49 protein-coding genes and 1 other annotated feature (2 of these 50 cut by a window edge) are annotated in these 57671 nt (G+C 40.1%); of the genes, 6 read left to right on the plus strand and 43 right to left on the minus strand.

What is annotated here, in order from left to right; all coding sequences use genetic code 11:
• A protein-coding gene (locus tag EO116_RS02175; RefSeq protein ID WP_127160443.1) for an asparaginase crosses the window boundary here: on the minus strand, positions 1-669 show its 5' portion. Its footprint begins 309 nt before the window's first position; 669 of the gene's 978 nt are visible here — the first part of the coding sequence; it begins with the start codon at positions 667-669; its stop codon lies off the left edge, out of view.
• A gap of 167 nt (positions 670-836) precedes the next feature.
• Between EO116_RS02175 and EO116_RS02180 the strand changes: the two genes are divergently transcribed.
• Positions 837-2282, plus strand: a complete 1446-nt coding sequence (locus EO116_RS02180) for an aminoacyl-histidine dipeptidase (protein ID WP_127160498.1) — start codon at positions 837-839, stop codon at positions 2280-2282.
• A 173-nt stretch (positions 2283-2455) separates the two neighbouring features.
• Here EO116_RS02180 and EO116_RS02185 read toward each other — a convergent pair whose 3' ends face one another.
• The 22 genes from EO116_RS02185 to EO116_RS02290 all read right to left on the minus strand — a co-directional run bounded on the left by EO116_RS02185 (position 2456) and on the right by EO116_RS02290 (position 25253).
• The gene (locus EO116_RS02185) at positions 2456-4027 is read right to left on the minus strand and encodes a class I SAM-dependent methyltransferase (RefSeq protein ID WP_127160444.1); all 1572 of its coding nucleotides are present in this window, start codon (positions 4025-4027) and stop codon (positions 2456-2458) included.
• Between the two features lie 144 nt (positions 4028-4171).
• Positions 4172-4681, minus strand: a complete 510-nt coding sequence (locus tag EO116_RS02190) for a hypothetical protein (RefSeq protein ID WP_127160445.1) — start codon at positions 4679-4681, stop codon at positions 4172-4174.
• A 332-nt stretch (positions 4682-5013) separates the two neighbouring features.
• Complete coding sequence (locus tag EO116_RS02195) at positions 5014-5427, minus strand: PepSY domain-containing protein (RefSeq protein ID WP_127160446.1); 414 nt, start codon at positions 5425-5427, stop codon at positions 5014-5016.
• A 296-nt stretch (positions 5428-5723) separates the two neighbouring features.
• The gene (gene pheA, locus EO116_RS02200; protein ID WP_127160447.1) at positions 5724-6611 is read right to left on the minus strand and encodes a prephenate dehydratase; all 888 of its coding nucleotides are present in this window, start codon (positions 6609-6611) and stop codon (positions 5724-5726) included.
• A 274-nt stretch (positions 6612-6885) separates the two neighbouring features.
• The gene (leuB, locus tag EO116_RS02205) at positions 6886-7959 is read right to left on the minus strand and encodes a 3-isopropylmalate dehydrogenase (protein WP_127160448.1); all 1074 of its coding nucleotides are present in this window, start codon (positions 7957-7959) and stop codon (positions 6886-6888) included.
• A 132-nt stretch (positions 7960-8091) separates the two neighbouring features.
• Positions 8092-8586 carry a 3-isopropylmalate dehydratase small subunit gene (locus EO116_RS02210; RefSeq protein WP_127160449.1) on the minus strand — a complete coding sequence of 165 codons (495 nt, stop codon included), beginning with the start codon at positions 8584-8586 and terminating at the stop codon, positions 8092-8094.
• 1 nt (position 8587) lies between these two features.
• Positions 8588-9853, minus strand: a complete 1266-nt coding sequence (gene leuC / locus EO116_RS02215) for a 3-isopropylmalate dehydratase large subunit (RefSeq protein WP_127160450.1) — start codon at positions 9851-9853, stop codon at positions 8588-8590.
• A 4-nt stretch (positions 9854-9857) separates the two neighbouring features.
• The gene (locus EO116_RS02220; protein WP_240629106.1) at positions 9858-11396 is read right to left on the minus strand and encodes a 2-isopropylmalate synthase; all 1539 of its coding nucleotides are present in this window, start codon (positions 11394-11396) and stop codon (positions 9858-9860) included.
• A 463-nt stretch (positions 11397-11859) separates the two neighbouring features.
• Positions 11860-12060 (minus strand) — a binding site (T-box leader).
• Between the two features lie 145 nt (positions 12061-12205).
• Positions 12206-12811, minus strand: coding sequence for a protein adenylyltransferase Fic (gene fic / locus EO116_RS02225; RefSeq protein WP_127160452.1), 606 nt, complete (start codon positions 12809-12811; stop codon positions 12206-12208).
• Between the two features lie 217 nt (positions 12812-13028).
• Positions 13029-14639 (minus strand): CTP synthase, encoded by a 1611-nt coding sequence (locus EO116_RS02230; RefSeq protein ID WP_009352983.1) that lies wholly within the window; start codon positions 14637-14639, stop codon positions 13029-13031.
• 31 nt (positions 14640-14670) lie between these two features.
• Complete coding sequence (gene argS / locus EO116_RS02235; RefSeq protein WP_127160453.1) at positions 14671-16335, minus strand: arginine--tRNA ligase; 1665 nt, start codon at positions 16333-16335, stop codon at positions 14671-14673.
• Positions 16301-16759 carry a DUF1934 domain-containing protein gene (locus EO116_RS02240; RefSeq protein WP_127160454.1) on the minus strand — a complete coding sequence of 153 codons (459 nt, stop codon included), beginning with the start codon at positions 16757-16759 and terminating at the stop codon, positions 16301-16303. Before EO116_RS02240 ends, argS begins: the two co-directional genes overlap by 35 nt.
• Before the next feature lie 36 nt (positions 16760-16795).
• Complete coding sequence (locus EO116_RS02245) at positions 16796-17068, minus strand: GIY-YIG nuclease family protein (RefSeq protein ID WP_127160455.1); 273 nt, start codon at positions 17066-17068, stop codon at positions 16796-16798.
• A 1-nt stretch (position 17069) separates the two neighbouring features.
• Positions 17070-17696: a peptidylprolyl isomerase gene (locus EO116_RS02250; RefSeq protein ID WP_127160456.1), complete on the minus strand. Its 627-nt coding sequence runs from the start codon at positions 17694-17696 to the stop codon at positions 17070-17072.
• Positions 17697-17803: 107 nt separating this feature from the next.
• A complete protein-coding gene (locus EO116_RS02255) occupies positions 17804-18298 on the minus strand; it encodes a pyridoxamine 5'-phosphate oxidase family protein (protein WP_127160457.1) in 495 nt (164 codons plus the stop codon).
• Positions 18299-18692: 394 nt separating this feature from the next.
• The gene (locus EO116_RS02260; RefSeq protein WP_127160458.1) at positions 18693-19364 is read right to left on the minus strand and encodes an energy-coupling factor transporter transmembrane protein EcfT; all 672 of its coding nucleotides are present in this window, start codon (positions 19362-19364) and stop codon (positions 18693-18695) included.
• A 10-nt stretch (positions 19365-19374) separates the two neighbouring features.
• Positions 19375-20181, minus strand: coding sequence for an energy-coupling factor ABC transporter ATP-binding protein (locus EO116_RS02265; protein ID WP_127160459.1), 807 nt, complete (start codon positions 20179-20181; stop codon positions 19375-19377).
• A 1-nt stretch (position 20182) separates the two neighbouring features.
• Positions 20183-21649 carry an energy-coupling factor ABC transporter ATP-binding protein gene (locus tag EO116_RS02270; RefSeq protein ID WP_127160460.1) on the minus strand — a complete coding sequence of 489 codons (1467 nt, stop codon included), beginning with the start codon at positions 21647-21649 and terminating at the stop codon, positions 20183-20185.
• Between the two features lie 287 nt (positions 21650-21936).
• Entirely contained in the window at positions 21937-22683 is a 747-nt protein-coding gene (locus EO116_RS02275) for an ATP-binding cassette domain-containing protein (protein WP_164726040.1), read from the minus strand.
• A complete protein-coding gene (locus tag EO116_RS02280) occupies positions 22683-23453 on the minus strand; it encodes an ABC transporter ATP-binding protein (RefSeq protein ID WP_127160462.1) in 771 nt (256 codons plus the stop codon). Before EO116_RS02280 ends, EO116_RS02275 begins: the two co-directional genes overlap by 1 nt.
• A 55-nt stretch (positions 23454-23508) precedes the next feature.
• Positions 23509-24318 (minus strand): ABC transporter permease, encoded by an 810-nt coding sequence (locus tag EO116_RS02285; protein WP_127160463.1) that lies wholly within the window; start codon positions 24316-24318, stop codon positions 23509-23511.
• On the minus strand, positions 24315-25253 hold the full coding sequence (locus EO116_RS02290) for an ABC transporter permease (protein ID WP_062401117.1): 939 nt from the start codon (positions 25251-25253) through the stop codon (positions 24315-24317). The genes EO116_RS02285 and EO116_RS02290 overlap by 4 nt, the downstream gene beginning before the upstream one ends.
• A 232-nt stretch (positions 25254-25485) precedes the next feature.
• On the opposite strand from EO116_RS02290, the gene EO116_RS02295 reads away from it, so the two are divergent.
• Positions 25486-27003 (plus strand): ABC transporter substrate-binding protein, encoded by a 1518-nt coding sequence (locus EO116_RS02295; protein WP_127160464.1) that lies wholly within the window; start codon positions 25486-25488, stop codon positions 27001-27003.
• A 195-nt stretch (positions 27004-27198) separates the two neighbouring features.
• On the opposite strand, the gene EO116_RS02300 is transcribed toward EO116_RS02295, so the two are convergent.
• The 7 genes from EO116_RS02300 to EO116_RS02325 all read right to left on the minus strand — a co-directional run bounded on the left by EO116_RS02300 (position 27199) and on the right by EO116_RS02325 (position 36511).
• A complete protein-coding gene (locus EO116_RS02300; protein WP_255416969.1) occupies positions 27199-28440 on the minus strand; it encodes an ABC transporter substrate-binding protein in 1242 nt (413 codons plus the stop codon).
• A 9-nt stretch (positions 28441-28449) separates the two neighbouring features.
• On the minus strand, positions 28450-28713 hold the full coding sequence (locus EO116_RS08620) for a hypothetical protein (protein WP_240629108.1): 264 nt from the start codon (positions 28711-28713) through the stop codon (positions 28450-28452).
• A 632-nt stretch (positions 28714-29345) separates the two neighbouring features.
• Positions 29346-30641, minus strand: coding sequence for an adenylosuccinate lyase (purB, locus tag EO116_RS02305; RefSeq protein ID WP_127160465.1), 1296 nt, complete (start codon positions 30639-30641; stop codon positions 29346-29348).
• Positions 30642-31017: 376 nt separating this feature from the next.
• Positions 31018-32361, minus strand: a complete 1344-nt coding sequence (locus EO116_RS02310; protein ID WP_127160466.1) for an MFS transporter — start codon at positions 32359-32361, stop codon at positions 31018-31020.
• 224 nt (positions 32362-32585) lie between these two features.
• Positions 32586-33458: a 2-oxoacid:ferredoxin oxidoreductase subunit beta gene (locus EO116_RS02315; RefSeq protein ID WP_126940932.1), complete on the minus strand. Its 873-nt coding sequence runs from the start codon at positions 33456-33458 to the stop codon at positions 32586-32588.
• Positions 33458-35209, minus strand: coding sequence for a 2-oxoacid:acceptor oxidoreductase subunit alpha (locus tag EO116_RS02320; protein ID WP_127160467.1), 1752 nt, complete (start codon positions 35207-35209; stop codon positions 33458-33460). The genes EO116_RS02315 and EO116_RS02320 overlap by 1 nt, the downstream gene beginning before the upstream one ends.
• Before the next feature lie 606 nt (positions 35210-35815).
• On the minus strand, positions 35816-36511 hold the full coding sequence (locus EO116_RS02325; protein ID WP_127160468.1) for a GntR family transcriptional regulator: 696 nt from the start codon (positions 36509-36511) through the stop codon (positions 35816-35818).
• Between the two features lie 168 nt (positions 36512-36679).
• Here EO116_RS02325 and EO116_RS02330 point away from each other — a divergent pair, with 168 nt between their 5' ends.
• Entirely contained in the window at positions 36680-37618 is a 939-nt protein-coding gene (locus tag EO116_RS02330; RefSeq protein ID WP_127160469.1) for a diacylglycerol kinase family protein, read from the plus strand.
• A 42-nt stretch (positions 37619-37660) separates the two neighbouring features.
• Here the strand turns inward: EO116_RS02330 and EO116_RS02335 are convergent, their stop codons facing one another.
• The 6 genes from EO116_RS02335 to EO116_RS02360 form a co-directional block, all read right to left on the minus strand.
• Positions 37661-39130, minus strand: coding sequence for a glycosyl hydrolase family 28-related protein (locus EO116_RS02335; protein ID WP_164726038.1), 1470 nt, complete (start codon positions 39128-39130; stop codon positions 37661-37663).
• Between the two features lie 96 nt (positions 39131-39226).
• Positions 39227-39559: a hypothetical protein gene (locus EO116_RS02340; RefSeq protein WP_240629110.1), complete on the minus strand. Its 333-nt coding sequence runs from the start codon at positions 39557-39559 to the stop codon at positions 39227-39229.
• Positions 39549-40811 carry a DNA repair protein gene (locus tag EO116_RS02345; protein WP_127160471.1) on the minus strand — a complete coding sequence of 421 codons (1263 nt, stop codon included), beginning with the start codon at positions 40809-40811 and terminating at the stop codon, positions 39549-39551. Before EO116_RS02345 ends, EO116_RS02340 begins: the two co-directional genes overlap by 11 nt.
• 424 nt (positions 40812-41235) lie before the next feature.
• On the minus strand, positions 41236-42108 hold the full coding sequence (locus EO116_RS02350) for a CoB--CoM heterodisulfide reductase iron-sulfur subunit B family protein (protein ID WP_127160472.1): 873 nt from the start codon (positions 42106-42108) through the stop codon (positions 41236-41238).
• Entirely contained in the window at positions 42108-43064 is a 957-nt protein-coding gene (locus EO116_RS02355; protein WP_127160473.1) for a succinate dehydrogenase/fumarate reductase iron-sulfur subunit, read from the minus strand. Before EO116_RS02355 ends, EO116_RS02350 begins: the two co-directional genes overlap by 1 nt.
• 1 nt (position 43065) lies before the next feature.
• Positions 43066-44784: an FAD-binding protein gene (locus tag EO116_RS02360; protein WP_127160474.1), complete on the minus strand. Its 1719-nt coding sequence runs from the start codon at positions 44782-44784 to the stop codon at positions 43066-43068.
• Between the two features lie 934 nt (positions 44785-45718).
• On the opposite strand from EO116_RS02360, the gene EO116_RS02365 reads away from it, so the two are divergent.
• Both EO116_RS02365 and EO116_RS02370 read left to right on the plus strand, forming a co-directional pair.
• A complete protein-coding gene (locus tag EO116_RS02365; RefSeq protein ID WP_127160475.1) occupies positions 45719-48001 on the plus strand; it encodes a ribonucleoside-diphosphate reductase subunit alpha in 2283 nt (760 codons plus the stop codon).
• Positions 48002-48872: 871 nt separating this feature from the next.
• Positions 48873-50081, plus strand: coding sequence for an ATP-binding protein (locus EO116_RS02370; RefSeq protein ID WP_127160476.1), 1209 nt, complete (start codon positions 48873-48875; stop codon positions 50079-50081).
• Between the two features lie 119 nt (positions 50082-50200).
• On the opposite strand, the gene EO116_RS02375 is transcribed toward EO116_RS02370, so the two are convergent.
• On the minus strand, positions 50201-50401 hold the full coding sequence (locus EO116_RS02375) for a hypothetical protein (protein WP_126941176.1): 201 nt from the start codon (positions 50399-50401) through the stop codon (positions 50201-50203).
• Between the two features lie 291 nt (positions 50402-50692).
• On the opposite strand from EO116_RS02375, the gene EO116_RS02380 reads away from it, so the two are divergent.
• The gene (locus EO116_RS02380) at positions 50693-51721 is read left to right on the plus strand and encodes a ribonucleotide-diphosphate reductase subunit beta (RefSeq protein WP_127068821.1); all 1029 of its coding nucleotides are present in this window, start codon (positions 50693-50695) and stop codon (positions 51719-51721) included.
• A 234-nt stretch (positions 51722-51955) separates the two neighbouring features.
• Here the strand turns inward: EO116_RS02380 and brnQ are convergent, their stop codons facing one another.
• The 6 genes from brnQ to EO116_RS02410 form a co-directional block, all read right to left on the minus strand.
• The gene (brnQ, locus tag EO116_RS02385) at positions 51956-53287 is read right to left on the minus strand and encodes a branched-chain amino acid transport system II carrier protein (protein ID WP_127160477.1); all 1332 of its coding nucleotides are present in this window, start codon (positions 53285-53287) and stop codon (positions 51956-51958) included.
• A gap of 207 nt (positions 53288-53494) precedes the next feature.
• Positions 53495-55498 (minus strand): molybdopterin-dependent oxidoreductase, encoded by a 2004-nt coding sequence (locus EO116_RS02390; protein WP_240629111.1) that lies wholly within the window; start codon positions 55496-55498, stop codon positions 53495-53497.
• 13 nt (positions 55499-55511) lie between these two features.
• Complete coding sequence (locus tag EO116_RS02395) at positions 55512-55988, minus strand: hypothetical protein (protein ID WP_127160478.1); 477 nt, start codon at positions 55986-55988, stop codon at positions 55512-55514.
• A 242-nt stretch (positions 55989-56230) separates the two neighbouring features.
• Entirely contained in the window at positions 56231-56665 is a 435-nt protein-coding gene (locus EO116_RS02400; protein ID WP_127069360.1) for a DNA starvation/stationary phase protection protein, read from the minus strand.
• Between the two features lie 186 nt (positions 56666-56851).
• Complete coding sequence (locus tag EO116_RS02405; protein ID WP_127160479.1) at positions 56852-57274, minus strand: hypothetical protein; 423 nt, start codon at positions 57272-57274, stop codon at positions 56852-56854.
• Positions 57275-57307: 33 nt separating this feature from the next.
• Positions 57308-57671 carry the end of a sulfite exporter TauE/SafE family protein gene (locus EO116_RS02410; RefSeq protein WP_127069358.1) on the minus strand. It continues 422 nt past the right edge of the window, so 364 of the gene's 786 nt are visible here — the last part of the coding sequence; the start codon falls outside the window, past its right edge; it ends in the stop codon at positions 57308-57310.

The raw sequence follows: 57671 nt of genomic DNA on the forward strand, positions 1-57671 counted from the left end.
ATTCACAATTCCCACTTGTGGCAATTCCACTTCCTCACGCAAAATAAATTCGCTGTCACTTGTATGCTTACGACACGGAGTATAGTAAAAATAAGCTGTTCCATTTTGTACGCAACCCATATGACCTAATTGGGCGTTTCCAAAGGTAGCCACATCAGTAGTGTGTAGCTTTGCCACCTCTCTAGCGCTATCAATGTAGCCATTCATGACCACTAATACCCCCTGGTTCCAAGCATTGTCACTGCGTGCTACTTGTACAGCTTGCAGCAAATTCACCGGACCATCCGCACTGAGTGCTGTAGCAGGACGCATGGAACCAGTCATCACGACCGGTTTCTTCGTATGTACCGTCAATTGCAAGAAATATGCAGTTTCCTCCATCGTATCTGTGCCGTGGGTAATAACAATACCACCTATATCATCTCGCTCAGCCACTTCATTCACAAGTAGTGCTAAGCGTACCCAACGATAGGGGCTCATTTCAGAACTATCGATATTAGAGAATTGGACACTTTCAAACGGGCCATACCCCTCCAAAGCTGGCACAGCTTGCATCAAATCATCCACACCTATGGATCCCGATCTATATTCTGTTAATGCACTAGACCCATTTCCTGTACCTGCAATGGTACCTCCTGTGCCTATCATCATAATCTTTGTATCCTTCATGTGATAACCTCCTTTGAAATCACTATTTTTATTATAGCATTCCTTGGCACACCATTGACATAAACTTTCATCATAAAAGAATCCTTTATTCTTATATTGACCCCTTACGACTAATGGAGTATAGTTATTTTATTGAGTATTTCATCCATCCTAAGAAAGGGTTTATTATGACACATACTAACTATACAACGAATGTATTACATTGGTTCCGTGAAATCAGTCAAATCCCTCGTGAATCTGGCAATGAGCAGGGTATTAGCGATTTTCTAATGCAATTTGCCAAAGATAGAGGTTTAGACGCAGAACAAGACGAAGCATTAAACGTAATCATTCGTGCTAATGCAACTGCTGGCTATGAAAATCATCCATCTATCATTTTACAAGGTCATATTGATATGGTGGCAGAAAAATCTGACACATCTACGCACGATTTTTCCAAGGACCCAATCGAGCTGATTGAAGAAGGTGAATGGTTACACGCCAATGAAACTACTCTAGGTGCCGATAATGGCATTGCTGTGGCGATGGCACTGGCTGTCCTAGATGATCCAACCATCCCTCATGGACCTTTAGAATGTCTATTTACTACTAATGAAGAAACAGGTATGAACGGCGCTATGGCTGTAAAAGGTAACCGCCTACACGGACAATATTTGCTCAATATCGATACAGAACAAGAACATGAATTTATTGTAGCCTGTGCTGGGGGCTGTCGTTTGGACCTTACTTTACCAACGAACGCAGTACCAGCACCAGCTGGATTAACTGCTTTGAAAGTCTCCGTAGATGAACTCCATGGTGGTCACTCTGGCATTGAAATTGGCGAACAACTTGGTAATGCTCTGACAATCCTAGCTCGCTTATTAGTGGAAGCACAACAAGAATCTCCTATTTCTTTAAGCAATTTTACAGGTGGTTCTAAACATAATGCGATCCCTCGCTTTGCAGAGGCAACGATTCTTTGCCAACCTTCTGATGCAGACGCATTACAAGCTCATATCCAAGCAAACACTGAGATTATTCGTCACGAATTATCTCCACAAGATCCAAATCTACAAGTGAAAGTTACTCCTTGTGACACTCCTGCTACGATCTATAGCGATGAGCAAGCACATAGCTTCTTGCAATTCTTGTACTTAGCACCTCATGGTGTATTTGGTATGAGTAAAAAGTTAGAAGGCTTAGTAGATACCAGTAACAATATCGCTATCGTCGAAGATAATGACACACAATTAGATATTCTTATCTCCGTACGTAGCTTGACTATGAGTCAACTAGCTTACCTACGTAACCGCATCATGACATTGGCAAAAATACATGGCTTCACTGCTTCTGAGCAAGGTCGTTACCCTGCTTGGGAATACGAACGCGGTAGCCGTTTAGAGGAACAAGCGATCGCTCTATACAAAGAGGTAATCGGTGTAGAACCTCATGTAACAGCCGTGCATGCAGGCCTTGAATGTGGCTTACTAAAAGCACAATTACCAAATACACAAATGATTAGCTTTGGTCCTACTATCTTAGGCGCTCATACACCAAAAGAACGGTTACACTTGCCAGCAGTAGATACAGTGTCCAAATTCTTATTAACCTTATTAGAAAAACTACAATAATGCTATCAACAAGGGGAGTCGCTATGCGGTTCCCCTCTGTTATATACATATTAGCTTTGTGTATTGCATAACACAGCAAAAGAGCTGTACTCACATGTCACATAGACATGCTAGTACAGCTCTTTTTATAATCATCTTACTGGGTCCACTACCTAAGCTACCTGCCAATAGTTCTAGTTATTACGCAAGAACCCCAGTTGACCTAAAACCTCTAATGTATTATCTACCACAGTACGGCCTTTTAACGCCACCACTTCACCAGATGGTTTCGTTTCATCTACTTTCAAAATTTCATCCGCTACTTTGTATAGCTCTTCTAAAGTTTTTGGCGTTTCTAATTGTTTCATCATCAGCACATGCGCAGAGTTAAATCCTGTAATGCTGTCATTGTACAAATCGGAGATGTTAATAAATCTGGATCCACCTCGATCCACAACAGTTTGTACATAATTAGCCATCTCTTTTGATACCGTAGACACACCTTCTTTGAATGTGGTGATTTCTTTTTTCTCTGTCACAGGTGCAATAAATCCACACAACAAGAAACGAATCAACATGCTATATAATTCCACATCATCATGCTCTGTATCATCTTGTAGTCGTTTTAGATCTGCTTTACAATCAGCAACGGTGAACATTTCTCCTTTACGACATTGATTAACAATGGCTTGTTCTACCATATTTGTTGTATCCTGTAACTCCTTACCCTTATTGATCATACCGAAATAGAGGGAATCAAGAGTGGTAATTAAAAACTCTTCATTATGACGTAGTAAATGAGCTTGTGACTCATGGCATAATAAGGAACGACGGAATTGGGTATCGAAATAGAAATCTAGAATTTGTTCTTTCGTATTCCAATCTCCACCAGACATAGCTTCAATTAATTCTCTGCGTTCTTTTTTCATCCACGTAATAGCAGACAGTTGGAAATCTGTATCCGCTACATAGACTAATTTATGTTTGTTAGCGCGGCCAATAAAATCCGTTATATATACAGGGTCATTAATAGGCTCTAAATATTCGTGAGCAATATAATATGTTTTATGATCTAACGCAGAATCAAAGCTATCTGTTTTCCAGCCTAATTTAGGTACCACATCCTTAGAGCCTTTGATAAGCTCATTCATATGATGTACGAAGGAAATCCCTTTTTCTGTGCGAGGTAATAAATCCATATCCTGATCATACCGTGTAGCAAAGAGCATCATCTCTCGCACTTGATCCAATCGATGCCAACCTGGATATACATTATAAGAAACGTAGGCTACCCCACGCTCGGACAAATTCACATTACAGATCTCTAAAATTTTTTCTTTCACCACATCTGGCACCCAAGACCAAATACCATGAACGATGATGTAATCGAATGTGCCAAAATCTTTGTCAATTTTTAGAATATCTTGTTCTATCAGTTTTACATTTTTTAAATCAATAGCTGTAATGATTTCATTGCCGATTTCAATTTGAGACCCACTAAGATCCACCCCTACAAAAGATGCCTCTGGATGATACACAGCTTGACCGATGATGTTACCACCCATAGAACAACCTAGTTCTAATACTCGAGCCTCTTTCGCTGGCACTGGATTCAAGCCCCATAATTTTGCCTTTGCCTCTAAACTGTTTACAGAGGTTACACCAAAGGATTTAGACGGATATACCAATTCATTATAGGAGTCCTTTAAATGTTTAATCACGGCCGTTTCTTCTTTAGAAATTGTTGTTTTCTTGTTTACGTTCATTATCAATGCCTTTCTTACTAATTGATTTGTATATATACTTTCATTTGCACTGCTATGCTCTAACCATATGTAATGTAATCAATTTATTATAACAGACCACCACAACTTTTACTAATATCCTATAAACATTATTGACAAATTTTCTTATAAAATATGCAATACTTGTAAAAGTATAACAATCGTGTAAATGGCAAATCCCGCATATAGAATATGTAATATCCGGTTCACTATAACCTCTAGGTTCATACGACCCTTTTTAAATAGTCTTTCATGGCGTACTAAAAAGAGATCCGGTTGACGAGAATTAGATGCACTTAGAACAATGCGATAGGCCTCAATGGCAGAACGGATGCCCACTATAATACTTACGCAAACGAGGCCGACTAATAAAGTATCTAGCCATTGAGGCTCACGTATGAAGCCTTTCACTAGCAAAATGCCTAATACATCTGCAGCCCCTGTAAAAATGATTCCGCTCATGGCCAAACCAGCCACTGCCTTAGGCGAAATAAAGTTTAAAACCTCCTGCAATGCATGACCCGCATTCTCGGCTTTTTCCTCTTTTGACTCCGATTGTATCCATCTGTGAATTGACCACAATTGGTATATGGTCCATGCTGTCAAATACGCTAAATACATGTGTAGTTCTGTCATACAATCCCTCCATCCTGCTTTACTCACTCAAATTTGATATGCTAACTTCTAAATATCTTAAGGTCTCCTCCCTTTTATTTTCTAAACTTTATCTTTGATGTACTAGCATCTATACACCAAATAAATCTACATTATACGCAGATAGTTCGGCGAATCTTCTATAATCCATACTAACACAGTACGTTAAAATGTACTACTAGAAAATGATTCATGATGTCGTTAGAAACTCATTTATTTGTCGATTGTAAGACTAATACAATCATTTCCTTTACTAATGAAAGAATACCTAGCCTACTAGATAGGTTAGGTATTCTTAGTCCTTTAGAAAAGTATTAATGTCCTTCTTTAACTTGGAAGATTTCCCCAGTCACAGCGTCGATTTTAATTTCTACTTCACGTGTTAAGGTTTCCCCATCGATTTCATAATGAGCACGTCCATGATCTGTATCGAATTTAACTTTTTCAATGCGATAGTCAGGGTATGCTGCTTTAAAGATTTCCATCGCTTTTTCTTGCGTAATTTGAACTTGTTGCTGTGTTGCTTGTGGCGCTACGGCTCCAGTTTGTTGTACAGTACCATTTGTCGTTCCTGTTGGTGTTCCATTCACCACTGGTGCTACTTGGACTGACCCTTTTACAGCTGGAATAGCACGTGTATACTGTTCACGATCTTGATACCAAAACCACCCCATAGCACATGCCGTCACAATGGCGCCTACAAAAAAAGAAATAATGCTTCGTTTCATACTATGTCTCCTTACTCAATTTCACAGTCTTAATACTTATATAGAAATTGGCGATCGCCTATACTACATTTACATAGTACATCTATATAACACACCTACGCATATCTACATATTTCTATATAATTTATAAAAATATAGTATCATATCTCTATTTCTGTGAGCAAGAAGTGTTCCGAAACTTCATGAAACTTTTAAATTACTATTATACTACCTAGCATTACAGCATCTAGAAATAGCAAGGTTTCCATCATGTCTCTATATTAGTATTCTATGGCACCAGAGTTCTGTTGAAAACCTCACAGTACATCATAGATTTTATAATGTCCTAAGACTTGTAAGTAATTAGACAGATCTTGAACTTCTGTTAAAGCTTGTTGTACTTCTGCTTCACGGCCTTCCCCTTCTATGTCAATGTAGAAAAAGTACTCCCACGGCGTGTGCATACATGGTCGTGACTTGATATTCACCATGTTCAGCTGATGATTTTCAAAGACTCGTAATACTTTCACCAGTGCTCCTGGAGTATTCGGTGTTTGTACAATGATACTTAACTTATGGGCATCATGAATCACTACATCCTTGTGGGTAATAATGAAGAATCGTGTAAAGTTTTCCTTAAAGTTTGCAATGTCTGGCGCCAACAGTGTGAGACCATATAAATCTTTCGCAGATTCATTGGCAATGCATGCTTTCGTTATATCCTGGGTATCACTTACATATTTCGCGCTCATGGCTGTATTGTTCATAGGACTTAGTTGCCACGAGCTGTGAGTCGCCAAAAATTGTGAGCATTGCATGAGGGCTTGCTCATGAGAGTACACCTCTTGAATCGTATCTAGGCTAGCACCTTGCACGCCCAATAAACTATGGCTAATACGGTGGCGTACTTCTCCCACGATGTGGATATTCTTATCTTTGATTAAATCTGTGCTATCCCGCACTTCACCAACGATGGAATTTTCAATAGGCAATATGGCATAATCGATGCGTCCTTCGTGGACAGCCTGTACGAGCTCACGATGACTTTGACAGCGCTCAATCCGTTGTCCTTCCACGGATCCACCCTTTTCTATATATTTTGAAAGTACATTCTGCAACACTTCATAAGCATAGGCACCAGGTACGCCTGTATAGCCTAGTACAGAGTGTGCCAACTGTAGATCCGTAACTCGTTCATCTGACATAGTAACTCCTCCTACATTCCGTTCCCAACACTGACATATGTACACTATTATACACAAAAGCACATGAAACCTTAACTAGTATATATATTTCTTTTCCCTAAAATTATACATATCTACTTTTCTCTAGCCCCCATAGCGCCCCTAAGCGATGTTAGTGATATCTAGACAACAACATATGCAAAAAAGCGCGGCATACTCCGGAGCAAACCTAACGATAGTATCAGTTTGTGGAGGAGTGTGCCGCGATTTTTTATACCTTATATACTCTTACATCTTATCCTAAGTGCGCTATGACAGCGTCAGTCATGCCTTGGGTATTCACTTTCGTGAATCCTTCTCGATACATATCCCCTGTACGATAGCCAGCATCAAGAACAGCTGTTACTGCTTGTTCAATGGAGTCCGCTACCGCAGGTAAGTCCAAGGAATAACGACACATCATGGCAGCAGACAAAATCGTACCTAATGGGTTAGCAATACCTTGTCCTGCAATGTCTGGCGCCGAACCATGAATTGGTTCATACAAAGAAGTGCCTGTACCGATGGAGGCAGATGGTAATAAGCCAAGGGAGCCAGAGATAACAGCCCCTTCATCACTCAAGATATCTCCAAATAAGTTAGTTGTCACTAACACATCAAATTGACCTGGATTCGTCACTAGTTGCATAGCTGTATTATCTACATAGTAGTAATCCATGGAAATATCTGGGTTAGCTTCTGCTTTTTCTTTCGCAATTTTACGCCACAAACGAGAGGATGCCAATACATTGGCTTTATCTACGCTCACCACTTTACCGGAACGTTTACGAGCTGTTTCTACTGCTACGTCCATGATGCGTTCCACTTCATAACGAGCATAAGTCTCTTTGTCCCAAGCAAATTCTGTTGGGCCTTCTCCTTGTGCTTCTTCCCGTTCCCCAAAGTAGATGCCGCCTGTTAATTCACGAACGATAACGAAGTCAACGTTTTCTACCAATTCTGGTTTCAACGGAGAAAATTCACGCAATGCTGGATAGATTTTCACTGGGCGCAAGTTACAGAACAAGCCCAATGCTTTGCGTAAACCAAGGATGGCTTTTTCTGGACGGATGGACGGATCTACATCATCCCATTTAGGGCCTCCTACAGCACCTAATAATACAGCATCTGCTGCTTGGCATGCATCGATAGTATCTTGTGGTAATGGTTCACCAAAGGCATCGATAGCCGCACCGCCAGCTTTTTTCTCAATCCAGTTGGCTGTTACACCAGCTTTGGCAAAGGCTGCATCCACCACAGCACGCGCCGAATTTGTTATTTCTTCCCCAATGCCGTCGCCAGCAATTAGGACAATTTGTTTTTCACTCATAGTATTCCTCTTTTAAAAGTCTCTACACATCTACAATATACCAAGATATTCTACCTAGTTAGTATCCATACTATAGGGAATACCTCTAGGCTAATCGATAGTAGCTTTGCCTAAGGCACCCTATTAGATATATTAGTTTTGTCTTGTTTTTGCAAAGTTTACCAATCCACCTGCTTTGGCAATATTTTGCACAAATTGTGGTAGTGCTGTTCCCTGGTAGCTTTCACCGGTAGTCACATTATGGACAACACCTGTGGCCATTTCCACTGCGATTTCGTGACCTTCTTGAATGCGCTCCACTGCATCACCAATTTCAATTACTGGTAAACCGATGTTGATAGCATTGCGGAAAAAGATACGAGCAAAGCTATCTGCTACGATGCAGGAAATACCTTTTTCTTTAATCACTGCTGGTGCATGTTCACGAGAGGAACCACAACCAAAGTTTTTGCCAGCTACCATAATTTCACCAGCTTTCACATTCGATGCAAATGTAGTATCAATGTCTTCCATAGCATGTTCTGCTAGTTCCGCCATATCCGCTATAGCCAAGTAGCGCGCTGGAATGATTACGTCTGTATCTACATTGTCGCCGTAGCGCCAAATCGTTCCTTGAAAGTCTGCCATATTATACCTCCTCAGGGCTTGCTAAATACCCTGCTACTGCACTTGCTGCCGCCACATACGGGCTTGCTAAATATACTTCACTGTCCACGTGTCCCATACGGCCACGGAAATTACGGTTTGTAGTAGACACAGTGCGTTCTCCCTCTGCCATGATACCCATGTAACCACCTAAGCAAGGACCACACGTTGGCGTACTTACAGCACAGCCTGCTTCGATAAAGATGTCCATTAAGCCTGCTTTTACAGCTTGGTTATATACATCTTGGGACCCTGGGATCACGATGCAACGCACGAAGTCCGCCACCTTGCGACCTTTAAAAATTTCTGCGCACATTTCTAAATCTTCAAAGCGTCCATTCGTGCAAGAACCGATGATAACTTGGTCGATTTGAATACGTTCTTCTTTCACAATGTCTTTCATGTAATGCGTATTGGAAGGAAGATGTGGGTATGCTACCACTGGTGTTAATTCGTCCAATTGGATGGTCACTACTTGGCAATAGTCTGCATCTTCGTCTGCTGCAATCGGTTCGATAGGGCGTGTGATGCGACCTTGGATATACTCCTCTGTCACTGCATCGTATGGGAATACACCACATTTACCACCCGCTTCGATGGCCATATTACAGATCGTCAAGCGGTCTGCCATCGTCATGTATTGCACACCAGATCCATGAAACTCAAGGGCTTTATAACGAGCTCCATCCACACCAATTTTACCGATTAAGTCCAATACAATATCTTTACCGGAAATCCATTTTGCTGGTTTTCCTTCTAGAACAACCTTAATAGTTTCTGGCACTTTGAACCAAGTTTTACCTTCTGCCATAGCGACCCCAGCATCTGTAGAACCCACACCAGTAGCAAAAGCATTCAATGCTCCGTACGTACAAGTGTGAGAGTCAGCGCCGATGATCATTTCCCCTGGCCCGATTAAACCTTGTTCTGGTAGTAATACGTGCTCAATGCCCATACGGCCTACTTCAAAATAGTGTGTAATCTTATGTTGTCGTACAAAATCACGCATCACTTTCGCTTGTGTAGCCGATTTAATATCTTTATTCGGTGTGAAATGATCCGGTACTAAGTAGATGCGATCTGCATCAAATACAGGTTTACCGATTTTTTCAAACTCTTTCTTTGCTGGTGGAAATGTAATATCGTTCATTAAGATGAAATCTAATTGACACTCAATCATTTGACCTGCTTTTACTTCTGCAAGCCCTGCATGGCGTGCCATATTCTTTTCTGTAATCGTCATACCCATGACATTAACCCTCCTGGTTTCCAAACTCTTGTTCTAATTCTTTTGCTAAATAAATTGCGTTTACTGCGTTAATATAGGCATTCACACTAGATTTTACGATGTCTGTGCTAACACCACGACCTTGGAATCTGCGGCCATTGTAGTTGACTTTCACCACCGCTTCCCCAAGGGCATCCTTACCTACCGTTACAGAACGGATTTGGAAGTTTTCCAATACAAATGGTGTATTCACCAATCGTTCGATAGCTCTGAAAGAAGCATCTACTGGACCATCACCAACAGCGGCATCCATGCGTTCCCCATTCGGAGTTAATACACGAATGCTAGCAAGCACGTATCCATTTTGATCGGAATGGTAATCGTGTTGTACCACGTGGAATGCTTGCTCGTGATGCATGGTATCCATCACCAAAGCGTAGATATCTTCATCGTAAACTTGTTTTTTCTTATCTGCTAAGGCTTTGAATTGAACGAACAATTCATTCACTCGTTCTTCTTCTAACTGAAAGCCTAAATTCACTAAATGATCTTCAAAAGCATGACGGCCAGAATGTTTACCCAATACGATAGACGTTTTTTCTGCTCCTACACTAGCCGGTGTCATAATTTCGTACGTTGTAGGATTGTTCAACATACCATGTTGATGAATGCCAGACTCATGCGCGAAGGCATTGGCACCTACGATAGCCTTATTAGGTGACACGGCAACACCGCAAAGTTTGCTCACCAATTTGCTAGTACGAGTGAATAGTGGTGTGTCGATGTGTACATCGAATGGATAGTGATCATGGCGAGTTTTGATGGTCATTACGACTTCTTCGATAGCCACATTACCAGCTCGTTCTCCCAAGCCATTCATTGTACATTCCACTTGACGAGCTCCCGCTTCGATAGCTGCCAACGTATTAGCATTGGCAAGGCCTAAGTCATTATGACAATGGACACTGATGATTGCCTTTTCGATACCTTTCGTATGTTCTTTAATGTAGCGAATACGATTACCAAACTCTTCTGGTGTCATGTAGCCTACTGTATCTGGTACATTCAAAATGGAAGCTCCACCTTCAATAGCCACTTCAAAGACACGACATAGATAATCTAAATCTGTACGAGATGCATCTTCTGCGGAGAACTCGATTTCATCAAATTTACCTTTCGCAAACTCAAGGATGTGTTTCACAATGTTTAACACTTCTTCACGAGTCTTTTTCAATTTATACTCTAAATGTATATCGCTAGTAGCGATAAACACATGTAGACGACTGCGCTCTGCGCCTACTAGTGCTTCTGCGGCTTTTGTCACGTCATTTTCATTAGATCGAGCAAGGGCTGCAATAGTACATCCACGTACTTCTTTAGCAATCGTAGCTACTGCTTCAAAGTCACCTTCTGATGCAGCTGGGAACCCCGCTTCGATGACATCTAATCCAAGGCGCACAAGGGCTTGTGCAATTTCTACTTTTTCTGGTGTTTGAAGGGACACACCCGGTGTTTGTTCCCCATCTCGAAGTGTTGTATCAAAAAAATAAATTCTATTGTTCATGATGATTCCTCTTTCTATCTATCGTATGTCTTAATTTCATTATCATGAAGTATCTCTACAAAACTGGATATGTCGCGACCATATCTCACCTTTGCGGCGATCCCTCTTGTGGTGGTTGTATTCCTATGTTCTGTGAAAATAACTTTCAGAGAATAGAAAAACGCCCCCAGAGATGACAATGCATCCCTAGGGGCGTTATGTATAGCGTATTGGTTTCATAGAGGTTTTTACATTTTATATACTATAGTTTTAGTAGTACTACATCACAGATTTTTCTCTATCTTGTGTAGCGGTTTGTTCACAACCAACCGCATATTCTACTGCTAGCAAGCTATGCTTACAACTATCAGAACATTCTAATAGAGTCTACTTGTACTGTATACCTTATACAGATCTCATCGTAAAATGTAAGAAACACTAATCAACCTATGATACAAAAAAGCCCCTCAATGTGCAGTGCACATCAAGGGGCATTATCATTTCAATAACACGGTCCCACCCTAGTTGGTTCTCACAGTTATAACGGAACTACCGTCGATGACTACTTGATTTCACCATCGCTGCTCACAGGGGAGTTTCAATATAACCGTTCTACTACTTCGCACCAACCAGTAGCTCTCTGAAAGCAACTAACTATATCTTTATACCTGTTCATCGCATTTGCTTTATGTAACTGAAGACTATTCTATAGCATTTTAAGTCGCTTGTCAATAGACTAATGTGTTTTTTATTTAAGTATATACACAATACGAATAAATTCTGTTATATAATATAAATCATTAATTTGTTCAAATAATTAATGATAAAGCCTACAACTCTTCTGTTTTATACACGGTATACCCTTCATAGTAATAACTATAGTCGATTCCCTTCATATATACTGTTCTATCATTTATTCTTTCAGTTAAAGCCTTTTTTAAGAGATGCTTGATTTCAGTATCTTTAATAGGACTTCGCTCCATGGCTAGCAAATAATCATCTTTGTCAACTAAGCTCCAATCTACAACAAGATGTAGTTCTTGTTTCAATATTTGATCTAGCCAAATTCTAGCGCTTCTTCCATTGCCTTCTCTGAAAGGATGTGCCACGTTCATCTCCACATATTTTTCAATAATTTCATCAAAAGTAGATTGTGGCATGTTCTCTATACTTTCAAGGGCCACCTGTAAATACATGACAGGCGCAAACCGGAAGTTACCTTTTGCCATGTTTACCGTTCTAACTTTTCCTGCAAAGTCATAGATACCTTCAAATAAATATCTGTGTATCGCAGCTAATTGCGCAAAAGAACCTACAGGATACTTCTCTAGTACAGTAGTATCAAACAGATCTAAAGCTTTCTTCTTACTAATCCGCTCTTCCTCTCTAGCAAGTTCTACAGAGTTAGTGATTCCTAACTTATTTTGCAATACCATACTATCACCACCTTCTAGCACAAAATATACAGACGCCTCTAACATTCATCATTTTTATAAAAATCTTCTAAGATATATGTTGTCACTGGTGTTACAAACAATTCATATTTTATAATTAGTTCTACAAGATCATCGTCATCAATTCATACAAAAGGACTGCACCCAGAATCTATTGTATTCTGTTACAGTCCTTTCTATGTTACATACTCACTATGTCTTATTTTTTATTCTCAATGGCCGCTTTCACAAATCCTTTGAACAATGGATGTGCATTGTTTGGACGAGATTTCAATTCTGGGTGGAATTGTACGCCTACGAACCAAGGATGATCAGCTACTTCAACGCATTCTACTAGACGATTATCAGGGGATGTACCAGAGATAATCAAGCCTGCATCTGTCAATTGTTGACGATAGGCATTGTTGAATTCCCAACGATGACGATGGCGCTCGTAAATCAAGTCTTCGCCGTATGCTTCATGTACTTTTGTACCAGGTACTGTTTTACATGGATATACGCCAAGACGCATTGTACCGCCTTTTTCATCTACATCTACTTGGTCATCCATTAAGTCGATGACAGGGAACTGGCAACTTTCATCAAATTCTGTGGAAGTAGCGCCTTTCATATCTAAAACGGAACGAGCAAATTCCATCACAGATGTTTGCATGCCCAAGCAAATGCCAAGGAACGGCACTTTGTGCTCACGAGCATATTGGATGGTCGAAATTTTACCTTCTACACCACGGCAACCAAAACCGCCTGGTACTAAGATACCATCTACATCTTTATATACTTCGGCTAAATCAGTACCTTCAGCTTCTACCGCTTCAGAATCAACCCATTTAATGTTCACTTTTGTATCTTCTACGATACCTGCATGACCCAACGCTTCTGCTACAGAAATATACGCATCATGTAATGCTACGTATTTACCAACAAGAGCGATGGTAATTTCTTGTTTAGGATGTAAGATTTTATGAACCATTTCTTTCCATTCTGTCATATCTGCAGGACGATCTTCTAGGTTCAATTTGCGTACAACAATGCTGTCTAATCCTTCATCTTGCATCATCAAAGGCACTTCATAGATTGTGCTGCAAGTGCGGTTTTCCACGATAGCATCTGGATCCACGTCACAGAATAATGCCAATTTATCTTTCATTTCACGGGAAATTTCTTTTTCCGTACGGCATACAATGATATCTGGTTGAATACCGATGCCACGAAGTTCTTTTACGCTATGTTGTGTTGGTTTTGTTTTCAACTCACCAGCTGCACTAATATATGGTACCAATGTTACGTGGATATATAACACATCATCACGGTTCACTTCTTTTTTCACTTGGCGGATAGCTTCCAAGAACGGTAAGCTTTCAATATCACCTACAGTACCGCCGATTTCTGTAATTACCACATCAGCATTGTCTTCTTTACCTACACGGAACACAGCATTTTTGATTTCATTCGTAATGTGAGGGATAACTTGCACAGTAGAGCCAAGATATTCACCTTTACGTTCTTTATTGATCACAGACCAATACACTTTACCAGCTGTAATATTGGATGTTTTACCTAAGTTAATGTCGATGAAACGTTCATAGTGGCCTAAATCTAGGTCAGTTTCTGCACCGTCGTCAGTGACGAACACTTCACCATGTTGATAGGGACTCATTGTACCTGGGTCAATATTAATATATGGATCAAATTTTTGAATTGTCACCTTATATCCACGGTTTTTCAACAAACGTCCCAAGGATGCTGCAGTAATGCCTTTACCTAATGATGATACGACGCCACCTGTTACGAAAATATACTTTGTTGACATGATGCCTCCCTAATAAATTATGCGCTTCTGATTACATTTTTTCAGGAGCAGAAATACCTAAGATACCAAGACCATGTTGTAATACATGTGCTGTTGCCGTAATCAAGCCTAATCGAGCTTGTTGCAATTCTGGTTCAACGCCCATGATACGACCTTGTTTATAGAAGGAATGGAATAGACTTGCTACATCGTACAAGTATTTAGCGATACGATGTGGCGCTTTATTATTAGCAGATAGTTGAACTTCTTCTGGATAAGCCGCTAATTTTTTAATCAATTCCACTTCTTGTTCACTTTGCAATGCTGTGAAAGATGTATTTGCCCAGTCACCATAGGCAATACCTGCTTCTTTTACTTGCCCAAAAATACTATGAATACGAGCATGTGCATACTGGATATAGTACACTGGATTGTCGTTAGATTTAGAGGATGCCAAGTTGATATCGAAGTCCAATTGACTATCTAAGGAGCGCATCAAGAAGAAGTATCTTGCTGCATCCACCCCTACGTCTTCAATCAATTCGTCCAACGTTATGGTTTCACCAGTACGTTTGGACATTTTTACAAGCTCTCCATCACGGTATAAGAATACCATTTGTAATAATAGAACTTCTAGTTTATCTGGATTGAATCCAAGTGCTTCCATGGCTGCTTTCACACGGGCAATATACCCATGATGGTCAGCACCCCAAATGTTAATTAATTGTTTGTACCCACGTTCGTATTTATCTTTGTGGTATGCAATATCTGCGGCTAAGTATGTTGGTTCTCCATTGTCACGGATAACCACTCGATCTTTGTCATCTCCATATTGCATAGACGCCAACCAGTAGGCTCCATCTTTTTCATACATTCCGCCAGATTCTAATAGCTGATTCACCAACGTACGAATTTCACCACTTTTATGCAAACTACGTTCACTGAACCAACGATCAAACCCAACGCGGAAATTACGTAATGTTTTGCGTAGTCCATTTAATTTTTCTGTTAAAGCAAATTCTTTAAAGAACGGAACACGCTCTTCTTCTGGAAGTACTGCGAAGAAGTCGCCTCTCCAGTTAATCAATTCTTGTGCTGTATCGATGACATCTTGACCACGATAGCCAGACTCAGGGAACTCATGTTTCATATCTAATAATTCTAAATAACGAGCATTCACAGAAGCCGCTAAATTATCGATTTGTTTACCTGCATCATTGATGTAATATTCAGCAAACACATTAAAACCAGCTGCACGCATCAAATTCACCAAAGCACTACCATAGGCAGCACCACGACCATGTCCTACATGTAACAACCCTGTTGGGTTTGCACTAACATACTCGATTTGCACTGTATCTTCTTCACGAAGTGGTGCATTACCATATGTGTCCCCTGTTGTTAATATATTTTTTAAAGTATCGTAAATCACATCCGATGCTAAAAAGAAATTGATAAATCCAGCACCTGCTACTTCAGCACGCGTTAACCAATCATAATTCATATGAGAAATAATTGTTTCTGCGATCGCTCTTGGATTCGATTTCGCTACCCGTGCAGATTGCATAGCAATATTCGTAGAAAAATCGCCAAATTCTTTCTGCGGAGGCACTTCCAACTGTGCCTCTGGATAGGTACCTTCTGGTAGTTCTCCTTGTTCCAAAGCTATCTGCAAAGCATCCTTAATGGCTGCCTTCAAAACTTCTTTCATGTCCATAATGTACATCCTCCCGAATCTCTACATATAGTTGGTTGTAAAATTGCCACTCACCACCAACAGAGATATCATATCCTAAACAAATATGGCCCTTGCCATCTTTCAAATCTATGTCTAATTCATGGGTTAACATAGCTAGTTCTACCGCCCCATATGACGTTTCCAAACTTGCAATGTTAGTCTTCCCTAGTTGATACTCATGGCGCATAGAAAATTCACCAGTTCTTAGGAGTACCACCGAATCCTTATAAGCTTTAATGGTTGTTTTTGTATTCCCCAAACCAGTGACTTCACTTTCATCATAAATGATGTGTTTCGCCAAGGCTGTTTCATAATACTTACCAGAGGATACTAATTCCACCACCGTATCTTCTCCATCCGCATCACGTTGCGTACTTTTCACGGACACAATGACTCGTTTCATTAGCATTCCTCCTCTCGTATTCACGCACTATCTGTATCATTTCATTATATCACAACTTGCCGCAATGAGGGCATCTTTTTGGGACCGTTCCATGCGCTTTACTTGCTGTTCCATGGATTGAGCGTCTTGCTTTCTACTGAAAGCTGTGCTCCATACCAAAGTGACTGGTCTTCGACTTCGTGTATATTTGGCGCCCCCTTTAATTTCACCATTATGGGCTCGTATACGTTTTTCTAAATCCGTAGTCCATCCCGTATAGAGAGAGCCATCTGCACAGCGTACCATATAGGTGTAAAATTTTTCTTCCATCTTATTCACCAGCTGGGATTGGTGCTAAGTCAATAGACTGAATCACTACTGGTTCTTTTGGAGTATCCCGTTTATCTCTAGGCACACGACTGATCGCTTCTACCACATCCATACCCTGTACAACCACTCCAAAGATGGTGTGTTTGTTATCTAACCATGGGGTTGGCGCCACTGTAATAAAGAACTGAGCATTCCCTGTATTAGGGCCTGCATTAGCCATCGCCAAGATTCCCATTTTATTAAAGTGTAAATCATTGCTCACTTCATCAGGAATTGTATACCCTGGACCACCTTTTTTATTATCTCCACCTTGGATCATGAATCCATCGATAACACGATGAAAGGTTAGATTATTATAATATCCTTGCTCAATTAAACTTTTAAAGTTTTTTACAGTAATAGGTGCCTTGCTACCATATAGACGCACTTTGATATCACCTTTATTCGTATGAATCGTAGCATATTCATCAGCAATTGGTGTCGCATCAAAGCTAGGCATTTTTATTTCTACTTTCACTTCTTTCCCTACTTCAGATTTTGCTTGCTGAGCTGCGTCAGTACCACAAGCAGCCGTCACTACTAACGTTGCTCCTAATAGCGCACTCAGTAAGATACGTTGTATATTCATTAATTATCTCCATTTCTAAATATAAAAACCACCGTTAGATGAAACCTCTAACGGCGGTCTTTACTTATTGTATCATACTTGACGCAGATGTGCAAAAAGAATCTACCCTATCTCTCCAAGACTTGACGAATATAATAGCCACGTGCTCGCAAAGAACCATTCAAGTAAACAATCTCATTCGATTTCACACGAACCAAATACAATGGATCATCACGGTCTAATAATTTTTCCATACCAATTTCTGTTAGTACCTTAGCATACTCTTCATCATCAGGACCTAGCACCGTTGCTACACCTTGAATCTGAACACTCTTCGCCGTACCTGGACCCTCATAAGGATCGAACACCGTAAGAGATACGTTTTTATCTTCTTCTAAGTGAAAGAATTTCTCACCACCTTCAGAGAAAATATCAATGTATCCACCATGCACAGTATACGATAATGTAGTGCAACGAACTCCCGTTTCACTATGCGTCGCTAAAGCACATGTATGATGAGCTTTCAAAAAATCAACAATCTCAACATGCAATTCACGTGGGTCCATCTTTCTTGCAGTTTTATCCTTCTCTGTCCAAAAAGAAGCTGCTACTTTATAATCCATCAATTCTCCTTTCAACCCCTGCACGAACTTACCTCATTCTATTATAGCACTAACAGCCATGTCCATTTCAAGTACTTACAGAATAATTTTGAAAGTTATTATTAAAAACTTAGCTCAACAAAAGTAAATACGATACATTCGAAGCAAACTAAGCAAAGCATAAGTTTGCGATTCCCCTTGAGGAACGCAGTTAGGCGTAGCAGTCTTGTGGCGTTCCTTTACTGACCAAATCACACAAATGCAAGAAGAGCACGGTGTGCCCCCGAACAAACATTATAAAATACCGTTTGAGAGGGGGTATACCGTGCTCTTCCCTTTATCTTATTAAGACCGCCACAGGCTGCATAGCAAAACAAGAGACGACCTACAGGCTACATAGCATCACCAGTGACGCTTAGAAGATGATATACTGAATGACAGCATAGGTAACTGCCAGCATCACGAAGAATGCCACATAATCCACTGCTTGCAAGCTCACTTTCCGCATAAATGTATGTTGCTGATTCCCAAAACCTCGAAGTTCCAAGGACAATGCCATCGTCTCCGAACGACTCAATGATTTCAGCATCAACGGTTGAATGACCGTCATGTAAGATTTTATCTTTGTCAGCCAATTCCCTTCTAACGACATACCTCGACAGGCCTGTGCTTCTTGCACCGCTTTACTTTCACGTAAAAAATCTGGTACAAAGCGTAACGCCGCTGTAAACATAAAGGCATACGCATAGGGAATGCGACATTGTTGAACGAGCGCCACTGTTAAATCTTGTGTTTTTGTTGTTACAATGAGCATCATAAAGATGGTAGTCATCGTCAACATGCGCAACGCTGTTACAACAGCAGAGTCTACAGACCAACTACCTAAGTACTGCACAATTCCTAAGAATGCTGAAAATCCGATCAATGCCAACAAGGGTTTCCATTGACGGAATAGAATACCGCCGATAAGCATCAACAGCACTTCTACACCGAATAAAGCTAACAATAATTCTGGAGTTTTCATAGCAATGGCTAAGATGGACACGAAGATCGTTGCCCAAATTTTTGTTAATGGTACAAATTTCATCGGTCTCCTCCTATCCTTTCACATACTCTGCATAGCGCAGTTCAAATTCTTTCATAGATTTGCAATACCCTAAGGCTGGTACCGTTTCACTAAGCACCACACTCGGTGGCTTCGTCAAACCTAGCTCTAATAAATCATCTCGATTTGTAAATAGTTCTTCAGGAGAACCATCAAAAGCTTTTGTGCCATATCCCATAATGATCACTCGTGTAGAATATTCTGCCATAATTTCCATATCATGGGTAATAAGTAATATGGTCAAACCTTGGGCTTGTAATTCTTGCAATAATGCCAACAAGCCTTTTGTTTCTGTTCCATCTTGTCCACTAGTAGGTTCGTCAAGAATCAACAGTTTAGACTGCATCGCTAAGGCTGAGGCAATCGCTACTCGCTGCTTTTCTCCACGGCGTAAACCTAATGGATAGGATTCTGCTAAATGGGAAATACCTACTCTTTCTAAAGCATCTTGTACGATACGGTCTACTGTTGCTTTGTCGTATCCCAATTGTTCAGGACCAAATGCCACCTCTTCTGCCACCGTTTGGCGGAACATTTGACGATCTGGTTGTTGGAACACATAGCCAATAAAACGCCCTCTTTCAGAGGTAGGCATATTCGTAATATCTTGGCCGTCGTAAGAAATCTTACCTTCTACAGGCGTTTCTAAACCGACTAATAAACGGGTTACCGTAGTTTTCCCACAACCATTACGACCACCTAATGTGATGAACTCACCATTCCCAATTGTGAAAGTTACATCTTTCATAATAACTTGTCCCGGTACATAGGAAAAGCGCAAATTTTCAACTGTTAACATATTAGCGTTCTCCTTTCATCAGACTAGATTGAGCAGATGTTAACGACAACCATGGTGTATCTAAATCAATCCCTTTTGCTGCTAATGATTTATAGGTTACAAATAAGGATGGTAATGCATCTACATAAGTATTGGTATCATACATGTAGGACAACACATCTTCTACGGAACTATCGATTTTTAGCTCCCCACCATCGATTAATACCATACGATTTGCGTACGGTAAGACAGCGTGTAAATCGTGGTCAATAACCACAACGGTAATACCATGGTCACGATTCAAGGAACCTACTAAGCGATATAACTCTTCTGTGCCTTCTGGATCTAAAGAACTAGTCGGTTCATCTAAGACTAAAATGGATGGGTTGACCGCTAATACAGAGGCAATGGCCAACCGTTGACGTTGTCCTCCAGACAAGCTGTACACATTGCGGTCTTCTAATCCAGTTAAGCCTACTTGTTCTAACACGATGACTATACGCTCTTGAATTGCCTCCGCTGTATAACCACGATTTTCAAGGGCAAAGGCTACTTCCTCTGCCACCGTCATGGTCACTAGTTGTGTATCATAGTCGGCTAGGACGATACCGATATCATCTGCTACATCTGGAATTTCTAATTGCGTCACTGCTTTTCCATTGATGAATACCATGCCTTCCATGGTACCACCATAGAACTTCGGTACAGCTCCTGCCATAGCCATGCAGATGGTAGATTTACCACAGCCTGCTGGTCCCGTAATGACAAGGAAATCGCCTTCGTTCACCACTAAGTTAATATCTTTCACGGCATACTCGCTTTGATTCCCATAGCGATAACTCATATGGTCGATGACGATAGGTGCTTTCACAGACGGTACAATACGTAAATCACTGTGGTCACTGCTATCTGTCAATTGCTGACCCTTTGCTGTTTGACGAGCTAACAATTTTTGTGCTGGAATGTACAAGAATGGTGCCACTACCGCATTACAAAGGGATACCATCAACACCAATGGCCACATAGCATTCCAATACACATTGCTAGGCAATCCTAACACGAGATATAAGCAAGTAATAAAAGCTCCACCAGATGCTACAGTACTGATGAAAGCACTTAAAATCGGCATTATATTTAGCCTACCAATTTTCAGATTAGAAATATAATGCACTAACACGGCGCAAGTGAAAGCCCCCAAAGGCTCACTAATCAGGTTCCCATATGGCAATGCCGATTTTGACGTGAATACATTAATCAAGGCCGCTACCAAACCAATCCCCAAACTTTGTCTAAGAGTTGGGCGAGTTAAATTGATAGCTACGCAATAGGTCGCTATGGTCCAGTTCGGTGTGACCCCTGCCACACTTGGAGATACAGCATGTAAAATCGTTCCCAATGCTAGCATGATGGTACTCACCGTTATCCAACGAAACTGACCTCCTTGTACATGCGTGTAAGTCAGTTTCGACACATCTTTGATTTCTTTCATTCGTTCCTCCCTATCATCTTCTATATCACTTGTATCGTATATTCTAAAATACAATTATACTATTTTTTTACGATTCATGCTATCGCTAAGACAACATTTATATCCGATACCCTTACATCATTTTTATGATTCATAGCATTGCTAATGCAAGATTTACATCTATACGATTAAGATGCCTACGTGTTGTTCATACCAGTATGAGATCTACAGCACAAACGACAAAAGACCGCAACAACTTCTTTACTAAGAAACTGTTGCGGTCTTTGTTATATCATGGATACAGCCATTTACCCACGGCTAGCTGCCAATAATTGTTTTGTATACGGATGTGTTGCCAATCCCAAATCTTTTGATGCCAAGGTTTCTACAATCGCACCTTCTTTCATCACAATAATACGATCGGTGAGAGTTTGCAAAACGCCTAGGTCATGGCTGACGAACACATAGGTAAACGGTTGCTCTTCGTAAACATCTTGAATCAATTCGATGACCCGTGCTTGATTGCACACATCGAGGGCACTCGTCGGCTCATCAAATAAGACAAGCTCAGCCCCGACTGCCATCATGCGGGCTAACACCAATCGCTGTAACTGGCCTCCGCTCAATTCATGGCGGTATTTCTTCCACACAGATGTATCCAATCCCACTTTTGAAAGCCACCATTCACAGCGCTCTTTCGCCTCTTGTTTTGTGCCTATCCCAAAATTCACGCAAGGTTCTAGCATAAATTCCCCTACTGCCATGCGAGGGCTAATGCTGTGAAAGGAGTTTTGGAACATCACTTGCAAGGAACGATAGAGCTCTCTCTCATTTCCTTTCCATTGGGAAATAGATTTTCCAAACAAAGAAAGGTTCCCTGAAGTTGGCTCTTCTTGCAAGGACAGCAATCGCAATAAGGTACTTTTACCAGATCCACTGCCACCTGCAATTCCGATGCGCTCTCGTTCTTGCACGGACAAACTCACATCTTGCAGTGCTGTCACCGTTTCCCCTTTGCGGGTATATAGTTTGCTGACGCCCTGAACTTCTAGTATCATACTTTCACCTCCTGCAAGGACTGTAAAAGTAGTTTCGTATATTCATGTTGCGGATTCGATAAAACCTCTTCGGTCTTACCGATTTCCACTAACACTCCTTCATGCATAATGCCTACGCGATCCGCCAATCTACGGGCTATCTGAATATTGTGTGTGATAAACAGCAACGTATTCTGCAATCGCTGTTGCACCTCTTCTAGGACTTTCACAATATCCTGTTGCACCAATACATCAAGAGCGCTAGTCGGTTCATCTGCAATAAGTAGTTGTGGATGTATGAGTAAACTCATAACGATGGCCACACGCTGTTGCATGCCCCCACTCAGTTGAAATGGATAGGACTCAAGCAATGCCTTTCCTCGTGGTAAGGAAACAGCCTCTAGCAGATTCAAAATATCGCCTTCATCATAGGCCTTTCCATGAGAGGCTAAGATTACTTTCATCTGCTCTCCAATGCGTTTGAATGGGTTTAAATAATTACCTGGATTTTGGTAAATCATGGCTATATCCACACCACGCACACCTTGCCATTCCTTAGGTCCATAAGTGAGCAAATTATCTCCCCCATAGTGGATGGCTCCCGTTAGGTCTGCCTGTTCTAACAAACCTAAGAGAGCTTTCGCTACAGTAGATTTTCCGGACCCACTTTCACCAATGATGGCAAAGGTTTCATTCTGTTTTAACGTGAAAGATACCTCTTTCACGACCTTTACTCCATCGTAAGAGACGGATAAATTGTCTACGCTTACTAAATCTGTATTAGTCAATGGTACTATCCTTTGTCATTACATAAGAATCAAATTGGGGCTACTATTTCGCCCTTTACACATGCCTACCATCTTGTAAGGCATCACTAATGTAATTTAATAACACAACAGTGATAAAAATTGCTAACCCTGGATAGATCAACAGCCAAGGCGCTGTTTGCAAGAAATCTCGAGCATTCAGCAAGATAGCACCCCATTCTGGTGTAGGCGGTTGTACGCCAATGCCGATCAAGGAAAAGCTTGCCACCGTAATAATCGTGTCCCCCATATGTTGAATGATGACCAACAATAGAGTCCCTCGAAGATTGGGAATCATGTAGCGACGGATAATGCGCCACAAGGACGCCCCAGACATACGTGCTACAACCACATATTGTGCTTGTTTTTCCAAATTCACCAAGTTCCGCGTAATCTTTGCGTATTCTGCCCAACGAGTTAGGCACAGTGAAATGATAATATTTTCTACAGATGGTCCCAATATACCGATGCAGGCGATGGCCACGATCATGCTAGGGAACCCTAGTAACATATCGATGCAACGTGATCCCAATTCATCAATATACCAAGGACTCATACTTAGCAAACCACCAATACAAATGCCAATGATACTACTAATGGCAATGATGGATATGGCTATGAACAACGAATCTTGTCCGCCCCATAATATCCGTGAAAGTACATCACGCCCCAATTGGTCCGTGCCTAATAAATGCGTTGCACTAATATCTTGTAATCTAGCCCCTAAATTTGTCTCATTAGGGTCAAAGGGAGCTAACTGAGAACCAAATAGAAAGAGTCCCATCCAAAGTATAGTCAGTAAAATGGCCCCTAAGAGTAGCTTATCTTGTTTCCATATACGAATCATGGGCGCCCTCCATATCTTCTTTCAGGATGAAGTAAGTACATCCATATATCCACCGATGTATTGACCACCACATAGACTAGAGAAATCCATACGATATAGCTTTGAATCACAATATAATCACGACTAATAATACCATGCACCATGAGTTGGCCCATCCCTTTGACAGAAAATACCGTTTCAATCACTGCAGAACCGCCCAACATAGCGCCGGTCGTAATCCCTAACATGGATAACAGCACAAGGCGCACTTGAGGAATGATGTAATCACGATAGATATATGCAGTACGTATACCCATCGTTTTTGCTCCTATCACCGGCAATGATGCATACGCTTGCACCACTGCATTGCGAACGCGACGAATGTATAAGCCACAAAACCAAATCGCCAAGGTAATACTCGGCAACACGTAAGCACTTAACCCCTTCGTATTTGTCACAGAGAAAATAGGAATCTTCACAGCTAGCGCATATAATAACAACAATCCTACCCAAAATGCTGGTACTGCCAATGCTAGAAAAGATACTATACGCACCACATAGTCGACCCAAGTATCTTTATAATGCGCTGCCAGTCCTCCTAACCCTATCGATAGGATACTGCCTAAACCAATGGAAACCGCCACCAAGGATAAGGTCCTTGGCAAAGCACTTTGCAACAAATCTACAACGGGTACATTCAGGAAGATAGACTGCCCAAAGTCTCCATGTAACATTTGCCACAACCAACGACCATATTGTATATACCAAGGATCATTAAGGCCTAACTCTTGTCGAATTTGTTCCACTATAGTGGGATCTGGTGTCATACCTTGCAGATAAAACCGTGCCGACACTGGATCTACAGAAGACATTTGCATTAAGAGAAACGTTCCCAATGTGACTGCCAATAATACACCTACCATAGATGCCAATTTATATAATAATACCCGTACCATATCAATCCACCTTTCTTATATACATTCTCTATTAAAGTATATAGGATAGGGCCTCTCTTTGTAAATATAACATTTTTATTTTATTCCTCATATCTGATTAAATATATAATTGCAAAAGCATTTAGCAACTTATACACTTCCAATATATATCCGCTTTTATGAGAATCATTGTCTTTTATAGAAAAATACAGTATAATATAGTTATTATTAAGTTTTTTTATAAGGAGGATATATGAAAAAATGGGTTGCACTAGCAATGACGCTGTTTGTTGCTATCGGTTTAATTGCTGGCTGTGGTTCTGATGAATCAAGCAAAAATGGCAAGCATTTGAATCTTGGTTTATATTGGTTTGGTGAAACATTGAACCCTACACATGAATGGGATGCGTGGACATTGACACGAATCGGTGCCGGTGAAACGTTGGCAACGGTAAGTTCAGATATGAAATTCGAACCTCAGTTAGCCGATTCCTGGGAAGTGGTGGATCCTTTAACATGGAAATTCCATATTCGCGAAAACGTAAAATTCCATAATGGTTCTATGATGACACCTGCGGCGGTAAAAGCATCTATTGAACGTACAATCGCCGAAAGCAAGCGTTCCAAAGAAGCTGTAAAGATAGACTCTATTACAGTAGATGGTCAAAACCTAATCATTAAAACAACAGAACCAAATGTTGATTTACTAGCTAGTTTAACTGAGCCTGCTTTTGTCATCGTAGATGTACAAGGTACAACAGATATGGATAATACGCCAATTTTGACTGGTCCTTACAAAATTGTAAAACATACAAAAAAAGAAGAAATTCAGTTGGCGCAGTTCAAAGAATACTGGGGTGGAACACCTGCTTTAGATTCTTTAACAGTTAAAGATCTAGAAGATAATAATAAACGTGCTATGGCTCTACAGTCTAAAGATGTAGATATGATCCAAAAGGTAGATAGTGCTAATCGAAGTTTATTTGAAAAGGGTGATTATAACATCATTGAGTCCGCAGGGGTTCGTACATATATGCTACAGTTGAATGTCCGTAAAGGCAATGTATTATCAAATCCAACCGTACGAGCAGCTATCGCAAATATGATCGACTATGATGCATTAGCAAAAGTAATCGGTAATGGTGCCGTTACTGGAGGTGCCCCATTCCCTCCAACAGCTAACCTAGGCTTTGACGAACTAAAAAATAAACAACATAAAGATTTAGCTAAAGCAGATGCATTACTAAAACAAGCTGGTTACACAAAACAAGGTGATACCTACATGAAAGATGGCAAACCATTACATTTAGTGTTAGCTCTTTTTGGTAAAGATAGTAGCGTTTACGAAAAACTTCAAGATGATTTAAAACGAGCTGGTGTTGAAGTCGAATTAAAACGTGTACAAGGTCCTGATGAATTATTAACTTTAGCTCCTAATGGTTTTGATATGGGAGAAACAAACTGGGTAACAATGTCCACAAATGATCCATATTGGTTCCTTAGCCTAGCTTTCAAAAGTGGTGCCAAATCCAATCGTGGCGACTATTCGAATCCGAAGGTTGATGAGTTAATTAATAAAATGGCAGCCACATTTAACGAAGAAGAACGCACAGCGATTGTCAAGGATATTCAAAATGTGTTACTAGAAGATAACGCTGGTTATTTCTTATACTATCCAAGTGCCACTGTAGTAACAACAAAACGAGTAAAAAATGTGAAAGTATTCCCTATTGACTACTATGTGATTACAAAAGACACCTCTGTAGAATAAAGGTATACTGCATTCAGTTTCTTTTAAATAAGAACTGTACAAAATATAACTATAATAAAATAAAAAGAAACATAAGTGAGATACATGATATATAACTGATTTCAGGTATAACAAAGTAGCCTCACTTATGTTTCTTTTTTTATAGTTTTACGTTTCTCATCAAAAGGACATCATGAATACAATTTACTTTGCTATTTAGTCAACGGTAATGTCCTTCGTCATTAAATAATAATCGATTGGGAATGCTTGTGCATTATGAACGCGTTTGCTTGTTACCACAGAGGATACTGGGTAGTACAAGAAGTAGGCCGCATTATCTTGAATTAAGATATTTTGGATTTCTTTTGTAATGTTACGACGTTCTTCTGCATCAAAGGTATTTGTCATTTTGTCCAACAATGCATCTACACGAGGGTTAGAGTACTCACCACGGTTTGCTTTCGTACCTGTTGCAAATAAAGCAGATAAGAAACGGAACGGGTCATTACTTGTTAAGGTAGACCAGTTATTTTCACCCATAGTTAAATTGTCGGTAGCACCGCCTAAGACATCGTCAGCGCTTTGTACACGTTTTAACTCTACTTGTACACCAGCAGCTTTTAAGTCAGATTGGATTTTTTCATAGGATACAGTGTCTTTACCCCATACACCCATAGTTAATTGCAATGGTTGACCATCTTTTGTGTATACGTCGCCCTCTTTTGTGTAACCAGCTTGTTTTAACAATTCATCTGCTTTTGCTAAGTCTAGATGTTGTTTGTTTGGTAAGCTATCGAAGCCTAAGTTTGCTGTTGGAGGGAATGTAGCGCCCCCTGGAATAGCACCATTACCCAATGCTTTTGCCAATCCTTCATAGTCGATCATATAAGAGATAGCTGCACGCACCATTGTATTCGCTAATGGAGAACCTTCTTTCATGTTGATTTGTAACATGTGTGTACGAACACCCGCTACTTCTAACAAATTGTAGTCTTTATTTTCGAATAAGCCACGGTTAGCACCATCTACTTTTTGAATAATATCTACTTCTTTAGATTGTAATGCCATCGCACGTTTGCTGTTGTCTTCGATATTTTTAACTGTTAACGTATCTAAACCAGGTGTGCCACCCCAATACTCTTTATGTTGTTCTAGTTGAATTTCTTCTTGTTTCGTATGTTTCACGATTTTGTAAGGACCTGTTAAGATTGGTGCATTTTCCATATCTTTTGTGTCCGCCACATCCACGATAACAAAAGCCGGTTCTGTTAAGTCTGCCAATAAATGTGCATTTGGCTCTATTGTTTTGAAGATCAAGTTTTGACCATCTACAGTGATACTTTCAATTTTGATGGCATCCTTAGAGCGTTTGCTGTTAGCAATCGTTCTTTCGATGGATGCTTTCACCATATCTGGAGTCATCACAACGCCATTATGGAATTTTACATTTTCACGGATATGGAATTTTCAAGTCAATGGGTCTACATTTTCCCAAGAATCTGCCAATTGTGGTTGGAATGTCATATCTTTGTCTACTGTCGCCAATGTTTCACCGGCACCAATACGAGTCAATGTCCACGCATCCCATTCATGCGTTGGATCCAAAGTTTCACCAAACCAGAATAAACCTAAGCCTGCATGCTTGCCACTTTTACTAGTGTCTGAACCGCATCCAGCTAATAAGCCTAGGGCAACAACCAATGTCATTGCTAGTACTAACCAACGTTTCATAGTTCCTCCTTTTACACGTGCTTACCATCTTGTAAGGCATCGCTAACGTAATAACACAACGGTGATACAATCCACCTTTCCTATATACTCTGCCTTCTAGTATATAGGGTATGACCTCTATTTGTAAATATTCCAATCATGAAATTAATGCATAACTATTCTTCTAGTATAGCTGATAGGGTGTTCATTTATATATGTTTACAGGTATTTTTCAAAACATTTTATTAGTTTTATTCCTTTATATCGTATTAACATGTATTTGTGATGTTATATAAAGTACAAAAAAAATCCGCGCTCTTAGCACGGATTTTTTATTTTTGATAAATATCCTCATTACGTTTATCTTAAAAGTATGCTATACTTTAATTGCCTCTTTAATAAGAAAGGAGGTGATGACATGTTCGAGGTATATCAATCCTTAAACTTGGGATCCTTTCTTCCCCCTATTTTGCAAGGTATCGTAATACATGTAGTAGCATACATTTTAATCGATATCTATAAAAATAGAAAATAGAAAGAAAAAGGACGGCGGCAACCGTCCTTTTTTTGTTTGACAACATGCTCGAGTTATCAATCCTTATTTACTAACCTAATTATATACTATCCACGCTTAAAATACAAGGTATCGCAGATTATAATCCAAAGCGAGCCATAATGGTATCTACATGACGTAACAATGGTATTGGATCAAAGCAAGCATCAATTTCTTCTGCGCTTAGGTATTTTGCAATCTCTGGATCAGATTTTAATCCTGTAGCGAAGTCTTTACCTTCCAACCAACGAGCCATAGCATGACGTTGCACCCAACGATAGGCTTCATCACGAACAGCCCCTTTATCCACCAAATGCGTTAAAATCGTTTGGCTAAATACAAGACCACCTGTTAAGTTCAAGTTTTTCATCATATTTTCTGGGTATACTAACAATTTATCTACCGTACGTGTAGCTAGATGAATCATGTAATCCAATGTAATCGTTGCATCTGGTAAAATCACACGTTCTACAGAGCTGTGAGAAATATCGCGCTCATGCCACAAAGCTTGGTCTTCAAAGGCTGCTTGTGCATGACCACGTAAGATACGAGCTAAACCGCAAATTCTTTCACACGTAATTGGATTGCGTTTATGTGGCATCGCAGAGGAACCTTTTTGTTTCGGGCTGAAATACTCTTCCGCTTCACGCACTTCAGTACGTTGTAAATGACGAATTTCCAAAGCAATACGATCCAAGGTACCACCGATAACAGCAATCATAGACAACAATTCTGCATGACGGTCGCGAGATACTACCTGTGTAGCTACTTTCACTGGTTCTAAACCCAATTTTTCACATACATATTGTTCCACAAATGGATCGATATTAGAGTATGTTCCTACAGCACCAGACAATTTGCCTACTGCTACGGATTGACGAGCCTGTTCTAAACGAGCAATGTCACGGTCAATTTCAGACATCCAGTTCACTAGCTTCACGCCAAATGTAATAGGTTCCCCATGAATACCATGCGTACGGCCAATCATCGGTGTATATTTGAACTCTACCGCACGACGAGCCAAGACGTCACGGAAATTACGCAAGCCTTTTAACAACAAGTCGCAAGCTTGTTTCATCATGTATCCTAATGCAGTATCCTTTACATCTGTGGACGTTAAGCCAAGATGGATGTATTTAGCAAACTCTGGACCTACGTACTCGCCTACGGCAGTGACAAAGGAGATGATGTCATGATTCGTTTCTCGTTCAATCTCACGAATCCGTTCTACTTGAAAGTCCCCTTTCTCACGAATCGCTACGGCCGCTTCTTTTGGGATAATCCCCAATTCTGCCTGCGCTTCCGATGCCAAAATTTCAACTAATAACATCGTATCGAACTCATTGCGTTCGCTCCAAATATGTCCCATCTCTTCACGAGTGTAGCGATTAATCATACTATAACTCCTTTATCTAATCCGTTTCCTCATGGAAATCCTTTGACCATCCATTGTGAAAGTCATACCTCTTAGGGTATTCCATATTACTCTATCATTATACAAAAATCAGGGGCAACTGTCAGCTATTAGTTGACCGTTCAACAATTATAAAGTGGTTGTCAACTATTAGTTGACAACCACTCAGCAACAGAAAGCACATTCTCAATTCTCTAAATATATCAGACTAGTGCATCACAAGAACCTCTACATCACTTCTAAAAACTGATCTACATGAAAGTTTTTAGAAGCAATACGACTATTCTAAGGAAATATATTAATTGGGCAACAAAATTTTTATAGCATCAAGACGAACTGTCAACTAACAGTTGACAGTTCAGTTTCGCATATTGCGCACACCAGCCGGAATAGCCCCTATCAAGCAAATGACGCCAAATACAACTAGTGCAACAGTGCTGTTGTATTCCATCATATCTATCTCTGATATTCCTTCTATGGTATAGGCCAATATAACCCCTATGAGTGCCATACTCATAGTTTGTCCCAATAGGCGGACAGTAGAAATAGTCGACGACGCAAAGCCAATGTACTCTTTCGGCACAGAACTCATAATCATGTTATTATTTGGCGGTGCAAAGCAGCTAACACCTACTCCCACGACACCTAAACTAATCATAATGATGGTCATACTTTCAGTGAAAGTACCATAGGCCATGCTAAGCAACCCTACGCCAATAAGCACCATGCCCCAACGAGCAAATACTGCTGGATTATATCGGTCAGACAGTGCGCCCATGCGAGGTGCCAAGAACACCATAATTCCCGTTTGTATGCACAAAATCAATCCTGTCATACGTGAGTCAAATCCCATAATCATCTGTAAAAACAAAGATAATACAAAGCCTACACCAAAGGTGGCACTAAAGTTCATCATCGCGGCTATGCTAGACATAGTAAATCCTAGATTCGACACAAATATCTTAACTGGAATGAGCGGATCTTTACTATGCCATTCTATATATCCCAACACACCTAATGACACCATCCCCACTATGAAAGCATAAGGGCTCCACCAAAAGCGAACCCATTCGGTAATACCAATCATCACTGCACTGATACCCAAGGTGTATAAAAGTAAACTTCTCGTAGAAATACTACTATCTGGTGTATGTACCCATTCCTTATGCAACGAGCGAAAGGCCATCACATTTGCCACAACACCTAATAAAGTAGTAAATACAAAAATACTGCGCCATCCATAATAGTAATTTAGAAAACCACCTAAGGCCGGGCCTAAAGATAATCCTAAATACACCATGCCTCCAATCATACCGAATGCATAACCGCGCCGTTCTAATGGTACCGATAAAGTCAAAATAGACATAGACGTAGTATACACAACCCCTAAGGCAATTCCTTGCAAGGCTCGATACACCGTCAACATCTCTACAGATCCAACAAAGCACATAAGACCTGATATCATTGTAAATACAATACTACCTATATAAAACAACTTGCGCTTTCCATAAATATCCGCTAACTTACCAGCCGGAATTACCGCTACCGTACAGCATAGTAAAAACGATTCCACCACCCATGCCATATCATTCGTAGTAGCCCCAAACTCTTGCATCATATCTGGAAAAGACATCGTGAGAGAACTCGATGCAAACGGATTCAAAAACGCCGCCAGCATCATCGTATATAAAACAGCTTTCATGCAAATATCACCCCTTGTTTTAATGTACTCTCATTATAGCAATACAAATGAGATTTTGAAAGTTCCCCCTCGAGTTTCCCCAGTAGAAATAACATTTCTCGCCACACAATACGATAATGCAAAAGAAAATCCGCATTGCTTACTAAAAACTTTAGCGGAGGTCAGTTTTTAGAAGTAATGCGGATTTTCGTATTCCCTATATCCTCAAACGAGATATGTCGTTCCTATTTAAACTCGTTGCAAAGAGCTGCAAACATCTCTGCATCTGGTTTCACCACATCATGTACTAATGCACGAGCATGTGGACCACCGTTGGCAGCATATAATGCTTGTTCAAAGGATGGTTTTGTTGTATCTTGGTAAATCAATCCTGTTACAAGACCATTGGTTTCACCTAATGTAGCGAATGCTTGTGCACGGTTTGTTGGATCGTAACCTTCTGGCAAGTTCACCAAATTATCTTTGAAGTAATCATAGCCATTTTGTTTATTGTACGTTACGCAAGGGCTGAACACGTTGATGAAAGAGAATCCTTCATGTTGCATACCTTGTTTAATTAAATCCACTAATTGCGCACGATTTACCATGTAACTTTGTGCCACGAATGTTGCACCAGAAGCGATGGCTGTTTCACAGATTGGCAATGGACTTTCAAAAGAACCATGAGGAGATGTTTTTGTCACAAATCCCACATCAGAACGAGGAGATGTTTGTCCTTTTGTCAAACCATATACATGGTTATCCATAACTACATAGGTAATATTAACATTACGTTTGAACGCATGAATTGTATGGCCCATACCGATCGCGAAGGCATCACCGTCACCACCGCAAACCACAACATTCATATCTTCATTCGCTAATTTCACACCTTGTGCATACGGAAGTGCACGACCATGTGTAGTATGCGCACCATAGGCATAGAAGTAACCACCGATACGGCTAGAACAACCGATGCCAGAGATAACAGCCAACTTTTCAGGCGCAATATCAAGAGCAGCTACTGCATCAGCGATGGCTGCTTGTACCCCATAATGACCACAACCTGGGCACCAGTTAGGGCGGATATCATTTCTATATTCATTTGCTGTTGCCATTATAAAACCTCCTTAATTGCCGCTTTTACATAAGATGTTGTAAATGGATTACCATCGTATTTTAAGCAACTAGAAAGTTTTTCTTTATTCGGCATGTTGATGCGGAATAAGTTAGTCAATTGACCTGTCGCATTTTGCTCACAAATCACAACTTTTTTAGCACTGTTATAGAATGGTAGCAATTGTTCTTTCGGGAATGGTTTAATCAAACGAAGTTGTAAATGGTTCACTTTGTGGCCTTCTGCCTCTAATTCCACCACTGCTTCTTCGATAGCACCACGGCTAGAGTTAATACCGATCACAAGAACATCTGCTTCCTCATGTTTTGCATTGTTCAAGAATGGTTCATATACGTCTGCTACTGTAGATAATTTGCGGAAACGTTTATCTGTTTGTGCCACGTGCATAGAAGGTGCCTCTGCTGGTTTACCTTCTTCGTTATGCTCTAGACCAGTAGACAAGAATAGACCGTTTTTCATACCTGGGATAGTACGAGGGGAAATACCGCTTTCAGTCAATTCAAAACGTTTGAAGTATTTAGGATTTTCCAATGCTGGTAAATCTTCTTCTTTCATCAAGTTCCCACGTTCAATACCAACACGGTTCAAATCGAATGTTGGTACAGATTGTTTATTCAAGCCTTGTTGTAAATCAGGCATGAAAATCACTGGACATTGGTATTGTTCCGCTAAGTTGAAAGCATGTTGAATTTCGTAGAAACATTCTTCAATACTTGTTGGAGCAATTACGATATTGGAATAATCGCCATGCGCATTGTAGCAAGCTGCATCGATATCAGATGTTTCTACTTTTGTAGCCATACCTGTGGATGGGCCAGAACGTTGTACATCGATGATCAGCATTGGCAATTCAGCCATAGATGCCATAGACAAGGATTCCGCCATCAAGCTCAAACCAGGGCCAGATGTACATGTAAAGCCACGTACACCAGCGTATACACCGCCCATAGCCATCATGCAAGCTGCAATTTCATCTTCTGTTTGTACCACAGTAGAACCAACTTTATCCATTTTCTTAATCATGTATTCCATTACTTCAGAAGCTGGAGTAATTGGGTAGGATGCCATAAAACGGGATCCCGCTGCAATCGCACCTAATGCTAACGCTTCATTACCAAGCAAGAACATTTGATCTTTTGGTGTTGGTTTATCCAATGTATCTACTTCTACATCACCCAATTGGTCTTTTACTAATTGATAACCCAATTGGAATGCTTGTAAGTTTTTGTTGATAATATCTTCAGATTTTTTCGCAAAGCGAGCTTTAATCGCTGTTAAGAACAACTCTGTTTCAAAGCCCAATAATGCCACAGACATACCCAATGCCACGATATTACGCATCAACAAAGATCCTTGTTGTAATGCTGTTTCGGAAATTGGCAATGCTAAGCATGTTACGCCAGTACCTGTGAAAGCTTCAAAATTAGGATTTACTTTGCTATCGCAAATGATAAAGCCACCTTCACGCACTTCTTTACCGTGCATATCTACAGTTTCTTGGTCAAGTGCTACCAAGAAGTCGATATGCTCACCGACTGTCATAATTTGTTCTAATGCGATACGTAATGCAAATGTTGTGTGACCACCTTTGATACGAGATGCAAACAAACGTTGGCTGTACAAGGAATAACCTTCTTTGGCAAGAATAGTAGCTAAAATTTCGCCACAACTTTCAATACCTTCACCTTGCTGACCGCCCATTTTCCAGATAAAATCTTTACGTTTTTGCAAGAGATTCACCCTCCTTAGGATTGTAATATAGGACCACAGAAAGACTGTATTTATTCAGTGTTTTTCATACACATCAATCTCTCAAAGTTCACCTCTAATAATAGCATTTTTACCACTTTTCATCAATCACATTCCCCACATTTATAAAGTATTTTATGTTCTTACTGAGGGCTATCTATATATTCATTGTCTAAACATATACAACAGCTTCTATATATAGATATTCCCTATAAGTAAAAAAATACAAAAACCTCGGCCAAGAGAATAAAGCCGAGGTCTTTGTATTTGAGAAAAAAGAGAGAGAACATTTGAAATAGCTTCAAATGTTTTGTTGGGGCAATGGGGGGCGCCCCTTCGGTAAAAGTAGGGTCTTTTACCTGGGAAGGTATAAGATGAACCCTTCCCTATTGTAAGTTAGGTAGATAAAGAGAGAGATCTTTATCTAGCAAAGGTAGTGTGAACCCTTTGCTTGAGTTATTATAGCAAATGATTGTGTAAAAGTAAACACATGATTTTATAAATTCCTAGGCTTTTTATATATTTTTTATATATAACGCTAGAAACTATTAGTATTACAACCTATGAATACTTTCACCGCCAAAATTATTACTTTTCTTTCTGCTTCGCCAATAACTCTGCATGAGCCTTTTTAAATACAAAGGCATTCCGCACATGACCTCGCATCCGCTCTTCTGCAAGCTGTCCATTGCGATCATGAATAGCTTCCATAATTTGTTGATGTTCTAAATCGCAAGAAATGGTACGTGTTTTATCTGACGTACTAATGTACATATCACGATTTACCATTTCCCGGAAATCCGCTAAATAATCTGCCACCCGGTCATTGCCAGAAAATTCTGCAATCAATGTGTGAAAGCGACTATTAATGGCAACCCGTTCTTCTGGATCTTCCGTATGAATCCCTGCATCGCACACCTCTTGTAGTTCTGCTAGTTGCTCCTCTGTACATCGCTCCGCGCAAAGTCTAGCCCCTAAGCCTTCCATCACTTCACGACATTGGTACATAGCTACAATTTCCTCTGGAGAGTATCCTTTTACGGTAACACCTTTCCAAGGTTTAATGACCACAAGATTATCTTTCGCCAGTTTACGAAATGCTTCACGTACCGGAGTAGCACTCACATTTAATTGCTCTGCAATACGCACTTCACTTAACTTCATTTTTGGTTTCAAAGAACCTGTCAAAATAGCTTGCTTTAATGACATATATACTTGTTCACTCAACGGCAATCGCCCAATTGAGTCAATACTATGCAAACGATACTCTTCTGTTTTATCCATCGAATCCCCCTCCAGGATGTTACTATTCTATACTTGTACCTAGTCTTGGTATACGTAACACATTTCTTTCATTATACGTGAAATAGCTCCTAAAAATCAATGAAATCTAATGTCCCTGTGATATAATAGTAATAACTAATGTATCTGTGTATAGAATAGGAATCAACCATGAGTCGTTGTCTAATTATTATAAACCCTGTATCAGGCGGTGGTCGGGCTCGCCGATACGTAATGGAACTGCAATGGCAACTAAGCGCACTCTTTGATCGCTTAGAAGTAAAATTCACCCGACAAGCCGGCGATGCTACCCGCTTTGCCATCGAAGCCTCCGAAGAAGGATTTGATGCCATCTTTTGCATGGGCGGTGATGGTACCATCAACGAAACCGTTAACGGCATTGTGAAAGCTGGCTGTCGCTCCAAGTTCGGTTTCATTCCCCTTGGCACTGTCAACGATATGAGCCGTGCTCTGGGCATCCCCTTACAACCATTAGAAGCTATTCACGGCTTAAAACATAGCACCATCCGCCATGTAGATGTAGGTCGTTGTAACGATTCGTTTTTTTGCAACAATATCGCCATTGGGGTCATCCCTGAGGTTGTGGCCTCTGTCACGCCAAAAGAAAAACAATTACTGGGGCCTTTAGCCTACTTTGCCAAAGGTGGACAAGCTTTATTTACAACCAAGGATTATAAGTTCCGCATCACCACTGAAGAAGGGACCCAAGAATTTATGTCCCCATTGGTCATCGCCTTACTAACCAATGTAGTATCTAGCTTTGAGCATTTCATGCCCACCGCTTCCGTCGATGATGGGTACATGCGTATTATCATCTTTAAGGAATATTTCATCATGAACCTATTCTTTATTTTGCCACTCATTCTAAGCGGTTCTATTTATAACTCAAAATATGTAACCATACTGAAAGTCAAACAAGCACGCATCGAGGTATGCGACACCATGGAGGCCTCCACCAACATGGATGGCGATATCGGCCCTGATGCTCCAGTGGACTTGGAAGTATTGCCTAAGTTTTTACAAGTTTACGTGCCTAACAAACGTCGAAAAAAAACGCAAGGATTATTCCACAATCCATTACAAAAATAAATCCAATAGTTTTTGAACAAGCAACAGAGGAGAGTTGAATTATCAACTCTCCTCTATTTTTTGTTGCTTTTGAAATGTTATCGAACTACGAATCCATTCCACAGGACTATTCCGTTTGTTACCTATATCAATTTGTTGTATGATATCTCGCAATTGTGCTTCTCGCACTACAATATCACGTATACCACCACCTATAGTTGTAGTCTCACGAATACGCATCGCTAGCAATACATCTTCTATCGTCAATCCTTGTAGATACACATGCTGAATCCAAGTATTTCCTGTATTACTAAAGACAATGCCTACACGACTATGGCGAATCTGTAAATTATACGCATTCCACTGTTCCGTTACACTAGATCCTACAGGATGTCCTGCTAAGACTACAATCCCTTGTTGCATACGTTCCATGACAAGATTTTGTGTCAGTAACCCTACACCATCCCAATGCAATCCATCACCACTGTACCTACCTTCCATACGCACATCTTGGATGCTCAGTTGGTCCACTTGTGTAGCCTCCACCATGTGAGCCGATGCATTTCTTAACACCGTATTTTCCAGCAAAATATCCTTGCCATGATGGATAACCACTAAAGAAGACCGTGTAGAATTACCTTTTTCATAACTAGCTCCTCTACGCATAGCAGTTTGCACTTCCGACTTACTTAACAAACCAGTATGATCAAGCACATCTTGCGTCACTGTATCCGCTTCAGGTGTATTCTCCTCTTGTAAAAGGTCTTCTTTCCATCCATATCCATCAATAGTACCACCACGAATGACAACGTTTTCGATAGGTCCTTGCTCATCGCCTTCTAACTGTAAAAGTCCTAAATATGGCGTACCTCCTGTCACCACATAATTAGGTTTCACAAAGGCAGAGCTATCATTAACCGCCATCAGCACAGCACCCTCATCTAATTCTAAGGTCATATAACTGTGCAAGAATAGCGTTCCTGTACGATATACCCCTTTACTAAGATGTAAAATACCTCCCGCTGGGGTATCACGTATCGCTTTTTGTAACACTAACGTATTATCCGTGATTCCATCTCCTACAGCGCCATAAGCGGTAGCCTCTAAACGCGGTTCTTGAGGTAATGTTTTGACTGGTATCTTGGAAGAATCAGACAAAGTAGATCCCCTATCATCCACAGCTTTTACTTGCACTAAGTATACTGTATCGGATTCTAATCCATTCAACTCTATTCTAGGAATGATAGATACACCCTTTGCACTAGGACGAATTTCTTTCACTTTTTCTTGATTAACGTAAATATCATACCCCGCCAATCGTTCATCATCCACTGGATTCCAAGCTAAGGAAATCGTTGTACTAGTTACGCCTAACTTAGGGATTTGCAATTCAAAATCGCCTGCTTCTACCACATATTTCGTCACCGGCGTTGTATATTTCACATACATATTCCAGCCTAATCCTAGCAAAGCCAAGATTAGACTCAATCCTATGGCCCACCACCCATAGGTTCTATATCGCTTTTGTTTCATTATGTCCATCCTGTTCTCATGTATTCACCATGGCTCTCGTATCTAGCACATAGCGTATATGTACCATTCTACATGATTTACAAAAATGGTCAATACTCAACCGATGGTGGTAACCCGCATAATATGAGACATAGGTACAAGCACATCTCCTACCGTCATCGTTCGATACACTGTATCAATCTGTTGTAATCGCCCTTGCACCGTATCATACACTCGTCCATTATGATACACTACACTGACTATATTCCCTATCACTAGTCCTTTACACTGTGCATCTAATACTTCCAATTGCTCCTCTGAAAGTTCTTTTCGATTCTCTTTATATCGTGCTGTTTCCTCCAATAACTCTTGAAATCCCTTCAAGGCAGCAAAAGGCATAAATTGTTTAGCCCTCTGTAACAATGTCATCTTCGGTCGTTTATGTTGCATTATGCCCTCCCACCAAGGTGTTACGAAACTGCATGGTCCCCTCTTCTTGCAAACTGCTAGCACGAAGTATGGAATTGCCGCCAAACTTTTCCTTAATCGTTAATACGGTCCGTTCCACTTGGTATGCCTTTTCTTCCCTATCTTGAAACGTAGAAAACAAATCTTCTTCCCAAGGTACGGCCTCACGACTCACTAAATCATCAAACCCCACCGACAGCTGCCGTATCTCCTGATGAGGATAAGTAGTTTCTTTATACAACTCCAACACAGCCTGTGAAAGTACCTCTAAGGAGCACGTATACTTCGATAACCGTCTCGATCCACCGGTACCTTTCACCGTTCTATCTGCATACCGCACCCCTAAGGAAATATATTTTGTCAGCGCTTCTTCTGCAATCAGTTCCAACAATAAAGATTCCACCATTTCTCGAAGGGGCACAAAACACTCCTCGTAGGAATAATTCCGCAGTAGAATTTGACCTCTCGACAGGGAATGTTTAGCCGGACGATAGGCATGAATCTCTTTCATCGTACACGTCTCACGCCCCCAAGCATGGTCAATGAGCAGTTCTGCATTGACTCCAAACTCCTTATACCATCGGTCCTCAGGTATAGTCGTAATACCATGTAAATCCACTACACCATACTTATGTAAGCGACTTGCGATTCCTCTTCCGATTTGCCAAATATCTGTAATCGGTTGATGATACCATATCTTTTCTTTAAATAATTCCTCATTAAGAATACCAATTCCCTGTGGCGCATGCTTTGCCAACACATCGAGGGCTACCTTAGCTAAAAACAAATTAGTTCCTAATCCAACCGTAGCATGAATATGAGTTTGTTCTAATACCTTATATTTGAAGAGCAATGCTAGTTCTCGCCATGTTTTCTTATACAATCGGCTATAGGGAGTCACATCAATAAAATACTCATCAATAGAGTATACATGAATATCTTCTGGTGCCACATAGTCCAATAAGACGCCATAAATAGAGGCAGATACTTCCATATATCGTCGCATCCTAGGCTTCACTGCTATATACTCAATAGTAGATGGAATCTCAAACAACCGGCATCGGTTCTTAACGCCTAATTGCTTTAATGCCGGAGAAATAGCTAGTGTAATCGCCCCTAGCCCACGTGATGCATCGGCCACAACTAATGGAGTTGTAAAGGGATCTACCCCCAAATCTGCACACTCCACAGAAGCATAAAAACTCTTCAAATCTAAACACATATACACTGCCATACTATCCCTCCTCTATACTAGTATAGTAGCATATTTGTTCTATGTTTTCAATATATATGTTCGATATATTAATCGTACACCAATATAGTAATTTACTATATTTTAAAAAGATTACTACGCAATACTCCCTGTATTTGACTTGGTTTACCACTAGGAAATGCATCTCATTATATCCGACCTCAACGTTTTTAAAACAACTTTAACATTCAATGAGCCTAGTATTTAACTAGGCTCATTGCTATTACAACCAACTCATTTTGTCCTATAACCCAGTATTGAACTAAGCTCATTGCTATTGCAACCAACTCATTTGGGCTATAGCCCCAATAGCCAATATACATCTATTTTGAAAATTAGATAAAGAAAACAGGTTGTCCCGAGGGACAACCTGTTGTAAGTTTGTGTAATACAATTGTATTTCTGATTATAAGAAACGGTTCAAGGAAGCAGTGCTTGCCAAGTGACGATCTGTCATACCCATTTCTGCTGGAGTGCAACCCAATGCAAGGCCAATTAATTGGCTCATGTGGATGATAGGCATATCACCATTCATTGGAACAGTTGCTTTTGCTTCTTTTTGGAACATATCCAATTGCATTTGGCAAAGTGGGCATGGTGTTACGACACAATCAGCACCTTCTTTTTGCGCATCAGCATTGATAGAACCAGTCATTTGCATTACAGAATCATGTGCAGGATATACTGCATGGAAACCACAGCAATCTAACTTACGGGAGAAATCGATTGGAGTAGCACCTAATGCTGTAATCAAATCTGCCAAGCTTGTTGGGATTTGCATATCTTCGAAGCCCATTTCTTCTTCTGGACGAAGGATATGGCAACCATAATATTCAGCAACACGAAGACCTGTCAATGGACGAACCACTTTCGCTCTCAAATTATCTAAACCATATTCGCGGATAAGCACCCACAAGAAATGTGTCACTTCGCTAGTACCTTTGTAGTTCATACCAGCTTCGCCAAGAATGTTGTTTACTTTTTGACGAGTCACTTCATGATCATCAAGTTCTTTTTTAGCTTCACGAAGCATTAACGTACAAGTATTACAAACTGTAAGGATATCTAAACCTTCTTTTTCAGCTAACGCGATGTTACGAGCGTTAGTGGAAAGAGCCAATAATGGATCGATATCTTGAACGTGGGATGCGCCGCAGCAAGTCCATCCATCTAATTCTTGGATTTCGATACCTAATTTTTTCGCTACTGCAACGGTTGCTAAGTAGTCTTCTTTAGATGCGCCTTCTAATACGCAACCTGGGAAAAATCCGTATTTCATTATTTTCCAGCCTCCTCTACTGCACGACCGATTGTACGAACACCTTCAATACCATTCACTGGTTTATGAGGAACTACTAATTCGAATGGATTGATTTTGCCATGTTTCCATAAACGAAGAGCGTATAGACCTTGTTTTGCGGAATCCAATAATCCATCTGTTTTCAAGCTCATTGTTACTTCGTTTAGGCGACCAGTTTTTAACAAGTCTTGTTTAAACGCGATAGCATGACGAGTACCTTTGTTGGACAAGCCTGCTTGTGTCGCTACACGACGAAGGTCGGAAATATCTTTTTCTGGTTTCAAATGTTTTGGACAACGAGTGATACAGTTCATGCAATGTACACATTTCCACAAGCCATGATTGAAAGCTGGTGTAGTATGCGCCATTGGGGACACATCACGGGAATCCATTACAAAACGATTCGCTTTTGTATATACATATGGATCCAAGAAGTCTTCACGATTAGCAGACAATTTATTACATTCGGAAGCACAGCATCCGCAAAGGATACATTCTGTGTTCATAACGAATTTTTTAAAGTCTGCAGCAGATTGGCGTGTACCAGTTTTAGTAGTGAATTCTGGTTTTACGAAAATCCAAGGAGCTACTTCTTTCAAGCGGCTAACTTTTGCTTCCCAGTCAACTACTAAGTCACGGATTACATCAAAGTTACCGATTGGAGCTACTGTGATTTCATCAGAACCGAAACGTTCTGTAATTTCATCAATTTTAGCTTCACAACCAAGCATTGCTTGGCCGTTAACTTTCACGGAGCAAGCGCCACATACTGCAGAACGGCAAGCTGCTACGAAAGTTAATGTTGGATCTAATGTATCTTTAATTTTTTGTAAGCCCCAAAGGATAGTACGGTCTGCTTCATAATCGAAAGTATAAGACTGTACATACGCGCGGCCTTCGTTAAAGCGGTGGATATGATAAGTAATTTGTCTCATCTTAGTACTTCCTTTCTTGTGGTTCGTATTTAGTGAACACTACATCGCGTTCGGACATTACGTATTCGCCATTTTCGCCAAGTTTCCAAATAGCGTGTTTTAAGTATTGGGAATCATCACGTTTAGGGAATTCTTCACGAACGTGAGCGCCACGAGATTCTTTACGATGTAAAGCGCCCAAAGCGATAGCTTTCGCAACTGTCAACATAGATTTGATTTCTACGTAGTTTACGAACGCCATATTGTAAGTACGGTTAGAGTCACCTACATAGCAAGTTTCATATTCTTCTGTCAAACGATCGATCACTTCAAGAGCTTCTGTGATACCTGCTTCGTTACGGAAGATACCTACTTTATTCCACATAGCCACAGCTAATTCATCACGAATTTCAGCTACTGGACGACCAGAAGTACGGGATGTAACTTCAACGAATTTAGCTTCCCATTCTTCAGCTTTTGCTTGTAATTCAGCATCGCAATCTGCAAATCCACTAGCTTGCGCATAATCAGCAGCACCTGCACCAGATACTTTACCGAATACAACACCGTCAGCTAAAGAGTTGCCACCTAAACGGTTAGCACCATGGATAGAGATACAAGATGCTTCACCAGATGCAAAGATACCAGGAATCTCTGTAGCACAAGTTTTGTAGTCTACTACGTCGATACCGCCCATGATGTAATGGCAAGTAGGACGAATTGGCACTGGATCAGTTAAAGGATCGCAATGTTCAAAGCAAAGAGCCAAGTCACGGATACCATGAAGTTTTTCGATAATAACTTCAGGTCCTAAGTGACGAAGGTCAGCTACTACGTATGCATCAAGGCCAGAACCATTGAAACCACGACCAGCTGCGATTTCATCTTCGATTGCTTTTGCTACAACGTCACGAGACGCTAATTCCATTTTGTTAGGAGCGTATTTTTTCATGAAACGTTCGCCCTCAACGTTTAACAAGTATCCGCCTTCACCACGAACAGCTTCGGACATCAAGATACCAGTTTTACCAAGTCCAGTTGGATGGAATTGGATCATTTCCATATCTTTCAAGCCTACACCAGCACGGAAAGCTACTGCCATACCGTCACCAGTGGAAAGGAATGGGTTAGTTGTACGAGTCCAGAATACACGGCCAGCACCACCAGTAGATAATACGATGGATTTAGCTTTGATAATTTCTACTTTACCTTTTTTCATATTCCAGATAATAGCACCACCAGCTTTACCATCTTTTACAACGATATCTAATAGGTACCATTCTTGTAAGAAATGTACGCCTTCTTTAAGACATTGTTCATATGTTGTATGAAGAATTACGTGACCAGTTTTATCCGCACTGTAGCATGTACGTGGATAAGATTGTCCACCAAAGTTACGTTGTGCGATTTTGCCTTCGTCTGTACGAGAGAAAGGAGTTCCCATGAAATCCATTTCTAATACCCCTTCTGGGCAACGTTGACAGAAGAATTCGATAGCATCTTGGTCGCCAAGATAGTCAGAACCTTTTACTGTATCGAATGTATGAACTTCTGTGGAGTCTTCTTTTGCTACGTTATTCAACGCCGCATTAACACCACCTTGTGCCATTGCTGTGGCAGAACGTGTTGGGAAAATTTTTGTGATCAATGCTACACGCAAACCATCGCGTCGTGCAGCTTCTAAAGCAGCTCGTTGGCCTGCTCCACCACTACCTACTACGAGAACATCATATTGTTCCATACGTACCTCCTCAAAAACACTTGTCTTATTTTGAACTATACCTCTTACATACTGTTCTTAAAATAAGGAACTATGTTTAACTGCATACATGACTGATATATGCATCAATCTATAGCCTTATTATATACGCTATTTCAAAGTGTTACAATTGTCACACTACCTCCTTAAAAACCCCTCTTTTACAAGGGATTAAGCGGTTTTGATAACGTTTTTCATAGGTTCTATATAGATATATAACAATAATAATATTTCAAGCTAACTCCCACTCAATTTATACTTATACAGTGTACTTTTATCTTTTCCCTCAACTATCTTGTTATTACACAATTTTTTAGGTTATATAAATTTTTGTCATTATTAAATATTATTTCACAAGTATATTAATTAAATACTTTTAAATTATTTACTTTTCTCTATATGATATTTTTTCTCATCAATTATTTTCACATCCTATTATACTTATTTAGCATTAATAGTATGACTTTATTTTATAATACAACATATTGATTTTTATCACATCTTGACTACAAGTCATATCTATTTTTTTCCATTTTCTTTTTCTGAAAGTACCCATTACAAATTATCTTATACAAAAGCGGCAAAATTTTTCATCCTCTTTATTTTGTAAAGTATCTTTTCCTCATTATGGTATGCATTTTTGACATGCTGAGGGCGTTGTGAAAAAATGACTGATATAGTATAATTTTAGAAGATGTTGTGCCAAAGCACTTTATCTCTATACAACATATTGATATTGAGTCCGTGTGAAAACATATCTATGCACTCTCATTTGCGATTTGTAAATGGGAGTCCTTTTATGGTCAAGGCCTAATACATATGTTAAACGGATATGCTTTCACATATATTCAATATATGTGGATAATCTTAACAATGGATACAAGTATCCTACACTTTTAGAAAAGGGAGAACTTTCATGAGCATTATGATCAAGAAACGTGATGGCCATTATGAGCCATTGTCGGTAGAAAAAACGAAGAAAATGGTTGCCTTTGCTTGTTTAGGCTTAGACTCTTGTGACCCTATCGAGCTTGAAATGGACTGTAAATTGCAGTTCGTGGACGGCATGACTACGAAACAAATTCAACAAACTCTTGTTCAAACTGCCATCGAGAAAGTCATCCAAAAGGTAGACGATGGTTTTGGCAACATGGTAAACCGCATGAACCAAGATTGGCAATTCGTGGCTGCTCGTCTATACTTATTCGATTTATACAAAGAAGCTGCTATTAACCGCAAGTATAAAGCTTTTGGGTATGGCAACTTCACTAATTTAGTAAAAACCTTAGTTGCTGCTGGTCGCTATGCAGACTTTTTCTTAACACAATATACAGAAGCTGAATTAGAAGAACTTGGCGACTATATCAAGCCGAAACGAGACTACTTGTTTAACTATGAAGGTATTAAACTATTAGCAGACCGTTATTTAGTAAAAGGCTTCAACAAAGAAATTTACGAACTTCCACAAGAGCGTTTCATGGCTATCGCTATGCATTTAGCTGTCATCGAAGGGGACAAAAAAGTTTACTACGCTAAAAAGTTCTATGATTTGATGAGCGAGTTAAAGATGACTACTGCTACTCCAACATTGGCGAATGCTGGTACACCATTCCATCAACTAAGCTCTTGCTTTATTTCTGGTGTAGAAGATAATCTATGGTCCATTTACGATGTGAACGCAAAGTTCTCTCGTGTATCTAAGCATGGTGGCGCTCTTGGTATTTATCTTGGTAAAGTACGTGCCTTGAACTCCGACATCCGTGGCTATAAAAATTCTTCTGGCGGTGTCATCCCTTGGATTCGTTTATACAACGATACTGCCGTTGCCGTAGACCAGTTAGGAAAGCGTAAAGGTGGTGCTACGGTAACACTTGACGTGTGGCACAAAGATTTCTACGAATTTGTTGAACTTCGTACGAATAATGGTGATGACCGTCGTAAAGCGCACGACATCTTCCCTGCTCTATCTGTACCAGATATTTTCATGGAACGTGTTATCAACCGTGAGCACTTCACTTTATTCGACCCACATGAAGTATCTCGTGTGATGGGCTTTCAATTAGAAGACTATTACGATGACGATACGAATAAAGCTTTCACAGAAAAATATTTAGCTTGTGAAGCTAGTCCAGATCTACACGGCATCGAAGTCAGCGCTTTGGACATGATGAAAAAAATCATGCGTTCCGCTGTAGAAACAGGCACACCGTTCATCTTCTTCCGAGATACGACGAACCGTGCGAACCCTAATAAGCATGCAGGTATGATTTATGCGTCCAACCTGTGTCATGAAATTGCACAAAACGTTGGTTTCACTGATTTAGATGAAGAAATTATCCAAGACGATGGTTCCATCGTGACTCGTACGAAAGCGGGAGACATGGTAACGTGTAATTTGAACTCCATTAACTTGGGTAAAACATCTGACGAAGAATTAGAGGAAAACATCGCTTTACAAGTGCGCATGTTGGATAATGTCATCACGATCAACCAATTCCCTGTGCCTGAAACTCGTGTAACTAGCGAAAAATATCGCGCTATCGGCCTTGGTACGAGCGGTTACCACCACTATTTGGTGAAACATAAAGTACAATGGGAAAGCGATGAGCATTTGGCTGTAGCTGATACATTGTTTGAAAATATTGCCTACGCTGCCATCAAGGCATCCATGGAATTAGCGAAAGAAAAAGGTGCTTACCCTGCTTTCAAAGGTTCTCAATGGGAAACGGGGGAATATTTTGAACGCCGTGGTTACACCTCTGAAAGGTGGCAACAACTGCGAGCAGATGTGGCAAAATACGGTATCCGTAACGGTTACTTAATGGCTATCGCTCCAACAGGTAGTACATCCAACATCGCTAACACCACAGCTGGTATCGATCCTATCTTCAAAAAATTCTTCATTGAAGAAAAAAAAGGTAGTTTCACTCCAAAAACAGCACCTGATTTGAGCAATGAAACCATGTGGTTCTACAAAGAAGCCCACACGATTGATCAACAATGGTCTATCAAGGCTTGCGGTATCCGCCAACGCCATATCGACCAAGCACAATCTTTCAATTTGTACATTACGCCACAAATGAAAGCGAAAGAAATTCTTGATTTATATGTGGAAGCGTATAAACAAGGCATTAAAACAATTTACTATATCCGTAACCAATCCTTAGAAATGGATGAATGCACTAGCTGTTCCTCCTAATCCTTGGTGGATCTAATCCTGATGAATAGAAGAGCACGGCATACCCTCTCACAAATGGCATTTCATGATGTTTGTTCGGGGCACGCCGTGCTCTTTTTGTATGTCTGTAGTATTGATCTTGTTAGTTTCTTTGATAATTCTATTATTAACTATTTCTAAACGTGTCGGATTGCACACGGTTAAAGTTTCTATCATTAAACTATTCTCAGCAAGTTTTCAGCCTCAAGAACGCAACTAGATTTGATACAGTGGGTAAATAAACTTAAAATCGATGAAAAATTAGTCATCATTTATAGGTATGTTTGTATTCTCTAAATAACTATGGTATACTTGACTTAGAAACAAGAAGAGTCTTCAACGTGTCGTGGCGTTAGGCTCATCTCAAAGAAAAGCTGAAATGAAATGGCCTAACGTGTTGAGGTGGTGAGATACCTCTTTACGTTAGGCTTTTCATTGTCTATTTTACAAGATCAATGATTTGAATTGCTAAACTAATAATAGAAATGACTAAAGTAATCTTTTCATATTTTGTCATAGCAACCACCTCCTCCCATGGTAGGAAGAGATGAGCCCAACTCACGTTGATGACTCTTCTATGATTTTATTATAGCACAAATATTTACGATACGTTAATATTTTATGGTTACTGTATACAGCGCGGTTAATACTTATTTCGTTTATAATCGAAACTATACTAGTATACCTTAATACTTTCGAGTATAGTCGAAATGATATACATAAACTCTAATAATTTCGAGTGTAGTCGAAATCACTTGCAAAACATACATATATTTCGACTATAATCGAAATTAGCATTGGAATCTTTCATTGTTTCGAGTATAATAAAATCAATGAAAGCGAGGTGTTAGCTATGGAATATATTAAACGCCCTAAGTACTTAACCCAAATAGAACCATTCATTGATAAGCCTGTAATTAAAATTCTCACAGGTATGCGCCGTGTTGGGAAATCTACTTTATTAACGATCATCAAAGATACCATCTTACAAGAAGTATCTGATGAACGCAAAGTTTATATTAACTTTGAATCCTTAGAATTTTTAGAGATAAACAATGCCACATTATTGGCAAAATATCTCATAGAAACAACAAAGCACTTGGATGGGAAGCTTTACTATTTCTTTGACGAGATACAGTTAGTGGAAGATTGGGAAAAAGTTGTAAATGGTCTACGTGTTGGTAAAGATTGCGACATCTATATTACTGGTTCCAACTCCACCTTAATCTCTGGCGAACTTGCTACACTTCTTGCTGGCAGATATGTAGAGTTTGAAATACAGCCATTTACATTTGATGAGTTTATTGAAGTATTCCAAGAGAAACCCCTGAGTAAGGAAGAGCTGTTCACTAAGTTTATCCAATTAGGTGGCATGCCTACCTTAAAATACTTTAACTTAGAAGAAAATAGTAGTTATAAATATCTAAATGATGTGTATCATACGGTTTTGATCAAAGACGTATTGACACACAATAAAATTCGCGATGTGGATATTTTCAATCGAATCCTATCATTTACTATACAAAATATAGGGTCCCCCGTTTCTGCAACTAGTATTAAAAAATATTTAAAGAGCGAGCATCGGGATGTTTCCATTGATACTATACTGAATTATTTAGACTATTGTCAGCAAGCTTTCATCCTAAAAAAGGTGTCTAGATTTGATACGGTCGGTAAAAAGAATCTTAAAATTGATGAAAAATATTACCTTACGGATCATGGATTTCGGGCTGCCAAAGGGTATTCTAATACGAAAGATATTGAAAGAACCCTGGAAAATATCATATATATTGAGCTAATTTCTAGAGGATATACCGTAGAAATTGGGAAGGTAAAAGATATGGAAATCGACTTTATTGCTACGAAGGATAAAGAACGAGTATACTATCAAGTGTCCTATCTTATGGAAACAGAAGCTACACGACAACGTGAATTTGGTGTGTATGCGCATGTACAAGATAATTACCCTAAATTTGTTCTCTCCATGGATACCGTTGACTTTAGCCAAGATGGAATCGTTCACAAACATGTGATTGATTTCTTGTTGGAAAACAGTTTATAAATGTATAAATGCTATCATAAGAATGTACAGAAATGATGATATAAGACTGTACTAAATGAATAGCCCCCACATTCTAGTATAAAGTATACAAAAGCACAGGGCTCGCGTCCCTGTGCTTTTTATATACCATATTTCTTCATAAAAAATGCATCTACTTCATCTATACCATAGGTTTTATCATTCTTTAACGAATCTATTCCTTTTTGCAATTCCTTATCTAATTCTTCCTTCGATAAACTAGCTAAGGATACTAATGTATCCGGTTTATTTTCTTTTGGTACCGCATGTGTATTTTTAGATACACGACCTATATTCCCCATATTTATATACCTATCCTTTTTATTTCATTAATGGCTTTATTTTTATAATACCGCTACTAAATACTAATACACTATTGTTTTAACTTTTATCTAATATCATTATACACTGCTGCATCAAAGCTCACAACACTCTACCTATTAATCATCTCTCCCCCTATCTTTTTAGTATGCATTTTTAGTATAATAAGAGGTAGTTTATAACTATATACCTATGAAAGCGTGCATTCTATCCAGGCTTTCATAATAATTCATAAATATATTGTTATTATAGATAAGGTAGGAGTTACTTTCATGGAAAAGAAACTGATTTTTAATGAACATGGTGACCGTGGCACGCAAAGTATGGTGGGCGGTAATACGACGAATTTACGGGAATGGAATCGTATTAAGTACGATTGGGCGAATACATTGTATCGCACGATGCTGAACAATTTCTGGATTCCTGAAGAAATTTCTTTGAACGAAGATATTAAGCAATTCCCTTATTTAACGGACAGCGAGCGCCGTGCATTTGACAAAATTATTTCCTTCTTAAACTTCTTGGACTCCATTCAAAGCGAGAACTTGCCAAACTTAAGCCGTTATATTACAGCATCTGAAGTGGCTTCTTTATTGAATATCCAAGCATTCCAAGAAGAAATTCACGCTCAATCCTATTCTTATATTTTGGATACGGTAACGAATCCAATTACTCGTGACCGCATTTATGATGAGTGGCGTACAGACGAGCATTTATTGGCTCGTAACCGTTTCATCGCCGACATTTACCAACGCTTCAGTGATGAACCATCAGAACACAATTTGATCCGTACAATCATGGCGAATTACATCTTAGAAGGCATTTATTTCTACTCTGGATTTAGCTTCTTCTACACATTGGCTCGCCAAGGCAAAATGACTGCTACTTCCACAATCTTTAAATATATCAATCGTGACGAAGTAACTCACTTAGTATTGTTCCAAAACATTATCCGTGAACTTCGCATCGAACGCCCTGAATTATTCACTGCTGAACTAGAAGCTGAGTTAACACAAATGCTTCGTGAAGGTACTGAAAATGAAATTGCTTGGGGCCAATACATCACTGATGACAAAATCTTGGGCATCAACAACACATTAATCGAACGCTACATCAAATACTTAGCGAACCAACGTGCTGATTCCATCGGCTTGCAACCATTATATCCAGACATCAAGGAAAATCCTATGGCTTGGATTGAAAGTTTCTCCAACTTGAACAGCACAAAAACTGACTTCTTTGAGGCGAAAGTTACAAACTATACAAAAGCTGCTGCATTCGATTTCGACGATTTGGAGTAATAATGCCTATAAGCTTATATACATAAAAGCTACACGTAGATATATTCTACTGTGTAGCTTTTTGTTTTCCCTATTACTCTGTAAATTTTACAACTTTAAAATTCAATGAGCTTTATACTTATCTAGGCTCATTGCTATTAAAACCAACTCCTGTTGACCTATAACTCTTATTTGATTACAAAAAAATATTGGAACTACCCATATAAGAGTAGTTCCAACATATATAAAAGAATCTTAGTTTGCTTTCACCAACGCCCGATGAATCAATCCAATCACAAATCCTACACCGCCGAACACAACCCAATCCATACCGATGCCGTGCATTGGCACTTGTGTAGCGAAGAACTGTCCTAGGCTACCTAAGTCTACGCTCGCCGTTTCTAAGCCAGATACAAGGGCTGTAATGAAGGTTGCCCCTACTGTCCAGGCATACACGCATTGGCGACCATTGAATACTGGATGTAAAAACGCCAATACAATCAATGCGATGGATAATGGGTACAGGAACATCAATACAGGAATGGCTGCGGTAATGATGGTTTTCAATCCAAACATGCCTACCCCGAAAGAAATCAATACGAACAGTACTGCATAGGCTTTATAGGATAAACCACCAAATTGTGTACTAAAGTACTGCCCGCAAGAGGTAACCAGTCCAATGCTCGTCGTCAAACACGCTAGCAATACGATAACTGCCAAGATCATAGCCCCTAAGTCGCCGAATAATAAGCGAGCTGATTCTGCTAATACAGGTGCTCCCGTATCTAGGATGCCTAGCTGTTCTACGCTAGTAGCGCCTAAGCTGGCAATGAATACATAGACCACACCTAAGCAACCTACGGCGATTAAGCCAGCTTTCAGTGTAGCACGTGTAATTTCATCACGTGTTTGTGCCCCTGAAAGCGTCACAAATTCGATGACCAAAATGCCAAATACGAAGGATGCCAACGCATCTAATGTGTTGTACCCATCTAAGAACCCTTGTAAGAAAGCTGTTCCACTAGTAGCGTAAGCCTCTGTTGGCGTACCGTAGCTCCCCAAAGGAGTAATCAAAGATTTAATAATCAACACCACAATTGTCACTAACAAGGCTGGTGTTAACACTTTACCAATGCGATTCACCAGTTTTTGTGGATTAATAGATAGCCACAAGGTCAATAGGAAGAAAGCAATGAGGAACAGGGTTTGTGCTGTATCCGAGGCAGCACCGCCTAAGAATGGTTTTACTGCAATTTCATAGGATACAGTCCCCGTACGAGGAATCGCAAAGGCAGGGCCGATAGATATATATAATGCCAATGTAAATAAGACCCCAAATACTGGATGTACGCGGCTAGCCAAACTTTGTACATTGCGACTACCAGAGTAGCCCATAGCCATTACCCCTAATAATGGCAGGCCTACACCAGTGACGATAAACCCTAAAATAGCCCACCACACATTAGTACCAGCATGTTGACCTAAGGTAGCGGGGAAGATTAAGTTACCTGCCCCAAAGAATAAAGCAAACAGCATCAGGCCGATAGCAATATAGGCTCGCCCTGATAATTGAGTATGATCTGACATACGCTCTCCTTTCAAATACATTCTATACTAACAAATATACACTGTATAAAAACAATTTTTATGCTTATTTTCTTATTATATCTAATTATAGACGAAATAAAAAGCCATTTCCCTCGTCGGAAATGGCTTTGTCTATACTGATTATGCATATACAGGCGAGCTATAATTGATAGATAAATTACATGGATTAACTATAGCCTACCCTTTTTAATCGCATGGTTCTACATCCACTTTTACATCGTAAAATGTACTTCCCCAACCATAGTCAGTAGGTCGTGAGGCAGTCAGCACATTCATAGTATATGTTGGATCATGAGACTGCGATTGCCACCATACGCCACAGCTCACAATCGTCCCTTTAGCCACCGTGTCGTCAATGCCCAAAGCAATTCGCAAGGACCCTCGCTCATTATACAAGCTCACAAACTCGCTGTGTAATACCCCTTTGCTGAGAGCATCCTCTGGATGCATGCGAGCCATCATCTGAGGTACATCCGCTTGTAACTCGCAAAAAGAAGAGTCCAATATGCGTGGGTCTGTTCCATTGATGAGGAAGAACTCCGCCGTATCCCCATGAGCTTCACGATACACAGGATATGGATCAGCCTCTATTGGATTGTATAACTCGATTTTACCTGATGGTGTACCGTACTCCAGCTTATACGTGTCTGATAAGTCCATTTCCACCAGCTCCCCTGCCAAGATTCTATCTTGTATATCTACTGGAATCGATGCATGTCGTACAATGTCTTCTATCATCTCTAGCTCTGACATGGCAAACACAGGATTATCAATACCCATCGCTTTGGCAATGCTACAGATAGTATTCCAATTAGAACGACTTTCACCAACTGGAGGAATGGCTTGATACCCACAACCGATGGTGTAATGTCCGTAGGAATTATATACATCATTGTGCTCTACAGACGATGTGGCAGGGAGTACAATGTCCGCATACTTCGCCGTATCTGTCATAAATCGTTCATGAACGACTGTGAACAGGTCCTCTCTCGATAATCCTTTACGCACCACTGTTTGGTCCGGCGATGTCACCGCTGGATTACTAGAGTATACATATAAGGCTTTAATCGGTGGGTTAGCTGCTTCTGTTAACATCGGTCCTAAATGAATCATTGGGTTCAATCGGGTTTCTTTCGTCTGAAAGCGCTCCCAGCTGACACACTTACCGCCAACAAATTGACTACCTGATGCACTCGATAACAAGCCCCCTCCTTTTTGTAGATATGCGCCCACCAAAGCCGGTAGTGCTACCACACACCGCACTGTATTGGCTCCATTTCCATACCGCGAAAGCCCACTACCTAGGCGAATAAATGGTGCCATCGCACTTCCATAGGCACGAGCAAACTGAATGATTCGTTCCTCTGGCACGCCTGTGATTTGCGCTACTTTCGATGGAGGATACTGAGAAATGACAGTATCCCGGAATCCTTCATAGCCTTGTACATAACGATCGATAAACTCCTCATTCACCAATCCTTCTTTGGCTAACACATGAGCTACCCCCAAGGCGAAAGCGCCATCTGTGCCCGGCCGCAAAATAATGACTTCATCCGCTAATTTTGTTGTCTCTGTGTGGTGGGTATCAATTACCCACAGCTTAGCACCTTGTTGACGAGCTATGGTCACATCGTGTAAGACATGTACATCCGTCGCCACTGCATTGAGGCTCCACAGCACCACGCAATCACTGTGTTGTATATCTTGTGGACGATTCCCCAACGTGTTTCCCATAAGGCTAGCCCAACCATATCGCTTTGCGGGGGAACAAATTCCCTTATCTTGACGGGTAGCACCTAATATAGCAAAGAGCGGATCCCCTGCGCTTTTTTGTAAAATTCCCATGGTTCCTGCATAGGAATAAGGCATGATACTTTCAGAACCATAGGTGTCGATACAATATTGAAATCGCTCTGCAATTTCTTGTAATGCTTCGTCCCATGTGATAGGTGTAAATTGGCCGCTTCCCTTAGGGCCTGTACGGCGCAAAGGGGTGGTCAGACGTCCACTATGGTGGACGGTTCGTTCATAATGTTGCATTTTTTGGCACAGTGTTCCTCGTGTGAAACTATGCGTTTTCATACCTCGTACCTGTTGCAACTGGTCTCCCTCAATGGTCAAGGTCAATCCACAGGCATCTGGGCAATCATAGGGACATACTGATGTCCTTGTCTGTATGGGCTTCATCATTATTCATTCCTTACTAGTCATCATCAAAGTCATCAAACAAGTCAACGTCAACGTCAAAGTCGAAGTCAAAACTATCTCCAGAATCATGACTGTAGTGATCAGAGTCTTCGGACTCTCGCTCGTCATATTCTAACTCATCTTCCATAATATCATTATAGTTGTCACGGAAAAACCGGTCTTGTTCTGTTTCATTTGCATCGGGAGAATCATAGTCTTCATTAGAGTCTTCTGACAATACATCTGATTGTCTATAATCGCGAATCGTCATGGATGCATAAGGGTCCACAGGTCCACTGTTTTCCGCTGAATCTTCAATTTCTACCATATCCATAGCTCGATTCAAATCTTTAGGCGTTCCCTCTTGTTGCACCATATCCAAAAACTCATCCGAACTTACTTCACTTACTAGGGTATCCATATCTTCTACCACTGATGGATCCTTTTGTGGTTCTATGGTTTGTAATTGACCTTTTTGTAAAAATCGATTCATTCTCTGCCGCCCCTTTCTCCATCTCTCAACTATTATATGTATTATACCACCTATAGCTAGATTTTCACTATATCCCCTTATCTATCACCTTGTAAAGGTATCCCCTATATACTGAAAGGACCCCTGAACAGGGGTCCTCATGTATAGTTGTATAGTATAGTTGTATAGTGTTAGTAATGTTCAGGATAGTATCACATATAATGGAGTGTATGTGATTAGTTCGATGTTACTTTCAGGAGGAGTTAGCCTAAAGTAGCACGTAAGAACCATAATTGTTTTTCATAGTAAGCGATGTGATCTTCCATGATAGCTACTAATCCAAAGTTGCCTTCTTCATCAGCAGATTCACGAATGGCACGAGCTTCTTTATTCAACAATTCAAAGTCTCCTACTAAGAATTTATAAACTTGTTCTACAGAGAATTTGTTGCCTGGTTCTTCTTTTAAAGATGCAATTTCTAAATATTTTGCCACATGTACTACAGGTTCTTCACCTTGCATTTTTACATGTTCAGCCACTGCATCATAATAGTCGAATGCTACATCGTAGACTTCTTCTAAATATTTGTGAGCTGGCACAAATTGAGATCCTACTACATTAAAATGGAAATTGTGAAGTTTAATATTCCAAATTGCTAAGTTTGCAATATATTGGTTGACTGCTTGTAAGTTTTTCATAACTTGTTCTCCTTTTCTTAGTTTTTTGCTAATTAGTATAATTAGCAATTAATAATTATTATTTGTTATGTACATATCTTAGCATAGTATATTAGAAAATGCAATAGTTTTTCATATAGTTTATCGAAATATTTGAATGTAAAAAGTTCCCGTTACCTATAACGCAACGAGAACTTATATCATATATTATTCACTTTTCTTAATAAATCCTTGTGTAGCGCTGTACAAGCAGAACCATACAAAGAAACTAGCCCCTGTAATAATCAAATACATGGTGTCTGTTAACTCACCCGAACGATACATCGCCAAGGTGTAAAAGAAGGCAGTCATGGTCATCAGAATATAGGATAATACGTAGCGCATACCACGCTCTACCTCTGCATCGGTGAACATTTCTTTCTTGAAACGCATCCAGTAAATCCCACAAAGAACTAAGCCGCCCAACATATTAGCAGCTAGTAAACTCATGTCTGCCCTGCCATTAAAGAACCAGCACAACGCCAAATGATTGATGAATAGCATCCATTTGATCATCGTCGTCAAACGGGCTGTTGTAATCGTTTGCTGTGGCTGTGATTGGTGTTGCTTCTTTTTCTTTCCTTTTCCCATAGTATCCTCTTTAATTAATCTATTCCTTGTTCCTTAGAACAATACGTGAGATGTGTAAATCAATCGCAACGCTAAAATGCCAACCCCAATAGATAGGCCAATCAAGATTGTTTTTGCTCGTAATCGTTTCGCAATGTAGGCACCTAGTTGCCCACCTAGTAAGGCACCAATACCGCAAGGGATGGCCACTTCAAAATGAATATGTCCGTTCAAGAAGTGCGTTAATGTCCCTACCGATGTGGAGGTAGCTAGGATAAAATGACTCGTAGCCGTTGCCATATGCGTAGGGAATCCCATCATATAAATTAAGGCTGGCACGTGAATCAATCCACCACCGATACCAAATAAACTGGATAAGAACCCTACCACAACACTCACCAATACACCAACTGTTTTA

The organism is Veillonella sp. VA137 (assembly GCF_003992015.1).
In the GTDB taxonomy this organism is placed as follows: Bacteria; Bacillota; Negativicutes; order Veillonellales; family Veillonellaceae; genus F0422.

What these genes read in the sequence shown, in the direction of transcription:
- EO116_RS02180 (WP_127160498.1), top strand. Translation starts at nt 837, where the DNA reads ATGACACATACTAACTATACAACGAATGTATTACATTGGTTCCGTGAA.
- EO116_RS02185 (WP_127160444.1), bottom strand. Translation starts at nt 4,027, where the DNA reads ATGAACGTAAACAAGAAAACAACAATTTCTAAAGAAGAAACGGCCGTG.
- EO116_RS02190 (WP_127160445.1), bottom strand. Translation starts at nt 4,681, where the DNA reads ATGACAGAACTACACATGTATTTAGCGTATTTGACAGCATGGACCATA.
- EO116_RS02195 (WP_127160446.1), bottom strand. Translation starts at nt 5,427, where the DNA reads ATGAAACGAAGCATTATTTCTTTTTTTGTAGGCGCCATTGTGACGGCA.
- pheA (WP_127160447.1), bottom strand. Translation starts at nt 6,611, where the DNA reads ATGTCAGATGAACGAGTTACGGATCTACAGTTGGCACACTCTGTACTA.
- leuB (WP_127160448.1), bottom strand. Translation starts at nt 7,959, where the DNA reads ATGAGTGAAAAACAAATTGTCCTAATTGCTGGCGACGGCATTGGGGAA.
- EO116_RS02210 (WP_127160449.1), bottom strand. Translation starts at nt 8,586, where the DNA reads ATGGCAGACTTTCAAGGAACGATTTGGCGCTACGGCGACAATGTAGAT.
- leuC (WP_127160450.1), bottom strand. Translation starts at nt 9,853, where the DNA reads ATGGGTATGACGATTACAGAAAAGAATATGGCACGCCATGCAGGGCTT.
- EO116_RS02220 (WP_240629106.1), bottom strand. Translation starts at nt 11,396, where the DNA reads ATGAACAATAGAATTTATTTTTTTGATACAACACTTCGAGATGGGGAA.
- fic (WP_127160452.1), bottom strand. Translation starts at nt 12,811, where the DNA reads ATGGTATTGCAAAATAAGTTAGGAATCACTAACTCTGTAGAACTTGCT.
- EO116_RS02230 (WP_009352983.1), bottom strand. Translation starts at nt 14,639, where the DNA reads ATGTCAACAAAGTATATTTTCGTAACAGGTGGCGTCGTATCATCATTA.
- argS (WP_127160453.1), bottom strand. Translation starts at nt 16,335, where the DNA reads ATGGACATGAAAGAAGTTTTGAAGGCAGCCATTAAGGATGCTTTGCAG.
- EO116_RS02240 (WP_127160454.1), bottom strand. Translation starts at nt 16,759, where the DNA reads ATGAAACGAGTCATTGTGTCCGTGAAAAGTACGCAACGTGATGCGGAT.
- EO116_RS02245 (WP_127160455.1), bottom strand. Translation starts at nt 17,068, where the DNA reads ATGGAAGAAAAATTTTACACCTATATGGTACGCTGTGCAGATGGCTCT.
- EO116_RS02250 (WP_127160456.1), bottom strand. Translation starts at nt 17,696, where the DNA reads ATGAATATACAACGTATCTTACTGAGTGCGCTATTAGGAGCAACGTTA.
- EO116_RS02255 (WP_127160457.1), bottom strand. Translation starts at nt 18,298, where the DNA reads ATGGATTATAAAGTAGCAGCTTCTTTTTGGACAGAGAAGGATAAAACT.
- EO116_RS02260 (WP_127160458.1), bottom strand. Translation starts at nt 19,364, where the DNA reads ATGAAATTTGTACCATTAACAAAAATTTGGGCAACGATCTTCGTGTCC.
- EO116_RS02265 (WP_127160459.1), bottom strand. Translation starts at nt 20,181, where the DNA reads ATGTTAACAGTTGAAAATTTGCGCTTTTCCTATGTACCGGGACAAGTT.
- EO116_RS02270 (WP_127160460.1), bottom strand. Translation starts at nt 21,649, where the DNA reads ATGAAAGAAATCAAAGATGTGTCGAAACTGACTTACACGCATGTACAA.
- EO116_RS02285 (WP_127160463.1), bottom strand. Translation starts at nt 24,318, where the DNA reads ATGATTCGTATATGGAAACAAGATAAGCTACTCTTAGGGGCCATTTTA.
- EO116_RS02290 (WP_062401117.1), bottom strand. Translation starts at nt 25,253, where the DNA reads ATGGTACGGGTATTATTATATAAATTGGCATCTATGGTAGGTGTATTA.
- EO116_RS02295 (WP_127160464.1), top strand. Translation starts at nt 25,486, where the DNA reads ATGAAAAAATGGGTTGCACTAGCAATGACGCTGTTTGTTGCTATCGGT.
- EO116_RS08620 (WP_240629108.1), bottom strand. Translation starts at nt 28,713, where the DNA reads ATGAAACGTTGGTTAGTACTAGCAATGACATTGGTTGTTGCCCTAGGC.
- purB (WP_127160465.1), bottom strand. Translation starts at nt 30,641, where the DNA reads ATGATTAATCGCTACACTCGTGAAGAGATGGGACATATTTGGAGCGAA.
- EO116_RS02310 (WP_127160466.1), bottom strand. Translation starts at nt 32,361, where the DNA reads ATGAAAGCTGTTTTATATACGATGATGCTGGCGGCGTTTTTGAATCCG.
- EO116_RS02315 (WP_126940932.1), bottom strand. Translation starts at nt 33,458, where the DNA reads ATGGCAACAGCAAATGAATATAGAAATGATATCCGCCCTAACTGGTGC.
- EO116_RS02325 (WP_127160468.1), bottom strand. Translation starts at nt 36,511, where the DNA reads ATGGATAAAACAGAAGAGTATCGTTTGCATAGTATTGACTCAATTGGG.
- EO116_RS02330 (WP_127160469.1), top strand. Translation starts at nt 36,680, where the DNA reads ATGAGTCGTTGTCTAATTATTATAAACCCTGTATCAGGCGGTGGTCGG.
- EO116_RS02335 (WP_164726038.1), bottom strand. Translation starts at nt 39,130, where the DNA reads ATGAAACAAAAGCGATATAGAACCTATGGGTGGTGGGCCATAGGATTG.
- EO116_RS02340 (WP_240629110.1), bottom strand. Translation starts at nt 39,559, where the DNA reads ATGCAACATAAACGACCGAAGATGACATTGTTACAGAGGGCTAAACAA.
- EO116_RS02345 (WP_127160471.1), bottom strand. Translation starts at nt 40,811, where the DNA reads ATGGCAGTGTATATGTGTTTAGATTTGAAGAGTTTTTATGCTTCTGTG.
- EO116_RS02350 (WP_127160472.1), bottom strand. Translation starts at nt 42,108, where the DNA reads ATGAAATACGGATTTTTCCCAGGTTGCGTATTAGAAGGCGCATCTAAA.
- EO116_RS02355 (WP_127160473.1), bottom strand. Translation starts at nt 43,064, where the DNA reads ATGAGACAAATTACTTATCATATCCACCGCTTTAACGAAGGCCGCGCG.
- EO116_RS02360 (WP_127160474.1), bottom strand. Translation starts at nt 44,784, where the DNA reads ATGGAACAATATGATGTTCTCGTAGTAGGTAGTGGTGGAGCAGGCCAA.
- EO116_RS02365 (WP_127160475.1), top strand. Translation starts at nt 45,719, where the DNA reads ATGAGCATTATGATCAAGAAACGTGATGGCCATTATGAGCCATTGTCG.
- EO116_RS02370 (WP_127160476.1), top strand. Translation starts at nt 48,873, where the DNA reads ATGGAATATATTAAACGCCCTAAGTACTTAACCCAAATAGAACCATTC.
- EO116_RS02375 (WP_126941176.1), bottom strand. Translation starts at nt 50,401, where the DNA reads ATGGGGAATATAGGTCGTGTATCTAAAAATACACATGCGGTACCAAAA.
- EO116_RS02380 (WP_127068821.1), top strand. Translation starts at nt 50,693, where the DNA reads ATGGAAAAGAAACTGATTTTTAATGAACATGGTGACCGTGGCACGCAA.
- brnQ (WP_127160477.1), bottom strand. Translation starts at nt 53,287, where the DNA reads ATGTCAGATCATACTCAATTATCAGGGCGAGCCTATATTGCTATCGGC.
- EO116_RS02390 (WP_240629111.1), bottom strand. Translation starts at nt 55,498, where the DNA reads ATGATGAAGCCCATACAGACAAGGACATCAGTATGTCCCTATGATTGC.
- EO116_RS02395 (WP_127160478.1), bottom strand. Translation starts at nt 55,988, where the DNA reads ATGAATCGATTTTTACAAAAAGGTCAATTACAAACCATAGAACCACAA.
- EO116_RS02400 (WP_127069360.1), bottom strand. Translation starts at nt 56,665, where the DNA reads ATGAAAAACTTACAAGCAGTCAACCAATATATTGCAAACTTAGCAATT.
- EO116_RS02405 (WP_127160479.1), bottom strand. Translation starts at nt 57,274, where the DNA reads ATGGGAAAAGGAAAGAAAAAGAAGCAACACCAATCACAGCCACAGCAA.